The following is a 57,671-nucleotide window of genomic DNA, read 5'->3' on the forward strand; positions in this document are numbered from 1 at the left end:
CTGCCTCAAACGCTACATAGCCAACGAAATCCACCGCATCCTCACCCACCAAAACACCACACAACCAACCCCCACACCTTGACATAGGAGCATCGGAAAGACCGGAACCGAAAACCTAACTTTGGCAAAAAGCGAGGCAGCCGGTCGCGATGACCAGCGGTCCTGCTGGCCGCTGCCGGTTGTGATTGTGGCAGGAAGCCGTTCCACACGCGGAGGCCGCGCCCCCGGGCTCGGGAGCGCGGCCTCAAATCGTCGCGTTGTGCGTCACTGCCCGCTGGCCGTCAGGCCGTTGGCGTACGTCACCCCGTTGTCGGGGAGGGCAGGGGGCCGGGGCGGCGGATGTCGGGTTCCAGGTAGATCAGGCGGGCTTCTGGTACTGCTTCGCGGATGCGGAGTTCGGCTGCGTCGATTGCTTGGGCGATGTGTTCGGCGGTTTCGTCGTGGTCGACGGCGATCTTCATCGCTACGAGGAGTTCTTCGGGGCCAAGGTACATGGTGCGGAGGTGGATGACGTCGGTCACTGTTTCGCCGTCGACTGCGGCGGTGCGGATTGCTGCTACGTCGTGCTTGCCCGCGCCTTCGCCTACCAGGAGACTCTTCATCTCCACGGCCAGGATTACGGCGATGCAGACCAGGAGGGCGCCGATGCCGAGGGTGCCGATGCCGTCCCAGCGGCCGTTGTCGGTTACTACGGCCATGCCCACGCCGAAGAGGGCGAAGCAGAGGCCGATCAGGGCGCCGAAGTCTTCGAGGAGGACTACGGGGAGTTCGGGGGTGGTGGCGTGGCGGATGAAGCCGGCCCAGGAGCGGCCTTCGCGGAGGTGGTTGGATTCGCGGATGGCGGTGCGGAAGGACATGCCTTCCATCACGACCGCGAACAGGAGGACGCCTACGGCCCAGTACCAGCTCTCGACCTTCTCGGGGTGGGTCACCTTGTGCCAGCCCTCGTAGAGGGCGAACAGGCCGCCTAGGCTGAACAGGACCACGCTGACGATGAAGGCGTAGACGAAGCGTTCGCGGCCGTAGCCGAACGGGTGTTCGTCGTCTGCTTTCTTTCTGGCCTGCTTTCCGCCGATCAGCAGCAGCACCTGGTTGCCGGAGTCGGCGACCGAGTGCACGCCTTCGGCCAGCATCGAGGCCGAGCCGGTGAAGGCGTAGGCCACGAACTTCGACACGGCGATGCCCATGTTGGCGCCCAACGCCGCCACGACCGCCTTCGTACTACCTCCTGCGCTCATGCGCGAGACTCACCTGCTCCTTCACGATTCCCCGGGCCCGAAAGGAAGCAGCGTAACAACGATCTAACGGTGCCCGGGCGGAGTTCGCCCGTGTTCGTCGAACTCGCGTGCCAGTGTCATGCGCTCGACATCGGTGAGCACTCGGAATCGTCTGCCGCGTCCCGATCGCAGGAATACCGGATCGGGGGTGTGCCAGGCTTCGGCGACCAGATCGCGGACGACGATCTTGTTGGTCGCTGTTCGTGGCATCGAGGCGACGATGCGTATGTAGCGGGGCCACCAGAGGTCCGGGATGGCGCGGGACTCCAGGTGGGCGGCGAGGGCGTCCGGGTCGAAGGGGCGGCTCGGCTCCAGGGCCACCATCACCTGGTCGCCGGAGGCCGCGTCGGGGACGCCGTAGGCGGCGGCGGACACGGCGCCTTCCCACTCCTCGACCGTGCGGGTGATCGGGCCGCTGGCGAAGTTCTCGCCGCCGACGCGGATCCAGTCGCCGGAGCGGCCGGCGAAGTGGAAGTTGCCCTGGTCGTCCCGGTAGGCCAGGTCGCCGGACCAGAAGCGGCCGTCGCGGAGCCTGGCGGCGTCGGCCTCCTGGTGGCGGTAGTAGCCCTCGAAGGCGCCGGCGCCGGCGAAGTTGACCATCTCGCCGACCTCGCCGACGGCGCATTCGGCGCCGGTCTCGGTGTTGACGATCCGCACGTCGCCGACCGGGACCCCGAGCGCCCCCGGCGGCGTCGACGGCAGCCGGTAGAAGGAGATCCCGCCCTCGGTGGAGCCGAAGCCGTCGGTCACCGCGCAGTCGAACCGCTTCGCGAAGCGCTCCACGTCGGCCGGCGCCGCCTCGTTGCCGAAGACCTGCCGCAGGGTGTTGTCGGAGTCGTCGGGCTGCTCGGGGGTGGCGAGGATGTAGGCCAGGGGCTTGCCGACGTAGTTCGCGTAGGTGGCCTGGAAGCGCCGCACGTCGGCCAGGAAGCCCGACGCGGAGAAGCGGCGGCGTAACGCGAGCGTGGCGCCGCTGGCCAGCGCCGGGATCCAGGCGGCGATCACGGCGTTGCTGTGGAACAGCGGCATCGCGCAGTACAGGACGTCGTCGGCGGTGAGGCCGCGGTGCTGCGCCACGGTCGATCCTTGCGACGCCACCTTGCCCTGGGAGCAGATGACGGCCTTGGGCGCGGACGTGGTGCCGGACGTCAGGATGAGCATGAACGGCAACTCGGCGGGGTTCTGGGCGACGGGCCGCCGCGCTCCGGGCTCGGGCCGGGGCAGCCATCGATCGGGCAGGTCGACGTTCACCACCGGGATCCCGCTGTCGCGCACCATCGCCAGGAACGGCGTCTCGGTGACGATCAGTGCGCAGTCGGTGTGGCGGGCGTCGCGCGCGACTTCCACGGCGCCGCGCGTCGGGTTCAGCCCGACCAGGGTGAAGCCGCCGAGGCCGGCCGCGCCGAGGAGGAATGAGAACTCGGCCACGTTCTCCATCAGCACCCCGACGTGTCGCGGCCCCTCCCCCGCCGCCGGCAGGCGCTCGGTCAGCCAGGCGGCGCGCGCGGCGCTGCGCCGCAGGTGTTCGTCCCAGGACACGCGCCGTACGACGCCGTCCTGCCCGGCCCAGGTCAACGCGGTGCGGTGGTCGCCGACGCGGGCGGTGAGGAGCTCGGCCACGGAGGTGTTCCAGCGTCCGGTCATGCCGCGCAGGGTAGGGATTGTCGCTCAAGACGTGAAGGGCCATCCGCCGACCGCCATGCACGATGTGACCAGCTAGCGGTAGTGCTTCCGGTGGGACCGACCCTCTAGTGTCACCACTGTGAAGGACTTGATCGGCACGGCAGTGGTGAAGTGCACGCTCGCGGACGGCACCGACATCTCGGTGGTGCCGGTCGAGCCGGGCACCGCGCCGGAGGTGTGGCGGACGTTGCGTGATCAGCATGCGACGACCGGTCTGTGGCCGTTCCTGGTCGACTCCGGGGACCCGGGGTTCCTGGACCGGCTGCCGCTGTCGGGCGGGGAGCGGGAGTACAGGGAGTACCACCGGGGCGCCGCTGAGATCTTTGCTGAGTTCTTCGGGCGGGCGGGGACGGGCCGGGAGGAGCCAGTGGCCGAGGAGCCGGCGGTCGACCGGGCGTCGGCGGTGGCCGGGACGACGGCCATCGCCCTGGTCGCGGCGGAGTGGGGCGGCGTCGAGATCCCCGGGTTGCTGGACTGGGACGGTGCGCCGTCGTTGTCGGGACTGGAGCACACGGCGGTGCTGGCCGACTGGCATCGGCGGTTTGGGGCGGAGCTGATGACGCTGACCGGGGACCGGATCGAGCTGTCCGTGCCGCGACCGCCGGTGGAGGTCAAGGAGGTCGCGGCGGTGGGGATGGAGCAGGCGGGCTATTGCCCGGGTGTCGAGCAGGGGCAGGCGAGCGGTTGGCTGTGGTGTTTCGGGTGGGGCGGGGGAACGGTCGGATCCGGCTACGGGTCCGGGTGAGAGAGGCACGGAAGCCGTGGCCGGAACACACTCCGGCCACGGCTTCCGAGTCCTCGGTCGGCCGGCGGCTGCGTCGCCGCCTGCTGTGAGGCGTCAGGCGTCGGATATCACGCGTTGGCGCCGGCCAGTTCGGCCCGCGTCGGCTCGCCGTCCTGCGTGACGATCGGGGTCGTCATCATCGACATCTTCGGTGGCTTCACCAGGAACGGCACGCCGGCGGCGACCACGGCCAGGGCCGCGGCGACCACGAAGCTGTGGCTGTAGGCGTCGATGGTCGGCAGGGCCACGCCGGGCGCGACCTGCTTGACGTTCGCCGCGAGGATGGCGCCCGTCACGGCGGTGCCGATCGCGCCGCCGACCGTGCGCAGCACCGCGTTCATGCCGTTGGCGATGCCGGACTGCTGCACCGGGACGGAGGCGTTGATGTAGGCGGGCATCGCGGCGTAGGCCATGCCGACGCCGACGCCCAGCAAGCCGGAGGCGATGACGACGTCGACCGGCGAACCGTGGACGAACACCAGCACGCCCAGGGCGACCGCGGTGGCCGCGCCGCCGAGGACCAGCGGGACGCGCGGGCCGCGGCGCTTGATGAGCGCGGCGCCGCCCAGGCCGGCGGCGAAGGAGCCGACCGCGGAGGGGAACAGCATCCAGCCGGAGGCCAGGACCGAGGCGCCGAAGCCGTAGCCGACGGCCTTCGGGGTCTGGGTGAAGTTCGACATCAGCAGGAAGGCCCCGTACATCGCGAAGCCGACCAGGACCGCGGCGGTGTTGGTGACCGCGATGGTGGGCTTGGCCAGCATCGCGATGTCGACCAGCGGGGAGGCGACGCGGCGCTCGACCACGACCCAGAGCGCCAGCGTCAGCGCGGCGGCGGCGAACAGGCCCAGGGTGCGGGCCGAGGCCCAGCCCCAGTCGTTGCCCTGGCTGACCGCGATCAGGAACGCCGACAGCCAGCCGGCCAGCAGCAGCGCGCCGAGCGGGTCGGCCTTGCCCTCGGCCGTCACCGGGTCGTGCGGCACCAGCAGCAGGACCAGCGCGAAGGCCACGGCGGCCAGGATCGCGCCCATCCAGAACACGGCCTCGTAGTCGAAGTGCTGGACCACGGCGCCGGTGGCGACCAGGCCCAGGCCCGAGCCGATGCCGAGGGAGGCGGAGATGAGGGCGACGCCGCCGGTGACCTTCTCCCGCGGCAGCTCGTCGCGGACCACGGCCACGGCCAGCGGCAGGATCGCGCCGCCGGTACCGGCCAGGACGCGGGCTATCAGCAGCAGCTGGAACGAGCCGCCGATGCCGCCGAGGACGCCGCCGGCCAGCACGCCGGCGATGGCGACGACCAGCACCGGCTTGCGGCCGCGCAGGTCGCCGACCCGGGCCAGCAGCGGGGTGAGGACGGCGGCGGAGAGCAGGTTGGCGGTCATCAGCCAGGTGATGCCGCTGCCGGCGACGTCCAGATCCTTCTGCAGCGTGGGCAGGATCGGGACGACGGAGGTCTGGACGAGGGAGAACGCCAGAACGGACAACACGAGCGCGGGCAGTACGCCCTTGCCTCGCCGCGCCTGGTCGGACATGCGGTGCTCCATTACGTGCATTACTTTCACTGGTCTACAGTTAATCTCATGAAGTATTTAACCACGACCGGCGGCCGGGGTGTTGAGCCCCTCCCCCCGCCGCGCATACGGTGACTGACGTGAACCCCGCTGAACGCCCCGCCGGCCTGGACCGCCGCGACCCGCTCACGGCCCAGGTGCTCGAGCTGTTCTGGATGGTGTCGCAGGCCTTCTTCGACAACTACGACCAGGCCGCGGCCCGCCACGACCTGACCCGCATGCAGGCGTTCATGCTGGCCCACCTGCTGTCCGGACCCAAGCCGATGCGCAGCCTGGCGGGACACCTGAAGTGCGAGCCGTCGAACATCACCGGCCTGGTCGACCGCATGGAGGCCCGCGGCCTGGTGACCCGGGAACCGGACCCGGAGGACCGCCGGGTGAAGAACATCACAGCCACGGAACTCGGCCGCGCCTCGTTCGAGGCGGTGTGGTCCGAGCTGACATTCGCCGCCGAGCCGCTGGGCGCACTGAGCGGGCAGGAGCGGGAGACGCTGCGGGATCTGCTGCTGCGGGTGGTGCCGACGGGAGTGGAAGGCGCGACGCCGAAGGGCTAGGCGGCCCTGTCGGCCCTGGCTACTGGTCCTGCTCGACGGTGACGGGCTTCGGGTAGCCGGTAGCGGCCGAGGTGATGGCGACGCCGAGAACCAGCGCGGTGACGAGTCCTTGAACGATCGCGACCTTGGCGTGCCCGAGGCGGGTCAGAACGAACGTGATGAAGCCGAACACGACCGCGACGACGAACAACACCGCGAGGTCCTCGACGTAGGCCTGGCGACGCAGGCTCATGCCCGCCTCACCCATGCGCTGGACCTCGATGACGACGAGGGCGATCAGCGCGAAGAAGGCGATGCCGACGTCGGCGAGGAAGACGCGGCCGAGGACGGAGAGGCTGCCGGATTCGGGGACGGCGGGGGCGGTGGGCGCCGGGCGGCGGGGAGGCTGGGGTGCGGCGACGGTGCGCTGCGGGGTGGTTTGCGGGGTAACCTGCGGCGGCTGCTGGGACTCGGGGGCGCGGAAGAATTCGGACCAGTCGGAGGGCTCGGCTTCGGAGGTATCCGAGTCGGACAGCTCAAGAGACTCAGATAGACCGAGAACGGCAGTCGCCGCAGATACGTCGGCCGGATTGGTGGCGGGAGCCGAATCGCCAGCCTCAACCGAATCGGCTGCCAAGGCAGGAGCCGAATCGGTCGAGTCGAGTGCCAGGTCGCTGGCTACAGAAGCCTCGCTCGCAGAAGCAGAATCGCTCGCCTCGACCGAATCGGCTGCCGAATCGCTGTCAGCAACCGAATCGCTGGTGGCGGAAGAGTCGCCCGCAGCAGTCGAATCGCCGGCGGTAGGCGAATCAGGCTCCGCGTCAGCTGAAATCGCCGAGTCGACAACCGAATCGCTGGCAGCTGCCGAGTCTGCGGCGACCGTCGAGTCGAGTGCCAGGTCGCTCGCGGCAGAATCCTCGCTCTCAGAAACAGAATCGCTCGCCGCATCCGAATCGATCACCGAATCGCTGACATCGGACTCATCAGCGGCCAAATCACCATCAATCACATCGTCTGCCGCCTCGGGCGTTCCCGAGTCGCCGGCCTCCGGCTCACCATCAGCCGAGTCCCGCGCCTCCAGCGCCGCCAGCACCGCGCCTTGAATCTCCGCCGTTTCGGCAGCGACCGCGGTCGAGGCGGACTCCGCCTCCTCAGCCACAGCGGCGGTGACCTGCGCCTCCACCTCGACCTCGACCTCGACCTCCACCCCGACCTCCGCCGCCGGCTCCGTCCGAGCCCCTTGCGGTGGCACCGCCCCGAGTGTTGTCTCCTGCGCGCCGGCCATCTCAGGGTTCGCCATTAGTCGCTGTTCCTTGCAGTCGCCGCGATCGGGTGTCCGCTTATGCTGGCGCAGGGGACCCCTGGTGCGCCACCCGTACTGGTCGTTCGGTGGGTGGGGGGTATTGGAAAGTCCTGATTCACAGGGCCAGGGCCGGGGCGGTGAGGGGTTCGGCGGCGGCGCGCAGGCTGCGGACGGCTGGGACTGCCAGGAGGACTGCGCAGCCCAGGACGGTCGCGCCGGCGGACAGGAGCAGGGCGCCGCGTTCGCCGATCAGGGTCGCCTCCGGGCCGGACAGGGCTTGGCCGACTGCCAGGAGCGAGGTGCAGCCCGCCACGTCGTAGGCGTAGAGGCGGTTCAGGACCGGGGGCGGGATCTGGGTCTGGCCGGTGGTGGTCCACAGCACCAGTTCCATCGAGCGGGTCCAGCCGCTGACGAACATCGCCGCGCCGGTGAGCAGGAGCGGGGCGTCGACGCCGATCGTCACCATCGGCAGCGCCATCGGGAACGTCAGCAGGAAGGCGGTGCGCAGCGGGAAGCGGGGGCGCAGGCGGGCGACGCTGAGGCCGCCGAGGACGCCGCCGGCCATCTCCAGCGCCAGCATCAGGCCGAAGGCGGTGGAGCCGTGGCGGGTGGTGAGGACGCTGATCGACAGCACGAAGAACGGCCCGAAGGCCACCAGGCTCATCACCGCGAACACCACGATGACCGTCCAGAACCAGGTCCGGCTGCGGAATTCGCGCCAGCCCTCGACGATGTCCTGCTTCCAGTGCTGCGCCGCCTCGGGCTGGGCCGGCGAGGTCCCGCGCAGCCGCAGCAGGCAGACGGCGCTGACGGCGTAGGCGCAGGTGTCGACGGCGAACACGGCCTGCGGACCGGCCACCGCGACCAGGCCGCCGCCGGCCGCCGCGCCGATGACCGCCATCAGCGCGGTCGCGGAGGACAGCAGTCCGGAACCCTCCTGGACCCGGCCCGGCGCGATCGTCGGCATCATGCTGCCCAGCCCCGGCTGGAACAGGCCGGTGGCGGTGCCGTGGATCAGCGAACCCAGCAGGAAGAACCAGAACGGCGGATGGCCGACCAGGATCAGGTACCCGGCCAACGTCCCCTGGAGCACGAAGCGGGTGACGTCGGCGCCGATCATCTGCCGCAGCGGTCCGAAGCGGTCGGCGAAAACGCCGCCCACCATGACGAAGACCACGAACATCCCGACCTGACCGGCCAGCACCAGCCCCAGGCCCCCGGCCCCGAAGCCGGCCGACAGCGCGGCCACCGCCAGTCCCACCGGGATCATCGCGTCGCTCAGAGCGGACGTGACACGCGCCGTGAAGAACAGCCGGTAGGGCCGGACATGGAACAACTCGAACTCGGCGCGCCGAAACATCGAACCCCTAAGCAGATCCCGACCCGTTCAGCGAACGATCAACCGAGAACGTTAATGAAATGCGCCGCGGTTTTCACCATGTTTTCGCGCGCCGAGACGAGGTATTTGCGCGGATCGACAGCGTCGGCGGGCGCCTGGTCGAGGTAGGCGCGCACGGCGCCGGTGAAGGCGATGTTCAGCGCGGTGCCGATGTTGACCTTCACCAGGCCCCCGGCCACGGCGCGCGCCAGTTCCGCGTCCGGCACACCGGAGGAGCCGTGCAGCACCAGCGGGACGCCGACCGACTCGCGCAGCCGGGCGATCAGCTCGTGGTCGAGCACGGCGCTGCGCTCGGTCATGGCGTGCGAGCTGCCGACGGCCACGGCCAGCGCGTCGACGCCGGTGGCGGTGACGAACTCGTGCGCCTCCGCCGGGTCGGTGCGGGCGCCGGGCGCGTGCGCGGACAGCGGCGGCTCGCCGTCCTTGCCCCCCACCTTCCCGAGTTCGGCCTCGATCCACAGGCCGTGCGCGTGGGCCCATTCGGCGGCCTCGCGGGTGGCGCGGACGTTGGCCGCGTAGTCCAGGTGCGAGCCGTCGAACATGACGGAGCCGAAACCGTGGTCGGCGGCCTGCCGCAGCAGGTCGGGGTCCTCGACGTGGTCCAGGTGCAGAGCGACGTCGACGGCGGCGGCCTCGGCGACGGCCGCGGCGGCGCGGGCGATCGGGGCGAGGCGGCCGTGATGGAACTTCACGGCGTTCTCGGAGATCTGGAGGATGACCGGCGCCTGGGCGGCCTCGGCGGCGCCGGCGATGGCCTCGGCGTGTTCGAGGGTGATGACGTTGAAGGCGGCCAGGGCCCGACGGTCGGCGCGGGCGGCGGATATGAGGTCTGCGGTGGGCTGGAGCGGCATGGGGGTCCTTAGGAAGCGGCTTCGATGTCGCGCTGGAATTCGGGCTCGCGCTGGATTTCGATGTCGCGCTGGAATCTGCGGTAGGCCTCGGCGTCGAACACCCCGGCGCGGTCGGTGCGGACGGTCGCGGCGGACAGGGCGGCGGCGTCGGCGAGGGTCTGGGGCCAGGGAGTGCCGTCGACGAGGCCGATGGCGAGGGCGGCGACCGCGGCGTCGCCGGCGCCGGTCGGGTTGCCGCCGTCCACGCGCGGCGGGCGGGCGGTCCAGGTGCCGTCGGGGGTCCGGACCGTGAGGCCATCGGGGCCGTGGGAGGACACCACAGCGCGGGCGCCGCGCCGGAGCAGTTCGGCGGCGGCGCGGGCCGGGTCGGCCAGGCCGGTGGCGTCGCGCAGTTCGTGGGCGTTGGGCTTCACGACCGCCGGATGTGCCGGGAGCGCGGCGAGCAGGGCCGGGCCCTCGGTGTCCAGGATGGTCGGGACGCCGAGGGCGGCGGCCAGGTTGATGAGCTCGGCGTAGGCGTCGTCGGGCAGGCCGCGCGGCAGTTTGCCGGACAGCACCAGGACGGTGGCCATGTCCAGCGACGCCGTTTCCAGAACGGAGCCGACGGCGGCGCAGATCTCGGCCCATTCCTCGGCGTCGAGTTCGGGCCCGGCTTCGTTGAAGCCGGTCGCCAGGCCCTCCGGGGACCCGGTCTCGACCACCGTGACGGTGCGGCGGGTCGCGCCGCGGATCGGTATCACGTGGTGCGGGACGTGAGAGGCGTCCAGCTCCGCGCGCACCGCTTCGCCGTCGAAGCCGCCGAGCGGCAGCACCGCGAGGGTTTCGCGGCCGAGGGCGTGCAGGGTGCGCGCGACGTTCACGCCCTTGCCGCCGGCCTGGGCGGCGGTTCGCGGGCGGTGCGTGGTGCCGGGCTTCAGCTCCGGGACGCTGTAGGTGATGTCCAGGGCGGGGTTGAGGGTGACCGTGACTATCACGGCACCAGGTCCCAGGCGAGCAGTCCGGCGCCGAGACAGCCGGCGAGGTCGCCGAGTTCGGCGGTGACCAGGTCGGGCAGCGCGTGATAGGTCGCCTTGGCCGCGAGCGCCGCCGCGAGCGGCACCATCAGGGCGTCGCCGGCCTCGGCAAGCCCGCCGCCGATGACGACGCGGCCCGGGTCGAGGATCGCGGAGAGGGTGAGCAGGGCGTCGGCAAGGGCGTCGACGGCCTCGTCCCAGACGCGGACGGCGATCGGGTCGCCGGTGGCGAGCCGGGCGACGACGTCCAGGGCGCCGGTGTTCTCGGTGCCGGCGGCCTCGGCGTAGCGGGCGGCCACGGCGCCGGCGGCGGAGTACTGCGCCAGGCAGCCGGCCAGGCCGCAGCCGCAGGGGAGGCCGCCGGGCCGGACGACGAAGTGGCCGAGTTCGCCGCCCATGCCGTGGGCGCCGAGGTTCGCCTTGCCGTCGACCATGATGGCGCCGCCGACGCTGGTGCCCAGCGGCAGGAAGACGAAGCGGGAGGCGCCGCGGCCGGCGCCGATGCGGGCCTCGGCCACTCCCCCGGCGCGGACGTCGTGGCCGATGGCGACGGGCACGGCGAGGCATTCGGCGAGCAGCGCGCGGAACGGGACGTCGCGCCAGCCGATGGTGGCGGAGAAGACGCCGACGCCGGTCTGCTCGTCGATGATCCCGGGCAGCGCGACCCCGGCCGCGGCGACCGGGGTGCCGTCGGCGGCGGCCTGCGCGACGAGCTCGGCGGCGAAGCCGACGATGGTGTCGATGACCGCTTCTGGACCGCGCTCGATCCGGGTCGCGCGGCGCCAGGTGCGGGTCGGCTCGCCGGCGCGGGTGACCAGGCCGGCTTTGATGCCGGTGCCGCCGACGTCCAGGGCCAGGGTGTGGGCGGGCTCGGGGGCGGCGGGCTCGGGGGCGGCGGGCTGCTCGGAATCGGGCATATCAGACCTCGGACAGGATGATCGAGCGGGTCAGGTTGCGGGGGTTGTCGACCTCCAGGCCCTTGGCGGCGCCGAGGGCCACCGCGAGGCGCTGCACGCGGATCAGCTCGGCGAGCGGGTCGCGGCCGTCGGCGCAGGCGTCCAGCCAGGCGCCGCCGGTGGCCCGGACCTGCTCGGCCAGGCCGCGCGGGGCGTCGCCGAGCATCCAGGTGAGGGTGCCCGGGGAGGCGATGCTGATCGGGCCGTGGCGGTACTCCATCGCCGGGTAGGACTGGGTCCAGGTCAGCGAGGCCTCGGTCATCTTCAGGCCGGCCTCGTTGGCCAGGCCGACGGTCCAGCCGCGGCCGAGGAAGGCGAACTGGGTCTTGTCCAGCAGGTCGGCCGGCAGCGGCTCGGTGGCGCAGGCGTGGGCGTCGGCGGCGGCCTTCTCGACGTCGAAGACGGTGCCGGACTGCGCGGCGACGTGGGCGCGGAACAGCGTCAGGGCGGTGGTGGCGAAGCGGGTCTGGACGACCGACTTCTCGTCGGCGAAGTCCAGGACGATGGTGGCGTCGGCCAGGGCCGGGGCCGGGGTGGCGGGGTCGGCGATGACGGCGACGGTCGGCAGGACGCCCTTGAGGCGCTCCAGGAGTTCCAGGACCTCGGTGGTGGTGCCGGAGCGGGTCAGCGCGACGACCCGGTCGTAGCGGCGGCCGAAGGGGAACTCGGAGGCGGCGAAGGCGTCGGTCTCGCCGAGTCCGGCCTGCTCGCGCAGGGCGGCGTAGGCCTGGGCCATGTAGAGCGAGGTGCCGCAGCCGACGACGGCGACGCGCTCGCCGCGGGCCGGCAGGGCGTCGGCCGTCGGGCTCACCGCGATCGCGGCGGCGCGCCGCCAGGTGTCCGGCTGGCTGGCTATCTCGGCTTCGACGTGCGCGGATCCGGACATGGTCACTCCCCAGGCTGGCGGCGATCGTGCTTGTATCTGAACGATAGCCAGAGGAAGCGAGCAGAATCAAGCAGATGGGGGTGGTGTCGCGGGATTTCGCCCCGGGATTCGCGGCCTCACTCCGCGATGTGGATCCGCACGCCGAGCTCGGCCAGCGCCTCCAGCTCGGCCGGGTCGGCGCTGGGGTCGGTGACCAGGTCCGAGACCAGCGCGGCCTCGGCGATGCGGGCGAAGGCGCGGCGGCCGACCTTCGTGCCGTCGGCGACCACGATCACGCGCGCCGACTGCAGGATCATCGCGCGGTTGGTCTGGGCCTCGACCTCGTGATGCGTGGTGACGCCGGCCGTCGCGCTGACGCCGCCGACGCCGAGGAAGGAGGCGTCGAGGTTGAAGCCTTCGAGCGCCCGCTCGGCGACCGGGCCGATCAGCTCGTACGACTCGGTCCGCACGGTGCCGCCGGTGACGACCAGGTCGATCGCCGGGCGCAGGGCCAGCTCGGCGGCGATGTTCAAAGCATTGGTGACGATCTTCAGCCCGCCGCGCATGCCCAGGTAGCGGGCCACTTCGCTGGTGGTCGTGCCCCCGCACAGGCCGACGGTCGCCGCACTCTCATCGATCAGACCCGCCGCCAGCTCCGCGATCCGCCCCTTCTCCTCCTGCTGCCGAGCGCCGCGATACCGCATGGGCAGCTCATAGAGGACGCCGGCCGGAACCGCGCCACCGTGCGTGCGCTTGACCAGCCCCTGCTCCTCCAGGGCTTGCAGGTCACGACGGATGGTGGCCTGCGAGGTACCCAGGCGGTCGGCGGTCTCCACCACACCGACCGAACCATGGTCGGCCAGCAGGGCGAGGATGGCTCCGAGGCGGTCTTCTTGACGCATGGGGACACAGTAGCGCTCGATCGCGCACAACGATGCTCGATCGCGCAAAATCCGAGCACCAATGATCATCGACGCCAGCGACGGCCCGGCCCGCCGCCGGGGCTTGCCAGAACGCTCCGGAGCCCCTACTTTGAACGTTCAAATCCCAAGAGTCACACCAGCGAGGGGCGGCGATCGGCGATATGAACGTTCAAAAAACGGGACCGGACCCGGTTTCCAGCCCCCTCCCGGCCGGCGGAGGACGCGACCGGGCCACTGCGACGACGCTCGGATCAGCATCCGGAACGACATCCGGGGAGATGCCCTCCAACGGGCTTGGAGCAGCGACGACCCCGGCCGGCCGTGCCAAGACCGATGGCACGGCTGCCGCCACCGCTGGGGACGGGCCGATCGGCTCGGCCTTGGCGGGGCGGACGGGTGGGGGCGCGGATGCGGGCTGCTCGGTGGCGAGCGCCGGGGGGTTGGGGACAGGCGCGGCAGCGACTCCAGTCGCAGAGAGCGAAGGCCGGGAGGCTGGGGTGTCAGGGGTGAGCAACTTGATGGAGAGCACGGTCGCAAATGGCGCTGCGGTTCGGGAAGTAAAGATGAACAGTTCGGCGGCTCGCGTGCCGGAGTCGAAAGCGTCGCTGAGCGATTCGGTGGCGCTGGGGCGAAGCGGGGTTCAGGCGTACCTCGCGCGGTTCGCGGAGCCGGACGGGTATCTCGATTTTGCTCGGTTCGGGCCGGTGTCGTCGGATGTGGCTTTGGTTTTGGAGCGGGCTGCCACCACGGTGCGGGTCCGGGGGTGGGATGCGTTGGAGGAGTACGACGCGGCTTTGGTGCGGGCGAAGGCGGTCGCGGGTGAGTTGTTGGGGTGCGGGGAGGGGGAGGTGGGGTTGGTCAGTTCCACGTCGCACGGGTTGGCGGCGGCGGCTTTCGGGGTGCGGGGGCCGGGGACGGTGGTGGTGGCGCGGACTGATTTTCCGGCGGCGGTGTATCCGTGGTTGCGGGCCGCGGAGCGGGGTGGGTTGGCGGTGCGGTTCGCCGAGGGGCCGTTGACGGCTGATCGGTTGCGGCCCTTGCTGGACGAGTCGGTGCGGGCGGTCGCGGTGTGCGCGGTGGATGCCGGGAGCGGGTTCGTGGCGCCGGTCGGGGAGTTGAAGGAGTTGATGGGGGCGCGGCGGGTTCTGGTGGTCGACGCCGTGCAGGCTTTGGGGGCCACGCCTTTTGACGTGGAGGCCGCGGACGTGGTGGCGGCCGGGGGACAGAAGTTCTTGCGGGCCGGGTGGGGGGCCGCGGTGTTGGCGGTGCGGGAGCGGGTCGCCGAGTTCGTGGGGCCGGGGATCGGGGGGTGGGCCGGGGTGGACGATCCGATCGGCGACGCGCCGCATCCGCATCCGCCTCGACCCGGGGGCACGGCTCACATGTTCACGAACCCGGACGGGCCGGCCGTGGCCGCCCTCGGCGCCGGGCTTCGGCTCGCGCTCGACACCGGCGTGGCCCGGATCCACGCCCTGATCTGCGAAGTCGTCGACGCGATCGCCGACGCGGCAAGGGCCGCCGGGGCCGAGGTCGAGACGCACGGCAGCGGCATCATGCGGCTGCGGATGCCCGGCATCGATCCGACGCGCGTGCACACCGCGCTCGCCGATGCCGGCCTGACCACCACCCTGCGCGGCACGTGGATCCGCATCTCACCGCACGCCAGCAGCCGCCTCGAACTCGCCGACCGGATCGGCGACGCCCTCCGCGGCGTCAGCGCCGGGGCTGATATCAAAACCCGCTGAGACTTTCACCGACGCACCACCCGCGGCGTCCATCTCACGCCGCGGCCGTAGGACCAGAACAACCACAGCAAGGCAGCATCACGATCACCAGTGCAACATCACACGTCACACACTCAGAACCCCTTCCTTCGAGAGGACCTCCCATGCCCGACATCTCCCGCCGCGGCCTGCTCCGCGCCTCCGGCCTCGGCCTCGCCGCCCTCGCCGCCGCCCCGGCCCTCGCCGCCTGCTCCGGCGACGGCGGTGGCAGCGACAGCACCGGCGGAACCGGCGGCGGCACCGGCGGAAACAACGGCCCCGGCTCGGCCACCGGCAAGATCACCGTCTGGTCCTGGACCACCGCGGCCGCCGCGCTCAAGGGCGTCGTCCCGGCCTTCCAGAAGGACAACCCCGGCATCACCGTCGACGTCCAGGACGTCGGCAACCCCGCGATCTGGGACAAGATCACCGTGGGGCTGGCGGCCGGCGGGCAGGGCCTGGCCGACGTGCTGCACATCGGCTGCGACTACCTGCCCGGCTACCTGGAGAAGTTCCCCGGTGGCCTGGCCGACCTGTCCGCGCTGGGCGCCGACGCGCACAAGGACGAGTTCGCCAAGGGCCTGTGGCCCGCCATCACCGGCAAGGACGGCCACGCCTACGCCCTCCCCTGGGAGGTGAACCCGCTGGGCTTCTTCTATCGCAAGGACCTGTTCGACAAGGCGGGCATCGACCCCGCCGCCCTGGAGACCTGGGACGACCTGATCGCCGCCGGCCCCGCCTTCCAGGCCGCCAACGCCGGCGCCGCGTTCCTCGGCATCGACAAGCCCGCCGCCTCCTCCCCCGACTGCGACTTCCTCCAGTCCCTGATGCAGTTGCAGGGCGCCTTCTACTTCGACCTGCAGGGCAACATCACCATCTCCTCCCCCGCCTGCGTCAATGCCCTGAGCACCCTCAAGCGACTGAACGACGCCGGCCTCGTCGCCGACGCCGCCGGCGACCACGGCTGGAGCAAGCTGGTGCAGTCCGGCAAGGCGGCGGTGGCGCCCTACCCGGCGTGGGCCGCGCACTACCTGTCCACCAAGTTCCCGGACCAGGCCGGCAAGTGGCGGCTGGCCAGGCCGATGGCCGTCACCAAGGGCGGCAAGCGCTCGGCGATCGTGAACTCCACGCACCTGGCCGTCGCCAACTCCAGCTCGCACAAGCAGGCCGCGTGGAAGTTCATCGAGTACGCGCTGACCAAGCCGGCGTCGGTGAACGCGATGTTCGACGCCGGCGGCGTGTTCCCGGCGCTCGCCACCGCCTACACCGACCCGCTCTACGACGCCCAGGACCCCTTCTACGGCGGCCAGGCTCCGCTGAAGACCTTCACCGGCCTGCTCACCGACGGCGCCGACGCCACCAACTACTCCGGCGACTACGCCCGCGCGCTCAAGCTGGCCTCCGACGCGCAGGTCAAGGTGCTGCTCAAGGGCGCCGACCCGGCCACCGAGCTGAAGAAGGCCGCCGACCAGCTGGCCTCGCAGACCGGACGGAAGATCGCCGCGTGAGCCTCGCCGTGACCGGTCGGCGGCGTGCCAGGCGCGCCTCCGCCCGGCGCAAGGCGGTGCCGTACCTGCTGCTGGCCCCGGCGCTACTGACGTTCGCCGTCTTCAAGGCCTACCCGATCCTGGACTCGCTGCGGATCTCCACCACCACCGGCGCCGGCGCCGCGACCCGGAGCGCCGGGACGAGCAACTACCGGCGGCTGATCCACGACCCCCTGTTCTGGCAGGCGCTGCGCAACACCGCCGAGATCCTCGTGGTCCAGGTCCCGCTGATGCTGGCCCTGGCGCTGCTCCTGGCCCTGGGCATCAACTCCGCGTTCGTGAAGTGGCGCACGGCCTGGCGGCTCGGCGTGTTCATGCCGGCCGTCACCGGCCTGGTCGCCACCGGTGTGATGTTCGGGTTCCTGCTGGACAAGAACTCCGGCGCGCTGAACTGGCTGCTCGACGGCGTCGGCCTGGGCAAGGTCGACTGGCTGGGCACCGGCAGCGGCGCGCGGATGGCCGTGGTGCTGGTCCTGACCTGGCACTACACCGGCTACAACGCGGTGATCTACCTGGCCGGGCTGCAAGGCGTGCCCAAGGACCTCTACGAGGCGGCCATGGTCGACGGCGCCGGCCCGGTCCGGCGGTTCCGGTCGATCACCGTGCCGGCGCTGCGGCCGATCATCCTGTTCACCGTCGTGCTGTCCAGCATCGGCACGCTCCAGCTGTTCGACGAGCCCTACATCCTCACTCGCGGCGGGCCCGACAACGCCACCCTGACCGTGTCGATGTACCTGTACGAGAACGGCTTCCACTACTTCGACTTCGGCTACGCCTCCGCCATCGCCTACGCGCTCACACTGCTCGTGGTGATCCTCGGCGTGGTCCAAATGCGGCTGATGGGAGACCGCGACAAATGAGCACCGCCGACAGCATCCCGGGCCGATCCGGAACGCGCCGCACCGCGAATCCCCCCGCCGCCAAGCGCCTGCGCGGCTGGCCCCTCACGCTCGTCCTGGCCACCGTCACCGGCCTGTCGGTGGCGCCCTTCTACTGGCTGGTGGTCAGCGCCACGCAGAAGGATTCCGATATCTTCGCGTGGCCGCCGAAGCTGGCGCCGTCCACGCACTTCCTGGCGAACCTCCGCGACCTGGACGCGAAGATCGGGCTGTGGCGGGTCCTCGGCAATTCGCTCGCCGTGGCCTGCCTCCAGACCCTCGGCGGCCTGTTCGTGGCGCTGCTGGCCGGCTACGCCTTCGCGAAGTTCCGCTTCCGCGGCCGCACCGTCCTGTTCGGGCTGCTGCTGTCCACGCTCGTGGTCCCGGACCAGGTGATGCTGGTCCCGCTGTTCCAGATGATGCGCTCGTTCCACCTGCTCGACAGCTACCAGGCGCTGGTGCTGCCGGGGCTGTGCGTGCCGTTCGCGATCTTCATGATGCGGCAGGCGCTGTCCGGGCTCCCCGACGAGCTGCTCGACGCGGCCCGCGTGGACGGCGCCGGGGAGCTCAGGGTGCTGCTCAGCGTGGTGGTCCCGGTCATGCGGCCGTTCTTGGCGGCGATGTCGGTGTTCCTGTTCCTGGGCTCGTGGAACTCGTTCGTGTGGCCGCTGATCGCCATGCGCAGCCCTGAGATGCACACCCTGCCGGTCGCGCTGGCCACCTTGCACGGCCAGGAGAGCAACACTGACTATGGGGCGATCTTGTCCGGGACGGCGCTTTCCACGGTGCCCATCATGATCCTGTTCCTCGTCCTCCAGAAGCAGTTCATCTCCGGCCTGCTGGCCGGAGCCACGAAGGGATGACCGCGGCCATGACCGATATCTGGGAGCCCTACGCCGCCAAGGCCGTAGGGGCGGAGCGCACCGTCGTCGTGGGTGCGTACGAGTTCATCGTCACCGGCGCCGAAGGCGGCCCCGAAGACCTCGGGACGGCCGTTCCGGACCAGGACGGAATCGTGGAGCTCGCGTTCGCCGCCGCCGGCGACGGCCCGATCCGCGTCGCCTGGCAGTTCCCCTGCACCGACGTCACCGCGCTGTGGACGCCCGAGGCCACCGGCCGGGGCTGGATACCGGCGGCGTGGACCGCGCCGAAGCGGGTGTCGCTGACGCGGGGCGCGCCGGTCGCGTCGCTGGTCGGCGTCGGCGACGTCAGCCGCTGCACGTTCGCGGTCCGGGAGGCCGAGGTCCTGGCGGCGGCCGGGGTGCACGAGGAGACCGGCGAGTTCCGGTTCTGGGTGCAGGCCGAGGGGCGGCTGACGCTGCGGGTCGACTTCTCGGCGCGGCACTTCGCGCACTGTCTGGCGGACGTCGGCCGGTGGTGGCAGGACGGCCGGGAGGCGGACTATCCGGACAGCGCGCGGCTGCCCGCGTACTCGACCTGGTACTCGATGCACCAGGACGTCACGCCGGAGAAGGTCGAGCGGCAGGCCGCGCTCGGGAAGCCGCTCGGGCTGGAGGTGATCATCGTCGACGACGGCTGGATGACGGCCGACCGGCGGCGCGGGTACGGGCACTGCGGCGACTGGGACCCGGTCTCGCTGCCGGACACCGCGGCGCATGTGGCGCGAGTCCACGAGCTGGGTGTCGAGTACATGCTCTGGTACGCGATCCCGTTCGTCGGGCGCGAGAGCTCGATGTGGGAGGCGTTCCAGCCGTACGCGCTGCGGGTCGCCGAGGACCTGGACACGATGGTGGTCGACCCGCGCTATCCGATCGTGCGGGCGCACCTGGTCGAGCGGCACGCGCGGGCCGTCGAGGCCTGGGGCATGGACGGACTCAAGATCGACTTCGTGGACTGGTTCGGGGCGTCGGCCGACGCGCCGCAGGCCAGGCCCGGGGCCGACTGCGCGACGGTCTCCGAGGGGGTGGAGCGGCTGCTCGCGGAGGTGTTCCAGCGGATCCGGGCGGCGAAGCCGACGGCGCTGGTGGAGTTCCGGCAGCCGTATGTGAACCCGGCGCTGTGGCCGTACGCGACGATGATCCGGGCCGTGGACTGTCCGCTGAGCCCGGCGGAGAACCGGCAGCGGACGGTGGACGTGCGGCTGGCGGCCGGGACGATGCCGGTGCACAGCGACATGCTGCTGTGGCACGCGGCGGAGCCGGCCGAGCAGGTGGCGTCGCATCTGATCAACGTGCTGTTCTCGGTGCCGCAGGTGTCGGTCGACCTGGCGGGGCTGGGGGTCGGGCAGCGGGAGGCGTTGGCGTTCTGGCTGGGGGTGTTCCGGCGGTATCGGGACGTGTTGCAGCTCGGCACGCTGGAGCCGTCGCGGCCGGACCTCGGGTATCCGGTGGTGCGCGCCTACGATGGGACGACTGAAATCGTCGCGCGGTATGCCGCGCTGCCGGTCGACGGCGCCGGGACCTGGGAGGAGCTGCTTGTGGCGAACGCCGATGCCGATCCGTATGTGCGGGTGGTCGGTGGGAGCGGGGCGGTTCGGGCTGTGGTGCGGGACTGCCGGGGGGCCGAGGTGTGGGAGGGGATGGTGGAGTTGGGGGATGTGGTGCCTTATGTGCCGCGTGGGGGGCTGTTGACGGTGAGTCGGGGTGGGCTGACCGCATGATTCGGGATCCGGAACCCGGGCCGCGTCGTGGGAAGGCGACGATCGAGGAGGTGGCGCGCGCCGCGGGCGTGTCGCGCCAGACGGTGTCGAACGCGCTGAACGCCCCGCAGCGGGTGCGCGACGCGACGCTGGCCCGGGTGATGGACGCGATCGAGGAACTCGGGTATCGGCCGGACTCGTCGGCGCGGTCGCTGCGTACCGGCGAGCGCCGGGTGATCGGGTATCTGACGCCGGCGGACGACCCGTTCGATCCGAATCCGCTGATGGGCGGTTTCCTGGAGGCGCTGGTCGACGCGGCGGGTGCGGAGGGGTTCCGGGTGCTGCTGTTCCGGCCGGCGCCGGGGGCTCGGGACGCGCGGGCGGTGCTGGACGAGGTGATCGCGGCGCGGCAGGTGGACGGGTTCGTGTTGTCGGACGTGTTGGAGGGGGATGCGCGGGTCGCGCATGTGGCACGGGCGGGGGTGCCGTTGGTGACGTTCGGGCGGGTGGGGGGTCAGGGCGAGGCTGGGGTCGGGGATTCCGGCGATGCCTGGGTCGACGTCGACAACGCGGCGGCGGTGACGGGGATCGTCGAGCATCTGGCCGGGGTGGGGCATCGGCGGATGGTGTATCTGGGTTCGGAGACGGGGTTGCCGTGGATGCGGGAGCGTCGGGAGGGGTTCCGGCGCGCGGTGGCGGCGCTCGGGGTGGAGGCGCGGGAGGCGGTTGCTCCGCTGGATGATCCGGGGGCGGTGGTGGGCGTGGTGCGGGGCGTGTTGGCCGCCACCGCGCGGCCGACCGCGATTGTGGCCGAGAGCGACAGTTTGGCGGTGGCGGCGTACGAGGCTGTGCGGTCGTCGGGGCTGACGGTCGGGGTGCACGTGGCGGTGACCGGGTTCGGCGACGCGCCGGTGGCCCGGGTGCTGCATCCGGGGCTGACGTCGGTGCGGCTGCCGCTGCGGGCGATCGGCGGGGAGATCGTGCGGCGGCTGGTCGCGCAGGTGCGCGGGGGGCTGGGGGCGGCGCAGGGGTTGTCGTTGGAGGCCGAGGTGGTGGTCCGGGAGAGCTCCGGGCCGCCCCGATAGTTCCATTATCTGCGACTCGTCCCGGTTTCGTAACGCGTGGCGACTCGCGGTGACCCGCGATCATCTCCGTCGTTGCACCGGGCATGGCGTGGATTACTCGACGGTCGTCGGACCGGGTCGCGGTCGCCGGGCTCACGGTCCTGGCGGCGGTGGTGTTCGGGTGGGGCTTCCAGCGCGGGCGGACGCATCCGTACTACACAGCCGCGGTGCGGTCGATGGGCGCCAACTGGCACGACTTCGTGTACGGGGCCTTCGATCCGTCGGGGTTCATCACCACTGACAAGCTCCCCGGCGCGTTCTGGGTGCAGGCGCTGTCGGTGCGGATGTTCGGGTTCCACGCGTGGGCGGTGCTGCTGCCGCAGGTGCTGGCCGCGACGGCGTGCGTGCCGCTGCTGTTCGTGACGGTGCGGCGGTGGGCGGGCCGCGCGGCTGCGTATGGCGCAGCGCTCTGCTACCTGCTGACGCCGGTGACGGTGGCCCTCTCGCGGAGCAACATTCCCGACGCGCTGATGGTGTTCTTCCTGGTCGTGGCCGCGCACGCGCTGTGGCGGTGGGCCGACGGCGGACGGCGCGCGGCGTGGTGGCTGGCCGGGTCGGCGGCCTGGTTGGGGGTCGCGTTCAACGTGAAGATGGGGCAGGCGCTGCTGGTGGTCCCGGTGTTCGTATGGGCTTGTTATCTGATGGGAGCCGGCGGCCGGGGACGGCGCCTGGGCCGCGCGGCGGCGTACGGCGCGGTGGTGACGGCGGTATCGCTGGCGTGGATGGTCTTCGTGACACTGACCCCGGCCGCCGGGCGGCCTTACATCGACGGCTCGACGCACAACTCGGTGTGGGAGATGGTCTTCCAGTACAACGGCTTCGGCCGGATCGGCGGCCAGGACGCGGGCGCCGATCCGCTGGCGGGCGGCGCGGTGCTGGCGGGCGCGGGCGGACCGGCGGGACCGGGCCGGATCTTCGGCGCGCAGTCGGCGGGGCAGATCAGCTGGCTGATTCCGGTCGCGGTGGTGGGGGCGGGGGCTGGGTTGTGGGCGGCGTGGCGGGGACGGCGGAGCAGCGAGAACAGTCAAAGCAACCTGATCAACCAAAGCAGTCACGCCAACCAAAGCAGTCAGACCAGCCAGAGCAACCTGACCAGCCGGAGCAACCTGACCAGCCAGACCAGCCCGACCAGCCAGACCAGCCAGACCAGCCAGACCAGCCAGACCAGCTCGACCAGCCCGACCAGCCCGACCAGCCAGGCCAACCAGGCGAGCCCAAGCAGCCAGGCTGACCAGAGCGCCTTGGGCAGCCACCGTGATCAGAGCGGTCCGGGTAGTCAGCGCGCCAAGCTGGCCGGCTACGTGTTCTGGGGCGGCTGGCTGGCCATCTACGCTCTCGCCTTCTGCACCGCGACCGGCATCCACTCCTACTACACCTCCACCCTCGCCCCACCGATCGCCGCCCTCGCCGGAGCCGCGTTCGCCGCCGCCGCGCGGGGCCGTGCCTGGCAGCTGCCGTCGCTGATCGCCCTCACCGCCGGCTGGGCGTTCCTAGCGAGTCGTGAGACTCCGCACTATCAGCCGTGGCTGCGCTGGTTCGTGGTGGTCGCCGCCGCGATCGCGATCGCGCTTCTCCCCTGGGCGCGGTTGGCTCGCAGTCGGGTGCTCAGCCTCACCGCGGCCGGGGCGGTCGCGACTGCCGTGTTCGCGGCGCCCGCGGTGTGGGCGTCGTCGGTGTTGACGCGTCATGGTGCGAGCATGGGCAGTGTCATGGCCTCGGCTGGGCCGCCGCAGGCGATGTTCGCCGGGCGGCACACCGCTCGGGGGCTGGCCGGCGAGCTCAAGGAGGGGATGCGGGCGTTCGAGCGCGGTCCCGACTCCCGTCTCGTCGGCTTCCTGCGTCGCCATCGGGACGCGCGGCCCTACGCCGCCGCCATCGACGGTTCCATGGCCGCTGCCGGGTATCTCGCCAAGGGGCTGCCGGTGCTGCCGATGGGCGGCTTCACCAGTGACGCCCCCGCGCCGACGGTCGGTGGTCTGGCGGGGATGGTGCGCAGCGGGGAGCTCCGTTACGTCATCGTCGCCGGGCAGCTGATGGGCAAGAGCGGGCCGCAGGCGGTCGCGCGGGACAAGTGGGTCTCGGACAACTGTCACCTGGTGCCGGGATTCGTCGGTGGGTCGAAATTGTTCGACTGTGTGTGAGGGTGGCCGGTAGAATCGCGGGCAACACGTTGACGGAGACGAGTAGTCTCGGGTCCGCGCGGGTGGAGAGAGTCGTCGGCAGCTGAGAAGACGGCCCCGTGTGCCGAGGTGAAGACACTCCCGAGTGCGGGGAGGCAATGCCCTGCCGGCTGGCCCTCGTCACGGGCCGCAACGAGGTCGTGGTGGACGTCGGTGCGCGAGCGCCGGCCAGGCCGCGGCGAAGGTGCGGTGGTACCGCGATTCCCTTATCGCCCGCACCCCCAAGGGATCACTTCGAGACCCCTTGGAGGGCTCAAATGATCCACCGCGTATTGGCGTCCGAGTTGGCGGCGCACGTGGGTGAAACCGTGCAGGTCTCGGGGTGGCTGCATCGCCGCCGGGAGTTGAAGCACGTCACGTTTCTGATTCTGCGGGACCGTAGTGGGCTGACGCAGGCTGTTGTGCCGGGCACTACGGGCACTACGGGTGGGCCGGGTGGTCCGGGTGGGCCGACGCAGGACATCCCCGAGGAGACAGTGCTCAGCTTCACCGGTGTCGTGACCGCGAACCCGCAGGCACCGGGCGGAGTCGAGCTGGTCGCGCCGTCGTCCGGTCCGGAGATCGAGGTGCTGTCCAGCCTGGCCGCGACGCCGCCGTTGGACGTCTACCGCCCGACGGTCACCGCCTCGCTGCCCACGATCCTGGACCACGCCCCGGTGGCGCTGCGGCATCCGCAGCTCAACGCGCCGTTCCAGATCACGGCGGCGTCGGTCGCCGGGTTCCGCGGTGCGCTGGACGCGCTGGGCTTCACCGAGATCCACACGCCGAAGATCGTCGGCTCGGCCACCGAGTCCGGGGCGAACGTGTTCACGTTGGACTGGTTCGGGAGGCCGGCGTACCTGGCGCAGTCGCCGCAGTTCTTCAAGCAGATGATGGTCGGCGTGTTCGAGCGCGTCTACGAGACCGGTCCGGTGTTCCGGGCCGAGCCGTCGGACACGGCGCGGCACCTCGCGCAGTACACCAGCCTGGACGCGGAGCTCGGGTTCATCACCGACCACCGGGACGTGATGGCGGTGGTGCGGGAGGCGCTGGCGCGGATGGTCGAGGCGGTCGGCGAGCGGGCCGCGGCGGCGGTGGAGGTGTTGGGGGTGCGCCTGCCGAAGGTGCCGGAGAAGATCCCGGAGATTCATTTCTCGGAGGCGATGGCGATGCTCGGGCTCGACGAGCCGGACTTGTCGCCTGCTGACGAGCGGACGCTGAGTGAGTGGGCGCTGCGGGAGTACCACAGCGAGTTTCTGTTCGTTACTGGCTATCCGATGGTGAAGCGGCCGTTCTACACGCATGGCGAGCCGGGGCGACCGCGGTACTCGAACAGCTTTGACCTGCTTTTTCGGGGGTTGGAGCTGATTACTGGTGGTCAGCGGCTGCATCGGTATGAGGACTATGTTGCGGCGCTGGCTGCGCGTGGGGAGTCGACGGAGGCGTATGAGGGCTACCTCAGCGCTTTCCAGCACGGGATGCCGCCGCATGGTGGGTTCGCGCTGGGGCTGGAGCGGTGGACGATGCGCCTCACCGAGGCGGACAACGTGCGGCGGTCCGCGCTGTTCCCGCGGGACCTGCACCGGCTGGCGCCGTAGGCACGATGCCATTTCGGACATCGGGTTCCGATCGCGCTGATGACGTGATGGCGTGATGGCGTTGATGACGATGGCGATGGCGATGATGTGCGGAAAAGCGGTGGGAAACGCGCGGGGAGGCCGGGTGGGAGCAGTGGGAGGCGGCAAGCGGTAGCGTTCCTCGCACCGGTTCGGGGGTTACCGTGACGCTCCATGGAATGTAACATTGCACAGCGGTAACCCTCCTTCTCTTCTGTTTCCGCCCGCCCTCCCTCCACACCCTCAGGAGCCGCAGTGTCCAGCGACCCGCACCTGTCGAAGTTCGCCACCGGCAGCCACGACCTCCCGGTCACCGACGCCCTGGCCGCCTTCATGGCGACGCAGTGGGCGCCCACGCCGCTGGCGGGGCTGGGCCCGGTGCCCGCCGCCGCCTGGACGCCGCGTCGGCGGGCCGCCGTCTCCGAGCGGTTCCCCGGGGAGCGGTTGATCGTGCCGGCTGGTGTTGAGCGGCTGCGTAGCAATGACACGTTCTATCCGTACCGCGTGCACAGCGCGTTCGCGCACCTGACCGGTGGGCAGTCGCTGGAGGGCGTGCTGGTCTTCGAGCCCAACGGTTCGGGTCACGACGCGATTCTGTTCGCGCACGACCGTTCGTCGCGGGAGAACGGCGAGGCGTTCCGCGACCGGCGGCTCGGTGAGATGTGGGAGGGGCGGCGGCCGTCGCTGAGCGAGAGCTCGGAGCTCTACGGGATGGCGACCGAGAACCTGAATCGGCTGGGCGACAAGCTGTCCGGTGCGGCGGTGCCGACGCGGGTGCTGCGTGGGGTCGATCCGCGCGTGGACGACTTGGTGGCCGGACGGCCGGAGGCGGATGCGGATGCGGATGCGGATGCGGATGCGGAGTTCAGCGCGTTTTTGGCGGAGCTGCGGCTGGTGAAGGATGCGTGGGAGATCGAGCAGTTGCAGGCGGCTGTTGATGCGACGACGCTTGGGTTCCAGGATGTGGCGCGCACCATTCCCGGGGTGATTGGTAAGCCTCGTGCGGAGCGTTGGGTGGAGGGTGCGTTCAACAACCGGGCTCGGGTTGAGGGCAATGCTGTCGGTTACAACACCATTGTTGGTGGTGGTGCGCATGCGTGTGTGCTGCATTGGACTGCGAATGATGGGACGCTCAACGCTGGGGAGCTGCTTCTGCTCGACGCTGGTGTGGAAGTGGATTCGCTCTACACTGCCGACATCACGCGGACGCTGCCGATCTCCGGGACTTTCAGTCCGGTGCAGCGGGATCTCTACAACTTGGTCTTGGCGGCGCAGAACGCGGGTATCGCGACGCTGCGTGCTGGGGCCAAGTTCCGCGACTTCCACTGGGCCGCGATGCGCACTATCGCTTCGGGGCTGATCGACCTGGGGATTCTGAAGGTCTCGCTGGAGGAGGCGATGGACCCCGAGGTCGGTGTCTACAGGCGCTACACGCTGTGCGGTAGCGGCCACATGCTCGGCCTCGATGTTCACGACTGCGCCAAGGCCCGCGCCGAGGAGTACGTGGACGGGACGCTGGCTGCTGGGAACGTGCTGACTGTGGAGCCGGGTTTGTACCTTCAGCCGGATGATCTGACGCTGCCGGAGGAGCTGCGTGGGATCGGGATTCGGATTGAGGACGACTTGGTGGTTACTGAGGAGGGGTCGGTTTTGATGTCGGGGGCGTTGCCGCGTGAGGTTGATGAGGTTGAGGCTTGGATGGGGGAGTTTGGGGGGTGAGGGTCAACGATTTGGTGCGTAGCGCCGCCTAGCGCGCTGGTCATAGCAACGCCGCCTCAGCGATTTGAATCGCTGAGGCGGCGTTGTTGTTGCTGCTGTAGTTGTAGTGGGCAAAGTCAAAAGCTGGGTAAAGCAGGCGCCTCCGGCGAGGACCTCTGATCCCTCGGAGAACTGGCGCTAGTCCATAGGGTGGTCTGGTCAGTCCCTGCGCTGGCGGTTTGTGGGGTGGGGGTTTGTTCCCCTCGCTCACGTCGGCAGCCCTACGGGTACAGCACCGCCGCCCAGGTATCAAGTCCATGCCGCTGCGGTGAGAGTCCTAGTGCTGCGGTTGGGGATGCATGAACTTGATACCTGGTCGGCGGTGCTGTAGGCAAAGCCCTGCCGACGTGACCGAGGAGAACAAACCAAAACCCCAAGGAGAGGACTGAAGGATCCGGGGGCAGAGGGCGGCCACTTCAGCCATCCGGCCGCCGGTGAGGCAAACCTTCGGCCACCCGATGAGGTACGCCTTCGGCCACTCGGCGAGGCAGTTCTTGGGGCGCCGGTGCTGGCGGTCTTCGGCCCCTGCTTTGCTTTGAACCTTCCCGGCGGCCGTAGTCAGCGAGGCGCCCAGCCCCCAACCCCGTGATTGTCAGCTCTCTGCCTGGGTTGTTGGTTTGTTCTCCTCGGTCACGTCGGCAGGGCTCTGCCTACAGTACCGCCGACCAGGTGTCAAGTTCATGCAAGCGCAACCGCAGCCCAATAAGCATCACCGCAGCGGCATGGACTTGATACCTGGGCGGCGGTGCTGTACCCGTAGGGCTGCCGACGTGAGCGAGGGGAACAAACCCCCACCCCACAAACCGCCAGCGCAGGGACTAGCCGGGCCCACCTGTGGAGCTGGCGCCAGTTCTCCGAGGGATCCGAGGCCCTCGCCGGAGGCGCCTGCCTTTCGCTTTTCACAGCTCTTGACTTTGACCTTGACCTTCAGCTCAGCGGGCTTCAGCCCCGCCTCCCCCGCCTCCCCCGCTTCTCCCACACCTCACACCCACACCTCACACCCAAACGCCATCCCCAAACCCCATCCCCACACCCCATCCCACTAATCCCGCCCCGCCCACAGCGACCGCACATGCGTCAAATGCGTCCGCATCAGCCCCTCCACCGCCGCCGCGTCCCGCGACACCAGCGCATCGACAAGTTGCACATGCTCCTCCGCCGACGCGGCGAGTGCGCCGGCGTCGGCGAGCGAGGGCAGGCCGTAGAGGCGGGATCGGTTGCGGAGGTCGCTGACCACTGCTACCAGGTGGGGGTTGCCCGACAGTCCTAGCAGGGTGAGGTGGAAAGCCTGGTCGGCTTCGACGTAGGCGATCAGGTCGCGTGCGCGGGCGGCGGCGACGATGGCGGCGGCGGCCGGGCGTAGGGCCTCCAGGTCGGGGGTGGAGGCGGTGCGGGCCAGGCCGGTTACTACCGGGATTTCGATCAGGGCTCTGATCTCGGTGAAGTGGTCCAGGTCTGCTTCGGAGAGCTCGGTGACGCGGAAGCCCTTGTTGCGGACCACCTCGACCAGGCCCTCTTTGGCGAGGTCGAGCATCGCTTCGCGGACCGGGGTGGCTGATACGCCGAAGCCGGCGGCCAGGACCGGGGCGGAGTACACCACGCCGGGGCGGAGTTCGCCGGCGATGAGGGCGGCGCGCAGTGCGTGGGAGACCTGCTCGCGGAGCGAGTGGTGGCCCAGTACGCGGGGCAGGTTCAGGGACGGGCTCTGCTCACCGACGGGCCCGGTCGGGGCTCCCATGAGGCCGGCGCCGCCGGTACTCCTGTCTGGCATGCCCGCACCCTACCGTGATCAGAGCGAGAACCCGGCAGGGAACGGATCAGTCGGGTCCAGGAAATACTGGGCGGTTCCGGTGATCCAGGCCCGGCCGGTGACGGTGGGGACCACTGCGGGGCGGCCGGCGACCTCGGTCTGCTCGACCAGGCGGCCGATGAAGCGGGTGCCGATGAAGGACTCGTTGGTGAAGTCGGTGTCCAGGGCCAGCTCGCCCCGGGCGTGGAGCTGCGCCATCCGGGCCGAGGTGCCGGTGCCGCAGGGTGAGCGGTCGAACCAGCCGGGGTGGATGGCCATGGCGTGCCGGGAGTGCGCGGCGGTGGAGCCGGGGGCGCGGAAGTAGACGTGGTGGACGGCGCGGATGCTGTCGTCGAGCGGGTGCACGGGCTCGTCGGCGGCGTTGATGGCGTCCATGGTGGCCAGCCCGGCGGCGATGATCTCGTTCTTGGCCGCGCGGTCGAAGGGCAGCTGGTAGTCGTCCAGGTCGACGATGGCGTAGAAGTTGCCGCCGTAGGCGAGGTCGTAGCCGATCCGGCCGAAGCCGGGCACCTCGACCTCGGCGTCGAGCCGCTCGGCGAAGCTGGGGACGTTGCGGATGGTCACCGAGCGCGCCGCGCCGTCCTCGACGTGCACATCGGCCAGCACCAGCCCGGCCGGGGTGTCCAGGCGGACGGTGGTGACCGGCTCCACGACCGGGACCATGCCGGTCTCGACCAGGACGGTGGCCACGCCGATGGTGCCGTGGCCGCACATCGGCAGCAGCCCGGAGACCTCGATGAACAGCACCCCGTAGTCGGCGTCGGGGCGGGTCGGCGGCTGCAGGATCGCGCCGGACATGGCCGCGTGCCCGCGCGGTTCGCACATCAGCAGCGTCCGCAGGTCGTCCAGGTGCTCCATGAAGTACAGCCGCCTGGCCATCATGGTCGCGCCGGGGATGACGCCGACGCCCCCGGTGACGACCCGGGTCGGCATCCCCTCGGTGTGGGAGTCGACGGCGTGGTAGACGTTCCGAGTACGCATCAGGCGGCCCTCCGCTCCCGCGCCTTGTCCTCCAGCGGCAGCACGCGGAGGGTGTCGGCCTTGACGGTCTCGTACTGGTCCGCCAGCAGCGGCACACGCGGCGGACGGCAGCCGCCGCCGGTCCGGCCGGCCAGGTCCATGGAGAGCTTGATGGCCTGGACGAACTCGGTGCGGGAGTCCCAGCGCAGCAGCGGGTGCAGCTCGCGGTAGAGAGGCACCGCGGTGTCGAGATCGCCGGAGACAGCGGCGTGATAGAGCTCGTTGCAGACGTACGGGATGGCGTTGGGGTAGCCGGAGACCCAGCCCACGGCACCGGCCAGGGCCAGCTCCAGCAGCACGTCGTCGGCGCCGATGAGCAGGTCGAGCTCGGGCGCCAGCTCCTTGATCCGATACGCGCGGCGCGTGTCGCCGGAGAACTCCTTGACCGCGTGGATGTAGCCGGCGGCGTGGATCTCGGCGAGCAGCTCCGGCACCAGGTCGACTTTGGTGTCGATCGGGTTGTTGTACGCCACCACCGGGATCCCGGTCCCGGCGACCGCCTTGTAGTGCGCGAGCACCGAGCGCTCGTCGGCACGGTAGGCGTTGGGCGGCAGCAGCATGACGGCGCCGGCCCCGGCCTCGGCGGCCTGCTCCGCCCAGCGGCACGACTCCAGCGAACCGTAAGCCGCGACACCGACCAGCACCCGGTCCCCGCCGACGGCCTCGACCGCGGTGCGCACCACGGCGGCCCGCTCCTCGGCGGTGAGCGTCTGGTACTCGCCGAGCGAGCCGTTGGGGCACACGCCGTCGCAACCGGCCTCGATCAGACCGCGGAGGTTCTCCGCGTAGGCGTCGAGATCGACAGACAGGTCGTCACGGAAGGGGAGAGCGGTGGCGACGACTACGCCGTGCCAAGGCTTGCGGGACATCGGCTATTACTTCCTTCGGTCTTGCTCGGCCAAAACACCGAGCGGGACGGGGCGCGCCAAAGGGCGCTTGGCAGCGGCAAGGAGATCGGCGGCAGAAGGCGGTACGTCGGGGTCCCGCTGCGCCAGGCAGGCGACGGCGTAGCCGCAGACGCGTCCCTGACACCACCCCATACCCGCACGCGTCAGAAGCTTGACGGTCCGGGCATCAGCAGCGCCGAGCTCGGCGACGGCTTCGGTAACGGCGTGCGCCGACACCTCCTCGCAGCGACACACGACAGTGTCGCCGGTGAGGTGCGCACGCCAGGCCGGAGGGACAGGATGCTGGAGGCGGATGACATCGGCGAAGGCACGCTGACGGTCGCGACGACGCCGAAGGGCAACCGCGTCCGCCGGCCGAGAACCGCCTCCCGCCTGTGCCGCGATGGCCAGACCAGCGATCTCGCCCTCGGCGAGCGAGGTCTGGACTCCGGCGACACCCGCGGTCTCGCCGACGGCGTAGAAGCCCGGCACAGTCGTGCGCTGGTCGGTATCGACACGCAACGCGACGGTCCCGTCGGCGAGATAGCGAGGCTCGCAGCCGAGCGTGAGGCCGAGGTCGATCTGCGGCGCGAGGCCGTAGCCGATGGCGAGGGCGTCGCACTCGACGCGGCGGCGACCGGTGCCGTCCGGGCGAGCGAGCACGACTGCTTCGAGCAAGTCCGTACCCTGCGCCTCGACAACCAGGTAGCCGCTGCGCAGCGGCACGCGGTGGCGGAGGAACCGCCGGGCGAAATCGAGGCCCTCGGCCAGCTTCGCGGGGTTGGTCAGCAGCGGGATGGGGTGCTTCGCGTAGCCGCGGACGCGGTTGGCGTCGTAGAGCCCGAGGACGTTCGCACCGGCCGCCGCGAGCCCGGCGGCGACCGGAAGCAGCAGCGGTCCGGTCCCGGCGACGACGACGCGGCGGCCGGGCAGCACCAGGTTGCCCTTCAGCAGGGCCTGCGCGCCGCCGGCGGTGAAGACGCCCGGCAGGTCCCAGCCGGGGAACGGGACCACGCGTTCGTAGGCGCCGGTGGCCAGGACCACGGAGGTGGCGGCGATCGGACCGCGGTCGGTCAGGACCTTGAACGCGGTGCCGACCGCGACGGAGACCGGCTCGGCCACACCGACCGAAGCAACCGCCCCGGCCAGCTCGGCCGACCCGACCGCCGCGCCAGCCGGGACCGACTCGACCGACCCAACCGCCGCGCCAGCCGGGACCGGCTCGACCGACCCGACCGCTGCGACCGCCGGGACCGACCCAACCGCCTCAACCGCCTCAACCGCCCACACCTGATGCTCGAACAACACCTCGACCCGCGGCGAGGTCTCGACCCGCGCCGCCAGCCGCTCGAACTCCGCCCAACCGTGGTGCAGCTCGGCCGACCACGGGGCGGTCAGGCCCGGCGCCGGGTGGCGGAAGTACTGGCCGCCGAGCTGGCGCCCGGCGTCGATCAGGGCGACCCGCAGGCCGTGGTCGGCGGCGGTCGTGGCAGCGGCCATACCGGCCGGGCCGGCGCCGATCACCGCGACGTCGAAGGCGACGTCGAAGGCGGCGTCGGAAGCGTTCTCAGCCACGTCCGTCTCCCTCCTGCGTCACCACGACATCGCCATGGGAGACCGGAACCAGGCAGGCCCGCACGTTCGGCTCGCCGTTCACCGTCACCAGGCAGTCGAAGCACACCCCGATCCCGCAGAACAGCCCGCGCGGCCGGCCGTTGACCCGCGTCGTGCGCCACGACAGCACACCGGCCGCGAGCAGCGCGCCGCCGACGGTCTGGCCGGACTCGGCAGTCATCGGCCGGCCGTCGAAGGTGAAGTCCACAGTCATCGCGCCGCCTCCTCGGAACAGCCGCAGCCATCGGCGAACCGCCCAGGCCGGAACGGCTCCGGATCGACCATCGGCTTCGTCCCCGTCACCAGCGCGGCGATCAGCTCACCGGTCGCCGGCGCCAGCCCGATCCCGGCGCCCTCGTGCCCGGCGGCGTGGTAGAGCCCTGCGACGTGCGCGTCCGGCCCGATCGCCGAGAGATGATCAGGCAGGTAGGGCCGGAACCCGCAGTAGTACCGTTGGACAGCGACCCGCTCAAGGAACGGGAACAACTCGGCCGCCTGGCCCGCCAGCCGCCCCAAGGCGTCGTAGGACGGCGTCCGGTCCAGTCCCACCCGCTCCCGGCTGGCCCCGATCAGCACCGGCCCGGACGGCGTCCCCTCGACCACGCCGGACGACTGCAAAGCCGCGTCGGAGCTGGAGACGTCCGATACATAAGCGGCCGAGTAGACCTTGTGCCGGATCAACGGCGGCAACGGCTCGGTGACGAGCACGAACCCGCGCCGGGGCTGCACCGGCAGAGCCGACCCGGCCAGCTCCGCGATCGCGCCCGACCACAGCCCGGCGGCGTTGACCACGATCCGCGCCGGGATCTCGCCCGACGTCGTCCGCACTCCCCGCACCGCACCGTCGGACATCAGCAGCCCGGTCACCGCACTGCCGAGGCGCAGAGCGGCGCCGGAGGCTTTCAGCAGCCGCGCCGCCGCGAGCGCGGGCATCACCTGCGCGTCCTGCGGATACCAGAAGCCGCCGGCCACATCCGGTGCGAGGTGGGGCTCGAACTCTGACAGCTGTTCGGCGGGCACCTCCTCGGCGCGGACTCCCGCCTCGTTCTGGGTGGCGGCGAAGACCTGGAGCGCCGCGAAGTCCGCCGGGGTGAAAGCGACCACCAGGCCGCCCTTGGCCTCGTATTCGAAGCTCTCGCCGCGCGCGCCGAGCTCCTCCTCCGCCAGCGACCGCCACAGCTCCTGCGACCGCAGCGCGAGGTCGAGCTCCGGCCCCGGCCCCTTGTCCGACACCAGAAGGTTCCCCTCCCCCGCCCCGGACGTCCCGCCGGCGACCGGCCCCCGGTCGACGACCGTCACCGCGAGTCCGGCGCGGGCCAAATACAAAGCGCAGGCCGCGCCGACCATGCCGGCGCCGACCACCACCACGTCGGGAGGCCCGGCCGGGTACGGCGGGCGGGGGGCTGCGCTCACGCCAGTACTATGTCACATGTCCTAGCCACTCGCCAGCGGGACTTGTTCGATTTATGTCACCCTTTGCGGTAATAGACCCGATCACCGAGTCGCCCCACGATGGAAGCCATACAACGGCTTTTCGCCCGGAGGGGGAACGATGACGGTCGAGCAGAGCGCGGCGGCGCCGGAAGGCACCGCGGCCGAGGGCAATCAGCTCAGCCTGGACACCGCGGCGGCGCGGAACCTGGCCACCACGACCAAGACACCGCCGCAGATGCAGGGCATCACGTCACGCTGGCTGCTGCGGATTTTGCCGTGGGTGCAGGCCGACGGCGGCACTTTCCGAGTGAACCGGCGGCTGAGCCACGCCGTCGGGCGGGGCCGCGTCGCCTTCGGCCACGCCGGGGACGACAACGTCACCGTCGTCGCACCGACCCTGGTCGAGCTGCCGCCGCTGCGCGACTACGACGACGAGCCGCTGCTCGCCGAACTGGCGTCACGGTTCACGGTGCGCGAGTTCCGGGCCGGGGACACGATCGCCGAGGCGGGCACACCGGTCGACGCGCTCTGGCTGATCGCCCACGGAAAAGTGGACCTGTCCGGGCACGGGAAGTACGGCGACCACGCGGTGACCGGACACCTGGCCGACGGGGACCACTTCGGCGCCGAGGTCTTCCACACCGGGGGCACGGTCGGGGGCCGGGGCGCGGGCGGCAGCGGGGCCAGCAATGGCCAGGTGCCCTTATGGAAGTCGACCGCACGGGCTGCGACACCCGTGATCGCGCTATCGGTCCCGGCCGGGGAAATCCGGGCACTGATCGACCGGTCGGAGACCCTGCGCGACCATCTGGCCGCGCAGCGGCGCGCCCGGTCCAAAGCGCAGAACCAGCACGGTGAGGCCGAGATCGCGCTGGCCGCCGGGTACGAGGGCGAGGCGGAGCTCCCGGGGACGTTCGCCGACTACGAGCTGAAGCCGCGGGAGTACGAGCTCTCGGTCGCGCAGACGGTGCTGCGGGTCCACACCCGCGTCGCGGATCTCTACAACAAGCCGATGAGCCAGATGGAGGAGCAGCTGCGGCTGACCATCGAGGCGTTGCGGGAGCGGCAGGAGGACGAGCTGGTCAACAACCGCGGCTTCGGCTTGCTGCACAACGCGGACTTCGAGCAGCGGGTCCACACGCACTCGGGGCCGCCGACACCGGACGACCTCGACGAGTTGCTGTCGCGGCGGCGGGACACGCACTTCCTGCTGGCGCATCCGAAGGCGATCGCCGCGTTCGGGCGGGAGTGCACGAAGCGCGGGGTGTATCCGCCGACGGTGGAGTTGCTGGGGAGCCACGTGCCGTCGTGGCGAGGCGTACCGCTGCTGCCGTGCCCGAAGATCCCGGTCACGGACGGGCACACGACGTCGATCCTGGCGATGCGGGTCGGCGCGGAGGAGCAGGGGGTGGTGGGCCTGCATCAGACGGGGATCCCGGACGAGTACCAGCCGGGGTTGTCGGTGCGGCTGATGGGAGTGGACGCGAAAGCCATCACGAACTACCTGGTCAGCGCCTACTACTCGGCGGCGGTGCTGGTGCCGGACGCGCTGGGCGTCCTGGAGAACGTCGAGATTGCGCGGCCCCGTGGCTGAGGCGCTGGGAACCGAAGTCGACGCGGTGGCGTTGGAGGCGCTGCGCCAGGCGCGGGGGGTGGTGGATCCGGTGATGCGCGGCGCGGTGGATTCGCTGCCGGGCAGGATGCGGTTGATCTCGGCCTACCACCTGGGATGGGTGGAGGCCGACGGGAAGCCCCGGGAGGCGGGTGGGAACGGGGCCGGCGGGAAGTTGTTGCGGCCGGGGCTGGTGTTCGCCGCGGCCACGGCGGTCGCGGGGGCGGAATTCGAGCCGGAATTCGGGCCGGAACTGGGGCCGGAACTGGGGCCGGAATTCGAGCCGGAACCAGGAACCGGGCTCGTCCAGGACCGGACAACAGCCGGCTTCGGCCGCGCGGTCCTCGCCGCGGCCGCCGCCGTGGAGCTGGCGCACAACTTCACGCTGCTGCACGACGACGTCATCGACCGGGACCGGACCCGGCGGCACCGCCCCACGGCGTGGACCGTGTTCGGCACCGAGAACGCGATCCTGGCCGGGGACGCGATGCTGGCCCTGGCCTTGCGGCTGGTCGGCGGCGAGGCGGCGAACCGGCTGGCGGACTGCGTCATGGAGATCTGCGAGGGCCAGTACGAGGACTGCGCGTTCGAGCAGCGCGACGACGTCACCCTCGACGAGTGCCTGGCGATGGCCGCCAAGAAGACCGGAGCTCTGCTGGGATGCGCGTGCGCGCTCGGCGGCCTGGCGGCCGGGGCGGAGCCGGGGGCGGTGGCGGCGCTGGACCGGTTCGGGCGCGAGATCGGCATGGCCTTCCAACTCACCGACGACCTGCTGGGTATCTGGGGCGATCCGGCCACCACCGGCAAACCGGTCGGGTCGGATCTGGCGGCCCGCAAGAAGTCGCTGCCGGTGGTCTCGGCGCTGTCGACGACGTCGGGAGCGGCGCGGGAACTGGCCGGGCTCTACGCCTTGAGCCGGGACTTCACAGAACAGGAACTCCAGCGGGCCGCCCAGGCCGTCGAGCGGGCCGGCGGGCGGGCCTGGGCCGGGGACGAGGCCTCGGCCCGGGTGGCCAAGGCGCACGCCTGCCTGGGCGAGGCACCCGGGATCAACCAGGCGGCGGTACGCGACCTGCACGCGATTGCCGATCTCATTACCAGACGGACTTTCTAGGACCCTTTAGGATCTTCTACACCTGAGATGCCTTGGGGAACTTTGAGCGCTCCCGAGGGAACTCCGAGCCCTCCGGGGCTCGCGCCACTGTTCGTCCGGCCCACCGGCAACCCGCCCGGGCCCCTGGCACTGTGAACTTTCTGGAGTCGTCCGCATGACCGCCAAGGACTACGGCATCATCGTCGCCGTCCTCATCCTCACCTTCATCGCCCTGCGTCTGACGCAGCGCTTCATCCCGCACCACCGGCGCGAGCCCCACAACGACGTGGCCGGCTTCATCTTCGCGACCGTCTCGGTGGTCTTCGCGGTGCCGCTCGCGTTCGTCGTCGTCGCGCTGTGGACGAACAACGACAACGCGCACCAGACGACGTTCCGGGAAGCGAACGAGCTGGCGGGGATCTACTGGATCGCACGGCAGGTACCGCTGCCGCTGGGGGCGCAGCTGGAGCATCAGACCCTGGAGTACGCGAACACGGTCGTCGACCAGGAATGGCCGCTGCTGGCGAAGCACCAGACCAGTCCGAAGGCCACGGAGCTGGTGTACGAGATGCGGGACAGCGTGTTCGCGCTCAAGCCGACCTCGGTGGCCGACCAGGTGGAGTACGACCACGCGATGACGCACGTGGAGGCGCTGGCCGGGGAGCGGCGGCAGAGATTGAATCAGGCCGATGAATCGCTCCCGCCGCTGTTGTGGGCGATCCTGATCGGGAGCGCGCTGGTGACGGTCGCCTTCACGTTCCTGTTCGGCCTGTCCAGCTCGTTCGCTCATACGGTGATGGTGATGACGCTGGCCGGGCTGGTGGTCGTGTCGCTGGTGGTGGTGCGCGAGATGAGCTACCCGTACGCGGGGACGATGAAGGTGAGTCCGACGGCGTTCGAGGTGTTCCTGGCCCGGCTGCCCACGCCGAGATGAACGGGGCGGCAGGGCGGCCGTACCAAGAACACGAAGAAGCGGCGCGCCTCGGGTTTCCCGAGGCGCGCCGCCGCGTCAGACCAGCACGTGCCCTATTGCTAGATCACGTCCAGGTCGGCGAACTGCTCGGCCTCGACCGCGCCGGCCGGCGGCGCGTACGCGGTGCGGCCGCGAGCGAGCCACCAGATTCCGGACAGCAGCAGGGCCGCGACGAGGGCGATCGGGGCGTAGTTGAAGGTCAGCTTGGTCACCGGCGAGGCCTGGGGCAGGCAGAACAGGATGACCTCGATCACGACCCAGACGGAGGCCGTGTAGCCGACCAGCGGCCCCCACTTGCCCAGGTTCCAGGCGCCCTTCTTGAAGTTCTTGCCCTGACGGGCGCGCAGGAAGCCGGGGATCACGTACGCCGGGGCCAGACCGATGGAGGCGATGGCGGTCACGGCGCCGTAGGCCTGGATCGTCCACAGGGACGGCAGGGCCAGGATGAAGGCCACGACGACCACCAGCCACATGGCGTTGGTCGGGACGGCCGAGCGGTTGACCTTGCGCCAGGTCGCCGAGCCCGGGAGGGCGCCGTCGCGGGAGAACGCGAAGACCATGCGGGCGGCCGAGCCGATGGCGGCCAGGCCGCAGCACAGCTGGGCGACGATGATCACCAGGGTCAGGACCTCGGCCCAGTGCTGGCCGAGGGCGTCGATCATGATGATCGACGGGGCCGTCACCGCGCCGCCGTAGCCGGAGCCGGCGGACTCGGTGGCGTACTGGTCCGAACCGCCCTGGATGGCGAACAGGAAGGCGACGATCAGCACCAGGCCGGCGATGCCGGAGACCCAGATGGACCGGACGATGCCCTTGGGCGCCAGGGTGGAGGCCTGGGACGTCTCCTCCGACATGTGCGCCGAGGCGTCGTAGCCGGTCAGGGTGTAGCCGGTGAGCAGCAGGCCGATGGCGCTGACGTAGATCGCGCTCTTGAACCCGGTGGCGTTCGCGTAGTGGGTGAACACGAAGCTGGCGCTCTGGTGGTGGGTCGGGATCACGAACAGCACCACGACGATGAAGGCCACGCCGATCAGGTGCCACCAGACGCTGACCCGGTTGAGCAGGTCCAGCACCCGCACGCCGAAGGAGTTCAGGATGCCGTGCAGGAGCAGCACGCCGGCGAAGACGGCTATCAGCCCGTACTTGTCCGGGGTCCAGCCGAAGGCCATACCGGTGAAGGCGCCGATGAACTCGGCGGCGCCGTAGTCGATGCCGGCGATGACGCCGAACAGGCCCAGCATGTTGAGCCAGCCGGTGATCCAGCCCCAGCCCTTGCCGCCGAGGCGGTGGGCCATGAAGAACAGCGCGCCCGAGGTCGGGTAGACGCTGGTGACCTCGGCCAGGCTCAGGCCGATCAGCAGCACGGCGACCGTGACGCCGATCCAGCCCCAGACCATCACCGCGGGCCCGCCGGTGGCCATGCCGAACCCGAACAGGGTCATGCAGCCGGACAGGATGGAGATGATCGAGAAGCTGATGGCGAAGTTGCCGAAGCCGGACATCCGGCGGGAGAGCACCGGTTCGTAGCCGATCGCACGCAGCTGTTCGGCGTCGGCGTGGTCGGCATCGCTCCAGGCCGGATTGGTAGAGCTTTGAGTCGTCGACATGGCGTCGTTCGTTTTCCCTTCAAGGCCCGGGGGGTGGGCCGCCTGTTGTGTGGGACGAGATGTGGTGCGGAACAACTCACTGCGGGTGGGGACAAGCGGGGGCAAAGTCATCAGCACGGTGATACAGGTGGTACACGTCTTACAGGTGTTACCGGCGGTACCGCTAGGGGCCGGAACGTGAACGGCCCGGTTCGCGACGTCGGCCGCCGGCCGACAGCGCCGTCGTGCGGGCCCTGACGAACTCCTCGGCGGCGTCGCCGGTGGCGGACACCGAGCCCCACGGTTTGGTGGCGCCGTAGGGGCCCAGGGCCTGGAAGACGTCCGCCGCCAGGTCCGAGCGGCCGCCGGCGACCAGCGCGTGCGCGAGGTGGGAGAGGTCGACCACCAGCCAGTCGTCCTTGCTGGTGCTGGTGAACCAGTTCCAGCCCCGGGCCATCTCGGTCCGGGCGGCCTCGGTGCTCCACATCAGGTGCGCCAGGGCGTCCCGCTGGGCCTTGCGGAACTCGTACGCGACCACGAGCGCGTACAGGGGCAGCAGCTGCAAGGGCGACAGGCCGCTGAGCCCGACGCTGCCGACGATGCTGGCGGCGAACAGCTGGGTGTCGGCCGGGCTGGGGCCCGAGCCGTTGCCGACCGCGGACAGCATCCGGTGGCAGCCCTCGCGGTTGGCGGGATCGACGCGCCACAGATCGCGGAAGGCGTGCCAGGGCCCTGGTACCGGGCAGGAGTCGGGGCCGTCTATGCGTTCGTCGAAGCCGGCCGCCAAAGCCAGGCGACCCAGGTAGGGCACTGGGTCGCCGGGACTGATGGCCGCGGCATCGGCGCACAGCTCCGCCGCGCGGCGGCCCAGGACATGGGCCTGGGGCACGTCATTGGCCGCGGCCCGGCAGGCGCGTTCGACGGCCACCCGGGCCGCCATGATGATCGCGTTCGGATCCCGGGGGCGTTCGGCGACCCACTGGTCGACAGCGTTGGAACCGGCCGCCACCTGGGCCAGCAGCGCGGTGCGCGAACACCGCAGCTGCCGATCCTGCCCAGGGGCGGCCAGCAGTTCCGCCATCGAGAAGTAATGGCCGGTCCGGACCTCGCCCAGGATTCGGGCGAGGGCCTCGTCGAAGCCCGCCGGGTGCATGACGGGTCGGAAGTCGGCGCTCATGGCGTCGGCGTGGTGAGAGGCGGGGGGTGGGTAAGCGAAGGTGAGGCGACACAGCGCTTATCCCCTGACCACGCAATGGCATCGGGCACCGCGCAATGATGCCCGACATCACAGGGATCGAACAACCCCCTGTGTGACTTCATGATCGCTAAGCCAGGATCATGACATCCACGTGCCGAAATCCCGCTCCGCCAGCTGTTCGACCTGTAGTCGGCACCACGGGGACACGTCGAAGCGCCCGGAAAGGACGTCCGCGCAGAAGTCCGCCCAAGGCGTCCACCGGTACTCCGCGACCTCCTCGGCCGCCGGGGCCGGGACGGTGCCGACCGGGACACTCGCCCGAAACACCGGGCACACCTCGTTCTCGACGATGCCGTTCGGCATGACCGCGCGGTAGCGGAAATCCGGCAGGATCGGCCAGACCCGGTCCACGTCCAGTCCGAGCTCGGTGGACAGCCGGCGCCGGACCGCGTCCTGGATCTGCTCCCCGGGCGCCGGATGGCCGCACGCGGAATTGGTCCAGACCCCGGGCCAGGTGCGTTTGTCCTCGGCCCGGCGGGTCACCAGCAGCCGATGCTCGTCGTCGAAGACGTAGCAGGAGAAAGCCAGGTGCAGCGGTGTGTCCGCGGTGTGCACCTCGGCCTTCGGAGCAGTACCGATCGGGGTGCCGTCCGGGGCGAGCAGGACGACCTCTTCGACTTCCACGATGTCGCGCATGCCCAGCCCGATACCCACTGCCGCCTCCGGTCCGTTACTTGGCGTCGCCATAGCACTCGACAGAGTGAACGCTCATCGGGAAGCGCACCGGCCCCGGCCCGAAGACCAGGCGTCCGGCGAGCGCGGCGCACTCCCCGATCATCCCAGCCGCGGCGGCCGCGTGTTCCTTGGGGACGTGCACCAACACCTCGTCGTGCTGGAAGAACACCAACTGCGCGCCGTCCAACCGCCGCAACCGCTGACGCAGCAAGGCCAACAGCACCTCGGCCCACTCCGCGGCGGTGGCCTGGATCACGAAGTTGCGGGTGAAGCGGCCGCGGGCCCGGGCCACCTGGCCGGAGCGGCGGTTGCTGTCGTCGGCGGCGTCGGCCTCGGCGTCGCCGGCGATCGCGCTCTGCCACCGCTCCGACGGCGGCGGGCAGGTGCGGCCCAGGTGAGAGCGGACCAGGCGGCCGCGCTCCCCTTCGCGAGCGGCCTCGTCCAGCAGCGCGGTGGCCTTCGGGAAGCGGCGGCGCATCAGGGCCAGCGGCGCGGCGGCACCCCCGCCGGTCTGCCCGTACATGGCGCCGAGCAGCCCGAGCTTGGCCTGGTCGCGGGAGCCCTCGAAGACGCCGGCGAGCGCGGCGTACATGTCATCGCTCTGCGTCGCCTCGGCCATGCCGGGATCCTGCGCCATCGCCGCCAAGATCCGCGGCTCCAGTTGGGCGGCGTCGGCGGCGACGAAGACCCAGCCCGGGTCGGCGATCACAGCTTTGCGCAACCTGCGCGCAATCTGGAGCGCGCCGCCGCCCCGGGCCGCCCAGCGTCCGGTGACCACACCGCCGACGGTGTACTCGGGCCGGAAACGGCCGGCCACGACCCAGGTATCGCGCCACACCCAGCCGTTGAACGAGTAAAGACGCGATAACTCTTTGTATTTGAGCAACAGCGGGATCGCCGGATGGTCGATCTTCTCCAGGTCCCAGCGGCGCAGCGAGGGCAGCTTCACGCCGACGTCGGCGAAGGCCTTGGTGACCTGCGGGGCCGAGTCGGGGTTGAGGGCCCGGACACCCAGCGCCGCAGCGAGTTCGGCCGTGGCGGCGGCCATCGCGCGCGGCGGCGAGCCGTCGACCGGCCGCGGGCCGAGGATCTCGGCCAGGATCTCGCCGTGCACGTCGGCCCGCCACGGCAGGCCGTGGTGCGCCATCTCGGCGGCGGCCAGCGCGGCCGCGGACTCGGCGGCGACCAGCAGCCGGAACCGGCCGGGATGCTCGGTGGCGGCGATCCGGCGCAGCTGCTCGGCGTGCACCTCCCGGACCGCGCGCAGCGGGTCGGCGTCCGGCGGCAGCCCCGAGCGGTCCGGCTCGAACAGCGCGGGCTGGGTGGTCGGATTGTCGGCCGGCGCCTCCAGCGTGCCCTCGGCCCGGTCCGGCGGCACCGGCAGGCCGTGCAGCCGGGCCCAGGCCGCGCCGAGCGAGCGGGGCGCGCCGCACCGGCCCTCGTAGGCGACCAGGAGCGCCTCGGTGAGCGCGAGGTCGTGGCAGCGGTCGACGCGGACGCCGCGGCGCAGCAGGGCCGGGGCGAGGTCGGCGGTGGCGGGCCAGATCCAGCGCGGGTGGTCCGGGGCGTCCGGGGCCGAGGCCGCCTCCAGCGTCCCGATCTCGGCTTCGAGGTCGGCGACGGCGCGCGGCTGACCGGCGGCGTCTCCCTCCTCGGAGATCGCTTGAACGAAACCGCGATCCTTGAAACCCTCTGGGTCGTAGGTCGCGGCGATCTGCACGCCATGATTGTCCGTGACAGCACCGACAAAGTCGGCACCGAGCAGCCCTTTCGGGGTGCGCGGTGCCGATGCGCGAGGGACCGAGGAACCGCCCATGACCACCAAGACCGCCGTCGTCACCGGAGCGAGCAGCGGCATCGGCGCCGCCACCGCCCGCCGTCTGGCCGCCGAGGGCTACCGGGTGGTGCTCGTCGCGCGCCGCCGGGACCGGCTGGAGGCGCTGGCCGCGGAGCTGGGCGGCGCGGGCGAAGCGGTGGAGCTGGACGTGACCGACGCCGCGGCGGTGTCGGCGTTCGCCGCCGGGCTGGACGCGTGCGACGTGCTGGTGAACAACGCCGGCGGGGCGATCGGCGCGGACTTCGTCGCGACGGCCGATCCGGCGGACTGGCGGGCGATGTACGAGGTCAACGTCCTGGGCTCGCTGCATCTGACGCAGGCGCTGCTGCCGAAGCTGGTGGCCTCCGGCGCGGGCACGGTCGTGATGATGTCCTCGACCGCGGGCCACATCGTCTACGAGGGCGGCGCCGGGTACGCGGCGGCCAAGCACGGCACCCATGTGCTGGCCGAGACGCTGCGGCTGGAGCTGTTCGACCAGCCGGTCCGGGTGATCGAGATCGCTCCGGGCATGGTCCGGACCGACGAGTTCGCGCTGAACCGGTTCGGCGGCGACGCGGCGAGGGCCGCGGCGGTCTACGCCGGGGTCGCCGAGCCGCTGCTGGCCGAGGACATCGCCGACTGTGTGGCGTGGACCGTGACCCGGCCGTCGCACGTCAACGTGGACCTGCTGGTGGTGCGGCCGCGCGCGCAGGCGGCGCAGCACAAGGTGCACCGGGTCACGGAGTAACCGTGGTCACGGAGTAACAACCCGGGTCACGGAGTGACGGGGGCGGCCTCCACCACCACGACGGCCTCGTCGAGGGCGGGGGCCGCCTCGACCGCGGGCCCGGCCTCGGCGGCCCCGGCCTCGGGCGTGCGCAGCGTCGAGAGCACCAGGCCGATCATCACCAGCGGGAAGCCGACGATGACCCCGGCCTTGATGGTCTCGCCGAGGAAGACCACGCCGCCGGCGACGGCCACGGCCGGGTTGACGAAGGTGATCATCGAGGCGCGTGCCGGGCCGGCTTCGGCGATCAGCGCGAAGAACAACAGGAACGCGGCGGCGGTGCAGACCAGGCCGAGGGCGACGGCGGCGGCGATCGCGTTGGCCTTGGGCAGGTGCGCCGGCAGGGTGAAGGCGGCGACCGGGGTGTACAGGAGCGCGACGCCGGTGAGCGAGAGGGTGATCACCCCGAGGGTCGGGACGTCGCTCAGGCGGCGGTTGGCGATGATCGGGGCGATGGCGTAGCCGATGGCGACCGCGATCACCTCCAGCATGTGCCAGACGTTCACCTCGCCGATGTTGAGGCCGACGATCGCGATGACGCCGGCCAGGCCGATGAACAGGCCCGCCAGCCGGGTGCCGGACACCGCTTCCTTCTCGCCGAGGCGCCACATGATGAGCGCGACGAAGAACGGCACGGCGGCGATCAGCAGGCCGGCCAGCGAGGACGTCATGTGCTGCTCGGCGTCGCCCAGCAGCAGCCAGGGGCCGGCGATCTCCAGGGCGGCGAACACCGCGATGTAGCGCCAGTGCTTCAGCGCCGGGCGTATCAGGTCCCGCTTCATCGCCACCGGCAGCAGCACCGCGGCGCCGACCGCGGTCCGGGCGAAGACGATGAACGGCGCGGGCATGCCTTCCAGCGCGATCTTGATCAGCAGGTAGGGGATGCCCCAGATCACTGCCATCGCGGCGAAAAGCAACCAACCGCGCTTGGACACGGCTCCCCCCTATGGGACGAAAAACGGACGAGCGGCGGGACCCGGGTATCGGCACTTCGAGAGCCCCTGGTAACAGCCCAGAGCGGCCTGAGCATATTCCACCCGCGCTTCCCAGAAAATAAGCCCTCTGCCACAGTGGACCCTCGACGGGGAGCAACGGGACCATCACGCGGAGGTAGGAGATGCACACGCCGACCCGGAGACCTTTCCGAACGGGCGCAGCCCTGGTCGCGACGGCCGCGCTGACCGTGAGCCTGACGGCGGCCCGGGCCGCCCCGGACGGCCGCCACCACCCCGGCGAGCCGCCGCGCTCGCCGGTGGCGACCGGCTTCGGAGGCGCGGTGGCCAGCGTCAGCCCGTACGCCACGCAGGCCGGCCTGGACGTGCTCGAGCACGGCGGCAACGCCGTGGACGCGGCGGTGGCCACGGCCGCCGCGCTGGGCGTCGTCGAGCCGTACTCGGCGGGCATCGGCGGCGGCGGCTTCTTCGTGTACTACGACGCCCGCACGCACAAGGTCTCCACCATCGACGGCCGCGAGACCGGCCCGGCGGCGATGACCACGAACTTCTTCATCGATCCGGCCACCGGCCAGCCGCTGGCGTTCGCCGACGCGGTCAACTCCGGGCTGTCGGTCGGCGTGCCGGGCACGCTGATGACCTGGGCCACGGCGCTGGACAAGTGGGGCACGATCCCGCTGCGGAAGGCGTTGCAGGGCGGCACCGACATCGCCGAGAACGGCTTCGTCGTCGACCCGACGTTCAACTCCTTCACCGCGATGAACCAGGCGCGGTTCTCGCAGATCGCCCCGACCGCGAAGCTGTTCCTGCCGAACGGCGCGCCGCCGGCGGTCGGCTCGGTGTTCCGGAACCCGGACCTGGCGGACACCTACAAGCTGATCGCCAAGGACGGCCCCGGCGTCTTCTACCACGGGGTTCTGGGCCAGGAGGTGGCGAACACCGCGCAGCACCCGCCGACGGTGGCGAACCCGACGATGTACTTCCGCCCCGGGGTGCTGACCGCCTCCGACATCGCGCACTACACCGCGCCGGTGCAGGCGCCGACGCACGTGAACTACCAGGGCCTGGACGTCTACTCGATCGCGCCGCCGTCCTCCGGCGGCACCACGGTCGGCGAGGCGCTCAACATCCTGTCGAACTTCGACGTCTCCCCCAGCGACCAGGTGCAGGCGCTGCACCTGTACGACGAGGCCGCGCGGGTCGCGTTCGCCGACCGCAACCGCTGGGTCGGGGACGCGGCGTTCAACAACGTCCCGGTGCGGGGCCTGACCTCGGCCGCGTACGGCAAGGACCGGTCCTGCCTGATCAGCGCGACCAGCACCCTGACCAGCCCGGTGGCCCCCGGCGACCCGTCGGCCCCGCACGGCGGCACCACCTGCCCGGCCGGCGCGCCGGGCGGCACCGAGGTCGCGGGCACCGAGGGCTTGTCGACGACGCACCTGGTGACCGCGGACAAGTGGGGCGACGTCGTCTCCTACACCCTCACCATCGAGCAGACCGGCGGTTCGGCGATCACCGTCCCGGGCCGCGGCTTCCTGCTGAACAACGAGATGACGGACTTCGACTTCACGCCGGTGCACCCGGGCGCCCCGGACCCGAACCTGCCGGACTCCGGCAAGCGGCCGCGCTCGTCGATGTCGCCGACGATCGTGCTGAAGGACGGCCGGCCGTTCCTGGCGGTCGGCTCCCCCGGCGGCGCGAGCATCATCACCACCGTGCTCCAGATCCTGGTCAACCGCGTGGACCTGGGCATGAGCCTGCCGGCGGCGATCGCGGCGCCGCGGGCCTCGCAGCGCGACCGGTCGGTGACGGACGCCGAGCCGGCGTTCCTGAACCTGCCGCAGATCCCGGCGCTGCAAGCGCTGGGTGAGAACTTCGTGCTGGTGGCGCCGTCGGGCACGCCGACGCCGGAGATCGGCGCGGCGACCGGGCTGGAGTTCCTGCCGAACGGCGAGGTCCAGGCCGCGGCCGAGCCGGCGCGGCGCGGCGGCGGATCGGCGATGGTGGTGCATCCGGCGCGGTAGGGCGCATCGCACGTCGCACGTCGCACGTCGCACGTCGCACGTCGCACCTGGCACGTCGCACATCGCACATCGCGTTTCAGCCGGGCCGGCGCGGGCCGAGGACGGCCCGCGTCGGCCCAGGTCAGGCCGAAGACGGACGATCACCGTGAGACGGACCCGTCTCACGGACTGGACCTGGTAATCCCCGCTCCGGTGCTGCGCCTATAGTCATGGACATGATCACGAACGAGAGCCACCGCATGCCCGCCGCCGTCATGGCGCCGCGGATGATGCGCCGCCTGGGTTCGTGTCGAATGCACGGCTGCTGAGTTTCTGAACTCCCACACCTGGTTTTAGCAGCGCGTTCTCCTTTATAAGCCTTCGCGGCCGCGGTCTCGCGCGCCCGCCGCACCCTCGCGTGCGGACCATGCGGAAAGCATCATGATCGAAATCAAGAACCTGTCAAAGGTTTACACCTCACGGGGCCGGTCCGTCACGGCCCTGGACGGTGTCGACCTGAGCGTCGCACCGGGCACCGTGTACGGTGTGGTCGGCCGCTCCGGCGCCGGCAAGAGCACGCTGATCCGTTGCGTGAACCTGCTGGAGCGCCCGACCTCCGGCACCGTCCGGGTGGCCGGCAAGGAGCTCACCGCGCTGTCGTCCAAGGCGCTGCGCGCCGAGCGCCGCCGCATCGGGATGGTCTTCCAGCACTTCAACCTGCTCTCCTCGCGCACCGCACGGGAGAACGTGGAGCTGCCGCTGGAGATCGGTCCGGGCGGCGGCCGCCTGACCCGGCGCGAGCGCCGGGCCCGGGCCCTGGAGCTGCTGGACGTGGTGGGCCTGACCGACCGCGCGGACGCGCATCCGGCGCAGCTGTCCGGCGGGCAGAAGCAGCGGGTCGGCATCGCCCGCGCGCTGGCCGCGGACCCGCACGTGCTGCTGTCCGACGAGGCCACCTCGGCGCTGGACCCGGAGACCACGCGCAGCGTGCTGCGGCTGCTGAAAGAGGTCAACGAGCGGCTCGGGGTCACGGTGCTGCTGATCACGCACGAGATGGAGGTCGTCAAGGCGGTGTGCGACAGCGCGGCGCTGATGGCCGACGGGCGGATCGCCGAGTCCGGGACCATCGCCGACCTGCTCACGCGGGAGCACTCGGAGCTGGCGCGGGAGCTGTTCCAGCTCGGGGACGCGCCGACGCGCACGACGCTGCCGGACACCACGGTGCTCGACGTCACCTTCCACGGCGACGACACGGCGCAGCCGCTGATCTCGCAGCTGTCGCGGACCTACGCGATCGACGTCACGATCCTGGGCGCCGCGATCGAGACCGTGAACGGGCAGACCGTCGGGCGGATGCGGATCGGGCTGCCGGGGCGGTTCGACGACAACGTCGTGCAGATCGGGTTCCTGCGGGAGCGGGGGCTGAACGTGGAGGTCCCGTCGTGAGCTGGTCGGAGATGCAGCCGCTGCTGTGGCAGGCCTCGTTGGAGACGTTCCAGATGGTCGGCTGGTCGGCGCTGTTCACGGTGCTGATAGGCCTGCCGCTGGGGCTGGCGCTGGTGCTGACCGACAAGGGCGGTCTGCTGGCGAACCCGGCGGCGAACAAGGTGCTCGGCACGGTGGTGAACGTCGGCCGCTCGCTGCCGTTCATCATCCTGCTGATCGCGATCACGCCGTTCACCCGCGGGCTGGTCGGCACCACCATCGGCGTGGACGCGGCGATCGTGCCGCTGGCCGTCGGCGCCATCCCGTTCTTCGCGCGGCTCGTCGAGACCGCGGTGCGCGAGGTCGACAAGGGCCTGATCGAGGCCTCCCAGGCGATGGGCGCCGCGCATCTGGCGACGGTTCGCAAAGTCCTGCTCCCGGAGTCGCTGCCCGCGCTGGTCAGCGGACTCACCACGACCGTGATCGCGCTGGTCGGCTATTCGGCGATGGCCGGCGCGATCGGCGGTGGAGGCCTGGGGGACCTGGCCATCCGCTACGGCTACCAGCGCTTCGAGAACGGCCTCATGATCGCCACGGTCGTGCTGCTCGTCGTGCTCGTCCAGATCGTCCAGTGGCTCGGCGACTTCGCCGCCAAGCGGCTGGCTCACCGGTAATCACCCCGGCCGAGCAACACCACACACCCATCAATCAGTACACGGAAGAAAGAAGAACTTGTTCATGCGTAACAAGAAGCTCGCCGCGTCCCTGACCGCCGTCGCCGGCGTCCTGGCCGTGGGTCTGACCGCCTGCTCCTCCTCGAAGTCCTCGGGCTCGGCCGCCGCCGGCGCCGCCCCGGCCGCGGCCGCGTCCTCCGGGGCCGCCGGCGCCGTCGACTCGATCACCGTCGCGGCCTCCCCGGTGCCGCACGCGCAGATCCTGGACTACGTCCGCGACAACCTGGCCGCCAAGGCCGGGCTGAAGCTGACGGTCAAGGAGTTCACCGACTACGTGCAGCCGAACCTGGCCACCCAGGACGGCCAGGTCGGCGCCAACTTCTTCCAGCACCAGCCCTACCTGGACGACTTCAACAAGTCCAAGGGGACCGACCTGGTGCCGGTGGTCGGCGTGCACCTGGAGCCGCTGGGCCTGTACTCGAACAAGGCCAAGTCGGTGGACCAGCTCAAGGACGGCGCCACCGTCGCGGTGCCGAACGACGCCACCAACGAGGGCCGGGCGCTGAAGCTGCTGGCCGACAACCACCTGATCACCCTGAAGGACGGGGTCGGCGCCAAGGCCACCGAGAAGGACGTGGCCTCGAACCCGAAGAACCTGAAGTTCCAGCCGCTGGAGGCCGCGCAGCTGCCGCGGGCCCTGTCAGACGTGGACGCCGCGGTCATCAACGGCAACTACGCGCTGGAGGCCAAGCTCACGCCGAGCAAGGACGCGCTGGTGCTGGAGAAGACGCAGGACAACCCCTACGTCAACATCCTGGTGGTGAAGAAGGGCCACGAGAACGACCCGGCGGTGAAGAAGCTGGCGGCGCTGCTGACCTCCGAGGACGTCAAGAAGTACATCGAGACGACGTTCAACGGATCGGTGATCCCGGCCGCCGCCGGCTGACCGGGCGGTCGGCGGCCGGTTTCCGGCCCGGGTCGGACGTCTCGTCCCCCGGGCCGGAGCTGCGCAGCCAGGCCTGCATGATGGCGGCGTACTTGTCGTCGAAGGCGACGTCGCGGGAGCGCCGGTGGCGCTCGACCGGCGCCGGGAGCCGGCGGCGCGAGCCGTCGGCCAGGCGCAGGTCTATGGCGCGCTCGCCGGCCAGGTCGCCGACGCTGATCGCGTCGACCTGGTCCCATGGGATGAAGCGGCCGCGCAGCACGCGGATGGTGATGCCCTTGGCGGTGACGACGGTCGACCGGGCCCGGGCGGCCAGCACGCAGCAGGGCACCGTGACCGCGACGATCGCGGCCTGGGCGGCGGCGCTGGGCACCTGCATCACCAACGCGCCGCCGAAGGCCAGGGGGAAGGTGCCGAACTGGTTGACCTTGCGCGGACGTTTGAAGACCAAGTCCTCCACGCGGTGATCGTACCCAGGGTCAGGCCCGCGCGGCCATGGTGACGCCGATGGTGATCATCGTCACCGCGATGACGGCGTCCAGCACCCGCCACGCCCGGGGTCGGGCCAGCACCCGCCCCAGCCGGCCGGCGCCGAATCCGAGCCCCGAGAACCACAGCACGCTCGCGGTCACCGCCCCGGCGGCGAAGGCCCAGTGCGCGGAGCCGTAGCTGTTGCCGACGGTGCCGAGCAGCAGCACGGTGTCGAGGTACACGTGCGGGTTCAGCCAGGTCAGGGCCAGACAGGTGAGGACGGCGGTGCGCCGCGAGTGCTCGGCGGCGCCGTCGGATTCCAGGTGCTCGCCCTGTTTCCAGGCCCGCCGCGCCGCGAGGACGCCGTAGCCGACGAGGAAGACCGCGCCGATCCAGGCGATGACCGTCACCGCCGTCGGCACCGACCGCACCACCGCGCCCAGGCCGCCGATGCCCGCCGCGATCAGCACCGCGTCCGAGGCCGCGCAGATCGTGACGATGACGCCGACGTGCTCGCGCCGGACACCCTGGCGCAGGACGTAGGCATTCTGCGCGCCGATGGCGATGATCAGCGACAGGCCGGTGCCGAGTCCGGCCGCGGCGGCGGCGAGGGGGGTGCTCATGAGCATGATGCTAGGAACTCGAGTGATCCCCAGGCCAGCTCATCTTTCTTGGCTATCATTAGAGATCATGATGACGGATGGAGCCGGGGCCGGATCATGCTGACCGACCTGCCGCTGGACCACGTCCGCACGCTGCTGGTCGCGGTGGACGCCGGGACCTTCGAGGCGGCGGCCCGGATCCTGCACGTGACGCCGTCGGCGGTGAGCCAGCGGATCAAGGCGCTGGAGCAACGCACGGGGCGGGTGTTGCTGGTGCGCTCCAAGCCCCTGCGCCCGACCGACTCCGGCGTCGCGGTGGTGCGCTTCGCGCGCCAGCTGGCGTGGCTGGAGGACAACGCGCGGGCGGAGCTGGGCTTGAGCGGGCCGGGAGCACAGGCCGGGGGCGACGGGGCCGGGGCTCCGGTCCGGACCACGCTGTCCATCGCGGTCAACTCCGACTCGCTGAGCACCTGGTTCCCCGAGGTGGCGGCCCGGTTCGGGCCGGAGTCGGGGGCCTGTTTCGACCTGCACCGCGAGGACCAGGACTACACCGACGAGCTGCTGCGGGCCGGACTGGTGATGGCGGCGGTGTCGTCGTCGCCGAAGCCGGTGCAGGGCTGCGTGGTGCGTCCGCTGGGTCGGATGCGCTACCGCGCGGTGGCGACGCCGGAGTTCGTGCGGCGGTGGCTGCCGGACGGCGCGACGGCGGCGGCGCTGAGCGCGGCGCCGGTGGTGGTGTTCAACCACAAGGACGACTTGCAGGACGGTTTCCTGCGGCGGCTGGGCCGCCCCGGCACGGGAGCGCGGCATTATGTGCCGGCGACGGACGCCTTCTTGTACGCGGTCGAGATCGGGCTCGGGTGGGGGCTGATCCCCGATGTCCAGGCGGCGCAGTACGGGCAGGTGGAGTTGGTGGAGCTGACGCCGGAGCAGCCGGTGGACGTGCCGTTGTACTGGCAGCAGTGGAAGCTGGCGCCGCCGTTGTTGACGGAGGTCGGGGAGGCGGCGGCGGAGGTGGCGGCGCGGCGGTTGCGGTGAGGCGGGTGAGGCAGGTGGCGCGGGTGAGGCGGCGGTTGCAGTGAGCCGGGTGAGGCGGGTGAGCCGGGTGGTGCGGCGGACGCGGTACATCAGGTGGTGGGTGAGTCGGTCGGGGAGTCCGTCGGGGAGTCGGTAGGCGTGTCGGTCGGGGTATCTGTCGGGGAATTGGTCGGGGTATCGGTCGGAGACGGGGACCCGGTGCGTGGCCTCCCCGTCGGCGTCGGCTTGCCGATCAGCTCGACCACGGCGTTGTCCAGCATCGTGTTCGCCAGACGCGGATGCGCCGGATCGACGTCGGTGACCGTCAGCCGCATGACGTGCGCCTTCCCGCCGAGCGACTCCACCTTCGGGGTGCTGAACAGCTTGCTCCACGGTTCCAGCGTCACCTGCGACGTGCCGGTCGTGATGGCCTTGGTGAAGGCCGCGCCGTACTGCTTGGCCGTGGCGTCGTCGGGGGCGGCGACGCAGATCGATTCGGTCCCGTTCGCCCCGGTGCCCACCGCCAGTTGGTACGTCGCGGCGTCGTAGAGCCCCGAGGTGTCCTTGTCGAGGCACTTGGCGATCGCGCCGACCACCGGATCGTCCGCCAACGACGGCGACTTCCCAGCCAGCGCGGCGTCCAGATCGGCCGTCGCCCCGCCGAACTCGATCCGGGTCCTGGACACCCGGATCACGTTGAAGGTGTCGACGGTCGCGGCCAGTTCTTCAGGCTGCTGATTCACGTCGATTTGGTGGTCGTCCCGGATCAGCCACTGGGTGACGCCGCCTCCCCGGTCCGTCGACTTGTACCCCAGCGCCTGGAGCTTGGCCCCGATCGCCGCCGGATCGAAGGTCCCGGACAGGACGCTGACCCAGTTCGGCGCCCGGCCCACGGTCAGGACGAACGGCTGCTGCGTCACGCTGAAGCCGAGGATCGGCGTGAGGATCTGGCCCAGGGCGTTGGCGTTGGCCCCGCCGTACTGCCCCCAGGCCAGCGCGTCGGTGGTGGCCGCGCCCGCATGGACCTCCCGCAACGCCTCCGCCAGCGTCTTCGGAACCCCGCCGGAGCCCGACGTCGATCCGCTGCTGGAACAGCCGGCCAGCAGCAGCGCGGCCGCGGCGGTCAGCCCCACGGCGCCGCGCGTGGCATGGAAATCAGGCCTCGACATCCCGAACTCCTCCCCCAGGACTTGCGGTCGTCGGGGACATTACTCTCTCGGCTCCGGGATGGCTCCCCCGCAGCTCGGAGACGACTCGCTGCGTGTCCCGCAAATTTGCGCGGCGCGAAACCTTGCGCGCGGCGCAACTTTCCAGCGACACTACTTCCATGCCCGCCCACGAATCGCCCGAGCACGCCGAGGCTCGGGGAAGCCTCGAACGTGTGAGCCTCGAACAGGTGGAGCGCCTGCGCGGTCTCGTGCCGAAGCTCGCCGACACGCCGGAGCTCACCGAGAGCCTGCGGGAGCGCAAGAAGCTCGAAACCCGGAAGAACCTGAGTTGGGCCGCCATCGGGTTGGCGCTCCAGCGCGGGGGGTTGGAACACGTGCGGACGGAGGAGATCGCGGAGGCCGCCGGGGTGTCGCCGCGAACCTTCAACAACTACTTCCGGAGCCGCGAGGAGGCCATCGGGGCGGTGGCCGGCGACCGCGCGCGACGGGTGGCGCTGGCCTTCGCCGATCGGCCGGCGGAGGAGCCCTTCGGGGAGGCGCTGGCCGACGTCGTGGTCGCCGAGTACACGGCGGGGCACGAGCCCTTGAAGGCCGCCGTGTTCCAGCTGCGCGCGCTGATGACCACCGACTGCGGGGTGCGGCCGTTCATGTTGAACGCCATGACCAAGCTGGAGGACGAGTTGGCGCCGGTGATCGCCGAGCGGCTGGGGCTGCCGGGGGACGATCTGTTCCCGCGGGTGGTGGCCGCGGCCGTCAACGGGGCGATCCGGGTGGCGACCGAATATTGGCTGCGCGAGGACGTCGACGCCCCTTACACTGCGCTGCTGCGCGAGGCGGTGCTCACCGCGGCCGGCCTGGCCGAGCAGCCGCCGCCTTTGTCCCCGCCTGGGGCCAGTCTACCGGAAAACACAAACCTCTGATTTCGCCTATTGTGCTCGCCCGGCCACGCCGTTCGGACCAGCGTCCGGCATGCCGAGAGAGATGGGATCGACACCGCAATGCTCATCAAATTGCTCAAACAATATCTACGGCCGTACCGGAAGCCGATCGCTCTGGTCCTGGTCCTGCAGTTCGTGCAGACGCTGGCCGCGCTGTACCTGCCCACGCTCAACGCCGACATCATCGACGGCGGCGTGGTCAAGGGGGACGCCGGTTATGTGGTGAAGACCGGGGCCGTGATGCTGGCCTTCTCGCTGTTGCAGGTCGCGTGCTCGATCGGGGCGGTGTACTTCGGGGCCCGGACGGCGACCGCGCTGGGGCGGGACCTGCGGGCCGGGATCTTCGACCGGGTGCAGGCGTTCTCCACGCGGGAGGTGGGCCGGTTCGGCGCGCCCTCGCTGCTCACCCGCACCACCAACGATGTGCAGCAGGTGCAGATGGTGGTGCTGATGACCTTCACCATGGCGGCCGCGGCGCCGGTGATGATGGTCGGCGGCGTGATCCTCGCGCTGCGGCAGGACGTGCCGCTGTCGGGCCTGCTGGTGGCGATCATCCCCGCGCTGGGGATCGCGATCGGGACCATCATCCGGCGCATGGGGCCGCTGTTCCGGATCGTGCAGGTCCGGATCGACAAGATCAACGGGGTCATGCGCGAGCAGATCACCGGGATCCGGGTGATCCGCGCCTTCGTCAAGGACGGGCACGAGGCCCGGCGCTTCGGCGTGGCCAACGACGAGCTGTTCGACGTCTCGCTGCGGGTCGGCAAGCTGATGGCGCTGATGTTCCCGACCGTGATGGCGATCGTGAACTTCGCCGGCGTCGGCGTGCTGTGGTTCGGCGGGCACCGCATCGACTCCGGAGGCATGCAGGTCGGGTCGCTGACCGCGTTCCTGTCGTACCTGATGCAGATCCTGATGTCGGTGATGATGACCACCTTCATGTTCATGATGGTGCCGCGCGCGGCGGTCTGCGCCGACCGGATCGGCGAGGTGCTGGAGACCGAGTCCAGCGTCGTGCCGCCTTCCGCGCCGCGGCAGCTGGCCGGGAACGGCACGCTGGAGCTGCGCACCGCGAGCTTCAAGTACCCGGGGGCCGAGGACTGCGTCCTGGACGGGGTGTCGCTGATCGCGCGGCCCGGGGAGACCACGGCGATCATCGGGTCCACCGGGGCGGGCAAGACCACGCTGCTGAACCTGGTGCCGCGGCTGGCCGACGTCACCGACGGGCAGGTCCTGGTCGACGGCGTCGACGTCCGCGAGCTGGACCCGGAGGTGCTGACCCAGGCGGTCGCGATCGTGCCGCAGAAGCCCTACCTGTTCACCGGCACCGTCGCCTCGAACCTGCGCTACGGCCGCCCGGACGCCTCCGACGAGGAGCTGTGGCAGGCCCTGGACATCGCGCAGGCCCGGGACTTCGTCGAGCGGATGCCCGAGGGGCTGGACGCGCCGATCGCGCAGGGCGGGACCAACGTCTCCGGCGGGCAGCGGCAGCGGCTGGCGATCGCCCGCGCGCTGGTGCACAAGCCGGAGATCTTCCTGTTCGACGACTCGTTCTCGGCCCTGGACTACAGCACGGACGCTCGCCTGCGCGCGGCCCTGGTGGACCAGACGCGGGAGTCGACGGTGGTGATCGTGGCGCAGCGGGTCTCCACGATCCGCAACGCGGACCGGATCATCGTCCTGGACCGGGGCGTGGTGGTCGGGTCCGGGACGCACAGCGAGCTGATGGACACGAACGAGACGTACCGGGAGATCGTGCTCTCGCAGCTGACGGAAGAGGAGGCGGCGGCGTGAGCGGGGACGACGGCAACGGCGCGGACAGTGGCAGGCCCGGAAACGTGAACGGCAGTGGGGGCGGGAGCGCGAATGGGACTACGAACGGGAGCGTAAACGGCGGGGTGAATGGGAGCCCGAGCGGGAGCGCGAACGGCGGGTTGAATGGGAGCGCGAATGGGAGCGTGAACGGTGGTGCCGGCGCTCCTCACCGGCCCGAGACCGACCGCCTCGAAACCGAGAAGGAAGGCGACGCGCCCCGGCCGCAGCAGGGTGGCGCCCTGCGCGGCCCCGCGGCGTTCATGTCCGGGCCGGCGGCCAAGTCCAAGGACTTCAAGGGATCGTCCCGGCGGCTGCTCGGTTACCTCGGTCCCGAGCGTCCGGTCCTCTATGTCTCGATGTTGCTGGCCGCGCTCGGCGTCGCCATGACTGTGTGGGGCCCGAAGCTGCTCGGCAAGGCCACCGACCTGATCTTCGCCGGGGTGATCGGCCGTCAGGCGAAGGCCAGGCCGGACGGCACGTATCCGACCAAGCAGGAGCTGATCGACCACCTCCAGGCCAGTGGTCAGGGGCGGATGGCCGACCTGCTGAAGTCGGTCGACTTCACGCCGGGTGTGGGCGTGGACTTCACGGCGGTCGGGCACGTCCTGCTGCTGCTGACCGGCATCTACATCCTGGTGTTCCTGTGCATGATGGGCCAGTCCCGGCTGGTCATCGTGGTGGTGAACCGCTCGATGGCGCGGCTGCGCACCGACATCGAGGCGAAGCTGGCGCGGCTGCCGCTGTCCTACTTCGACAAGCAGCCGCGCGGCGAGGTGCTGTCCCGGGCCACGAACGACGTGGACAACCTGGCGCAGTCGCTCCAGCAGTCGCTGGCGCAGGTGGTGATGCAGGTCTTCACGCTGATCGGCGTGACCGCCTTCATGTTCTGGACCTCCTGGCTGCTGGGGCTGATCGCGGTCGCCACGGTGCCGCTGTCGGTGGTGGTGGCCGGGCGGATCGGCAAGAAGTCCAAGCCGCAGTTCGTCAAGCAGTGGGCGGCCACCGGCCGGCTGAACGCGCACATCGAGGAGATGTACACCGGGCACCAGCTGGTGAAGGCGTTCGGGCGGCAGAAGGAGGCGGCGGCGGAGTTCAAGACCCAGAACGACCAGCTGAACGACGCCAGCTTCAAGGCCCAGTTCATCAGTGGCCTGATCCAGCCGGCGATGATGTTCCTGGGCAACGTCACCTACGTGCTGGTGGCCGTGGTCGGCGGCCTGCGGGTCTCGGCCGGGGCGCTGTCGCTGGGCAGCGTGCAGGCCTCGATCCAGTACACCCGGCAGTTCACCATGCCGCTGTCCCAGGTGGCCGCGATGGCCAACCTGATGCAGTCCGGCGTGGCCTCGGCCGAGCGGATCTTCCAGATCCTGGACGCCGAGGAGATGTCGGCCGAGCCGGCCGAGCCGGTGGAGCTGGCGCGGGTGCGCGGCCAGGTGGAGTTCCGCGACGTCGACTTCAGCTACGCCAAGGACCAGCCGCTGATCGAGGACCTGTCGCTGACCGTGCAGCCCGGGCAGACGGTGGCCATCGTCGGCCCGACCGGGGCCGGCAAGACCACGCTGGTGAACCTGCTGATGCGGTTCTACGAGGTGGACTCCGGCGCCATCCTGCTCGACGGGGTCGACACCGGCCGCATGTCGCGGGAGTACCTGCGCTCGCAGACCGGCATGGTGCTCCAGGACGCGTGGCTGTTCGGCGGCACCATCGCCGAGAACATCGCGTACGGCACCGACGGCGCCACCGAGGAGCAGATCCACGCGGCGGCCGCCGCCACCCACGTCGACCACTTCGTCCGCACCCTGCCCGACGGCTACGACACCGTGATCGACGAGGAGGGCTCCAACCTCTCGGCCGGCGAGAAGCAGCTGATCACCATCGCCCGGGCCTTCCTGGCCGAACCGGCGATCCTGATCCTGGACGAGGCCACCTCCTCAGTCGACACCCGCACCGAGGTCCTCATCCAACGCGCGATGAACAAGTTGCGCGAGGGACGGACGTCGTTCGTCATCGCCCACCGCTTGTCCACCATCCGAGATGCCGACATGATCCTTGTCATGGAGCACGGACAGATCGTGGAGCAGGGCAACCACACCGAACTCCTGTCCGCCGACGGCGCGTATTCAAGGCTTTATGCCGCCCAGTTCGCGCAGGCGCTGGCTGAGGTGGACTAACGCTCAAGGTGATGACAGCCTGCTGACAGCCACCTGATACAGCCAGAGCGGCGATCCCGACACCGGGCCGGCCCGACTCCCCACCAAGGGGGTCGACCGGCCCGGTTTTCGCTCAGGACAGGTCTAGTCCTTTTGGTTAAGCTTTAGCGAATGGCGTACGAACTAGCAGCAAATCGTTTCCTCAAGGCACTGGACGAGACCCTGACCCCCGATCTGCTGCGTGGCTTCTACGTCGTGGGCTCGGCCGCACTGGGAAGCTGGCGCCCCAAACGCAGCGACCTCGACGTCGTGGTACTCCTCGACCGCACCCTGAACGACTCCGAACT

The 57,671-nt window shown here is 70.8% G+C and carries 47 protein-coding genes and 1 pseudogene (1 of these 48 running past the window's edge); 24 read left to right on the forward strand and 24 right to left on the reverse strand.

All coding sequences use genetic code 11. The features are described from left to right. Positions 1 to 299 precede the first annotated feature (299 nt). On the reverse strand, positions 300 to 1,238 hold the full coding sequence (locus tag ABD481_RS39245; RefSeq protein WP_344670962.1) for a cation diffusion facilitator family transporter: 939 nt from the start codon (positions 1,236 to 1,238) through the stop codon (positions 300 to 302). 63 nt (positions 1,239 to 1,301) lie between these two features. Next, on the reverse strand, positions 1,302 to 2,921 hold the full coding sequence (locus ABD481_RS39250) for an AMP-binding protein (protein WP_344670963.1): 1,620 nt from the start codon (positions 2,919 to 2,921) through the stop codon (positions 1,302 to 1,304). 118 nt (positions 2,922 to 3,039) lie between these two features. Between ABD481_RS39250 and ABD481_RS39255 the strand changes: the two genes are divergently transcribed. After that, a complete protein-coding gene (locus tag ABD481_RS39255) occupies positions 3,040 to 3,705 on the forward strand; it encodes a DUF4253 domain-containing protein (RefSeq protein WP_344670964.1) in 666 nt (221 codons plus the stop codon). 107 nt (positions 3,706 to 3,812) lie between these two features. Here ABD481_RS39255 and ABD481_RS39260 read toward each other — a convergent pair whose 3' ends face one another. Next, positions 3,813 to 5,273, reverse strand: coding sequence for an MFS transporter (locus tag ABD481_RS39260; RefSeq protein WP_344670965.1), 1,461 nt, complete (start codon positions 5,271 to 5,273; stop codon positions 3,813 to 3,815). Positions 5,274 to 5,392: 119 nt separating this feature from the next. Here ABD481_RS39260 and ABD481_RS39265 point away from each other — a divergent pair, with 119 nt between their 5' ends. Further along, positions 5,393 to 5,866: a MarR family winged helix-turn-helix transcriptional regulator gene (locus ABD481_RS39265; RefSeq protein ID WP_344670966.1), complete on the forward strand. Its 474-nt coding sequence runs from the start codon at positions 5,393 to 5,395 to the stop codon at positions 5,864 to 5,866. A gap of 19 nt (positions 5,867 to 5,885) precedes the next feature. Here ABD481_RS39265 and ABD481_RS39270 read toward each other — a convergent pair whose 3' ends face one another. From ABD481_RS39270 to ABD481_RS39300, 7 genes are all read right to left on the reverse strand, one after another. Further along, positions 5,886 to 7,052: a hypothetical protein gene (locus ABD481_RS39270; RefSeq protein ID WP_344670967.1), complete on the reverse strand. Its 1,167-nt coding sequence runs from the start codon at positions 7,050 to 7,052 to the stop codon at positions 5,886 to 5,888. A gap of 211 nt (positions 7,053 to 7,263) precedes the next feature. Then, the gene (locus ABD481_RS39275; protein WP_344670968.1) at positions 7,264 to 8,508 is read right to left on the reverse strand and encodes an MFS transporter; all 1,245 of its coding nucleotides are present in this window, start codon (positions 8,506 to 8,508) and stop codon (positions 7,264 to 7,266) included. Between the two features lie 38 nt (positions 8,509 to 8,546). Then, positions 8,547 to 9,398, reverse strand: coding sequence for a class II fructose-bisphosphate aldolase (locus ABD481_RS39280; RefSeq protein WP_344670969.1), 852 nt, complete (start codon positions 9,396 to 9,398; stop codon positions 8,547 to 8,549). Positions 9,399 to 9,406: 8 nt separating this feature from the next. Further along, positions 9,407 to 10,372, reverse strand: coding sequence for a 1-phosphofructokinase family hexose kinase (locus tag ABD481_RS39285; RefSeq protein ID WP_344670970.1), 966 nt, complete (start codon positions 10,370 to 10,372; stop codon positions 9,407 to 9,409). After that, a complete protein-coding gene (locus ABD481_RS39290) occupies positions 10,369 to 11,328 on the reverse strand; it encodes an ROK family protein (protein ID WP_344670971.1) in 960 nt (319 codons plus the stop codon). The genes ABD481_RS39285 and ABD481_RS39290 overlap by 4 nt, the downstream gene beginning before the upstream one ends. A gap of 1 nt (position 11,329) precedes the next feature. Beyond that, positions 11,330 to 12,253 (reverse strand): SIS domain-containing protein, encoded by a 924-nt coding sequence (locus tag ABD481_RS39295; RefSeq protein WP_344670972.1) that lies wholly within the window; start codon positions 12,251 to 12,253, stop codon positions 11,330 to 11,332. A 116-nt stretch (positions 12,254 to 12,369) separates the two neighbouring features. Then, entirely contained in the window at positions 12,370 to 13,134 is a 765-nt protein-coding gene (locus ABD481_RS39300; protein ID WP_344670973.1) for a DeoR/GlpR family DNA-binding transcription regulator, read from the reverse strand. Between the two features lie 584 nt (positions 13,135 to 13,718). Between ABD481_RS39300 and ABD481_RS39305 the strand changes: the two genes are divergently transcribed. The 9 genes from ABD481_RS39305 to ABD481_RS39345 all read left to right on the forward strand — a co-directional run bounded on the left by ABD481_RS39305 (position 13,719) and on the right by ABD481_RS39345 (position 26,560). After that, positions 13,719 to 14,900 carry an aminotransferase class V-fold PLP-dependent enzyme gene (locus ABD481_RS39305; RefSeq protein WP_344670974.1) on the forward strand — a complete coding sequence of 394 codons (1,182 nt, stop codon included), beginning with the start codon at positions 13,719 to 13,721 and terminating at the stop codon, positions 14,898 to 14,900. 143 nt (positions 14,901 to 15,043) lie between these two features. Beyond that, positions 15,044 to 16,426 (forward strand): ABC transporter substrate-binding protein, encoded by a 1,383-nt coding sequence (locus ABD481_RS39310; protein WP_344670975.1) that lies wholly within the window; start codon positions 15,044 to 15,046, stop codon positions 16,424 to 16,426. Continuing rightward, positions 16,423 to 17,325 carry a carbohydrate ABC transporter permease gene (locus ABD481_RS39315; protein ID WP_344670976.1) on the forward strand — a complete coding sequence of 301 codons (903 nt, stop codon included), beginning with the start codon at positions 16,423 to 16,425 and terminating at the stop codon, positions 17,323 to 17,325. The genes ABD481_RS39310 and ABD481_RS39315 overlap by 4 nt, the downstream gene beginning before the upstream one ends. Beyond that, positions 17,322 to 18,206: a carbohydrate ABC transporter permease gene (locus ABD481_RS39320; protein ID WP_344670977.1), complete on the forward strand. Its 885-nt coding sequence runs from the start codon at positions 17,322 to 17,324 to the stop codon at positions 18,204 to 18,206. Before ABD481_RS39315 ends, ABD481_RS39320 begins: the two co-directional genes overlap by 4 nt. 8 nt (positions 18,207 to 18,214) lie before the next feature. Further along, positions 18,215 to 19,963, forward strand: coding sequence for a glycoside hydrolase family 36 protein (locus ABD481_RS39325; RefSeq protein ID WP_344670978.1), 1,749 nt, complete (start codon positions 18,215 to 18,217; stop codon positions 19,961 to 19,963). Further along, positions 19,960 to 21,027 (forward strand): LacI family DNA-binding transcriptional regulator, encoded by a 1,068-nt coding sequence (locus tag ABD481_RS39330; RefSeq protein ID WP_344670979.1) that lies wholly within the window; start codon positions 19,960 to 19,962, stop codon positions 21,025 to 21,027. Before ABD481_RS39325 ends, ABD481_RS39330 begins: the two co-directional genes overlap by 4 nt. A gap of 83 nt (positions 21,028 to 21,110) precedes the next feature. Beyond that, on the forward strand, positions 21,111 to 23,207 hold the full coding sequence (locus ABD481_RS39335; RefSeq protein ID WP_344670980.1) for an ArnT family glycosyltransferase: 2,097 nt from the start codon (positions 21,111 to 21,113) through the stop codon (positions 23,205 to 23,207). Positions 23,208 to 23,503: 296 nt separating this feature from the next. Continuing rightward, complete coding sequence (gene aspS / locus ABD481_RS39340; RefSeq protein ID WP_344670981.1) at positions 23,504 to 24,823, forward strand: aspartate--tRNA(Asn) ligase; 1,320 nt, start codon at positions 23,504 to 23,506, stop codon at positions 24,821 to 24,823. Between the two features lie 273 nt (positions 24,824 to 25,096). After that, positions 25,097 to 26,560, forward strand: coding sequence for an aminopeptidase P family protein (locus tag ABD481_RS39345; protein WP_344670982.1), 1,464 nt, complete (start codon positions 25,097 to 25,099; stop codon positions 26,558 to 26,560). 1,081 nt (positions 26,561 to 27,641) lie between these two features. Here ABD481_RS39345 and ABD481_RS39350 read toward each other — a convergent pair. From ABD481_RS39350 to ABD481_RS39375, 6 genes are read right to left on the reverse strand one after another with little or no spacing between them, the layout of a single operon-like run. Continuing rightward, the gene (locus ABD481_RS39350; protein ID WP_344670983.1) at positions 27,642 to 28,370 is read right to left on the reverse strand and encodes a GntR family transcriptional regulator; all 729 of its coding nucleotides are present in this window, start codon (positions 28,368 to 28,370) and stop codon (positions 27,642 to 27,644) included. A gap of 18 nt (positions 28,371 to 28,388) precedes the next feature. Further along, positions 28,389 to 29,390 (reverse strand): proline racemase family protein, encoded by a 1,002-nt coding sequence (locus ABD481_RS39355; protein WP_344670984.1) that lies wholly within the window; start codon positions 29,388 to 29,390, stop codon positions 28,389 to 28,391. Then, complete coding sequence (locus tag ABD481_RS39360) at positions 29,390 to 30,298, reverse strand: dihydrodipicolinate synthase family protein (RefSeq protein ID WP_344670985.1); 909 nt, start codon at positions 30,296 to 30,298, stop codon at positions 29,390 to 29,392. The genes ABD481_RS39355 and ABD481_RS39360 overlap by 1 nt, the downstream gene beginning before the upstream one ends. Positions 30,299 to 30,304: 6 nt before the next feature. After that, positions 30,305 to 31,891 carry an FAD-dependent oxidoreductase gene (locus ABD481_RS39365; protein WP_344670986.1) on the reverse strand — a complete coding sequence of 529 codons (1,587 nt, stop codon included), beginning with the start codon at positions 31,889 to 31,891 and terminating at the stop codon, positions 30,305 to 30,307. Further along, entirely contained in the window at positions 31,884 to 32,144 is a 261-nt protein-coding gene (locus ABD481_RS39370) for a (2Fe-2S)-binding protein (RefSeq protein ID WP_344670987.1), read from the reverse strand. The genes ABD481_RS39365 and ABD481_RS39370 overlap by 8 nt, the downstream gene beginning before the upstream one ends. After that, entirely contained in the window at positions 32,141 to 33,343 is a 1,203-nt protein-coding gene (locus ABD481_RS39375; protein ID WP_344670988.1) for an NAD(P)/FAD-dependent oxidoreductase, read from the reverse strand. The genes ABD481_RS39370 and ABD481_RS39375 overlap by 4 nt, the downstream gene beginning before the upstream one ends. 139 nt (positions 33,344 to 33,482) lie before the next feature. On the opposite strand from ABD481_RS39375, the gene ABD481_RS39380 reads away from it, so the two are divergent. The 3 genes from ABD481_RS39380 to ABD481_RS39390 all read left to right on the forward strand — a co-directional run bounded on the left by ABD481_RS39380 (position 33,483) and on the right by ABD481_RS39390 (position 37,003). Further along, entirely contained in the window at positions 33,483 to 34,958 is a 1,476-nt protein-coding gene (locus tag ABD481_RS39380) for a family 2B encapsulin nanocompartment shell protein (protein WP_344670989.1), read from the forward strand. Next, entirely contained in the window at positions 34,951 to 36,090 is a 1,140-nt protein-coding gene (locus ABD481_RS39385) for a polyprenyl synthetase family protein (protein WP_344670990.1), read from the forward strand. The genes ABD481_RS39380 and ABD481_RS39385 overlap by 8 nt, the downstream gene beginning before the upstream one ends. A gap of 154 nt (positions 36,091 to 36,244) precedes the next feature. Further along, positions 36,245 to 37,003: a bestrophin-like domain gene (locus tag ABD481_RS39390; protein ID WP_344670991.1), complete on the forward strand. Its 759-nt coding sequence runs from the start codon at positions 36,245 to 36,247 to the stop codon at positions 37,001 to 37,003. 98 nt (positions 37,004 to 37,101) lie between these two features. Here the strand turns inward: ABD481_RS39390 and ABD481_RS39395 are convergent, their stop codons facing one another. The 4 genes from ABD481_RS39395 to ABD481_RS39410 all read right to left on the reverse strand — a co-directional run bounded on the left by ABD481_RS39395 (position 37,102) and on the right by ABD481_RS39410 (position 42,281). Then, a complete protein-coding gene (locus tag ABD481_RS39395) occupies positions 37,102 to 38,649 on the reverse strand; it encodes an amino acid permease (protein WP_344670992.1) in 1,548 nt (515 codons plus the stop codon). A gap of 163 nt (positions 38,650 to 38,812) precedes the next feature. Next, positions 38,813 to 39,805: a hypothetical protein gene (locus ABD481_RS39400; RefSeq protein ID WP_344670993.1), complete on the reverse strand. Its 993-nt coding sequence runs from the start codon at positions 39,803 to 39,805 to the stop codon at positions 38,813 to 38,815. Between the two features lie 159 nt (positions 39,806 to 39,964). Then, positions 39,965 to 40,522: an isopentenyl-diphosphate Delta-isomerase gene (gene idi, locus ABD481_RS39405; RefSeq protein ID WP_344671007.1), complete on the reverse strand. Its 558-nt coding sequence runs from the start codon at positions 40,520 to 40,522 to the stop codon at positions 39,965 to 39,967. A gap of 34 nt (positions 40,523 to 40,556) precedes the next feature. Continuing rightward, complete coding sequence (locus ABD481_RS39410) at positions 40,557 to 42,281, reverse strand: bifunctional 3'-5' exonuclease/DNA polymerase (protein WP_344670994.1); 1,725 nt, start codon at positions 42,279 to 42,281, stop codon at positions 40,557 to 40,559. 94 nt (positions 42,282 to 42,375) lie between these two features. Between ABD481_RS39410 and ABD481_RS39415 the strand changes: the two genes are divergently transcribed. Next, on the forward strand, positions 42,376 to 43,125 hold the full coding sequence (locus ABD481_RS39415; protein ID WP_344670995.1) for an SDR family oxidoreductase: 750 nt from the start codon (positions 42,376 to 42,378) through the stop codon (positions 43,123 to 43,125). 26 nt (positions 43,126 to 43,151) lie between these two features. On the opposite strand, the gene ABD481_RS39420 is transcribed toward ABD481_RS39415, so the two are convergent. Continuing rightward, positions 43,152 to 44,099, reverse strand: a complete 948-nt coding sequence (locus ABD481_RS39420) for a DMT family transporter (RefSeq protein WP_344670996.1) — start codon at positions 44,097 to 44,099, stop codon at positions 43,152 to 43,154. A 182-nt stretch (positions 44,100 to 44,281) separates the two neighbouring features. Here ABD481_RS39420 and ggt point away from each other — a divergent pair, with 182 nt between their 5' ends. The 4 genes and pseudogenes from ggt (at position 44,282) to ABD481_RS39440 (ending at position 49,165) form a co-directional block, all read left to right on the forward strand. Then, positions 44,282 to 46,141 (forward strand): gamma-glutamyltransferase, encoded by a 1,860-nt coding sequence (ggt, locus tag ABD481_RS39425; RefSeq protein ID WP_344670997.1) that lies wholly within the window; start codon positions 44,282 to 44,284, stop codon positions 46,139 to 46,141. A gap of 420 nt (positions 46,142 to 46,561) precedes the next feature. Then, a complete protein-coding gene (locus tag ABD481_RS39430) occupies positions 46,562 to 47,566 on the forward strand; it encodes a methionine ABC transporter ATP-binding protein (protein ID WP_344670998.1) in 1,005 nt (334 codons plus the stop codon). Further along, positions 47,563 to 48,216: pseudogene (locus ABD481_RS39435) on the forward strand (methionine ABC transporter permease); the annotation flags it as partial. The gene ABD481_RS39430 and the pseudogene ABD481_RS39435, both read left to right, overlap by 4 nt. A 67-nt stretch (positions 48,217 to 48,283) precedes the next feature. Continuing rightward, complete coding sequence (locus ABD481_RS39440) at positions 48,284 to 49,165, forward strand: MetQ/NlpA family ABC transporter substrate-binding protein (protein ID WP_344670999.1); 882 nt, start codon at positions 48,284 to 48,286, stop codon at positions 49,163 to 49,165. On the opposite strand, the gene ABD481_RS39445 is transcribed toward ABD481_RS39440, so the two are convergent. Together ABD481_RS39445 and ABD481_RS39450 are read right to left on the reverse strand one after the other, a co-directional pair. After that, entirely contained in the window at positions 49,131 to 49,622 is a 492-nt protein-coding gene (locus tag ABD481_RS39445; RefSeq protein ID WP_344671000.1) for a hypothetical protein, read from the reverse strand. The two genes, ABD481_RS39440 and ABD481_RS39445, sit on opposite strands and share 35 nt — an antisense overlap. A gap of 19 nt (positions 49,623 to 49,641) precedes the next feature. Continuing rightward, positions 49,642 to 50,256: a LysE/ArgO family amino acid transporter gene (locus ABD481_RS39450; RefSeq protein ID WP_344671001.1), complete on the reverse strand. Its 615-nt coding sequence runs from the start codon at positions 50,254 to 50,256 to the stop codon at positions 49,642 to 49,644. 96 nt (positions 50,257 to 50,352) lie between these two features. On the opposite strand from ABD481_RS39450, the gene ABD481_RS39455 reads away from it, so the two are divergent. Continuing rightward, complete coding sequence (locus ABD481_RS39455; RefSeq protein WP_344671002.1) at positions 50,353 to 51,273, forward strand: LysR family transcriptional regulator ArgP; 921 nt, start codon at positions 50,353 to 50,355, stop codon at positions 51,271 to 51,273. A gap of 89 nt (positions 51,274 to 51,362) precedes the next feature. Here ABD481_RS39455 and ABD481_RS39460 read toward each other — a convergent pair whose 3' ends face one another. Further along, positions 51,363 to 52,421, reverse strand: coding sequence for a hypothetical protein (locus ABD481_RS39460; RefSeq protein ID WP_344671003.1), 1,059 nt, complete (start codon positions 52,419 to 52,421; stop codon positions 51,363 to 51,365). 158 nt (positions 52,422 to 52,579) lie between these two features. Between ABD481_RS39460 and ABD481_RS39465 the strand changes: the two genes are divergently transcribed. From ABD481_RS39465 to ABD481_RS39480, 4 genes are all read left to right on the forward strand, one after another. Further along, a complete protein-coding gene (locus ABD481_RS39465; RefSeq protein WP_344671004.1) occupies positions 52,580 to 53,341 on the forward strand; it encodes a TetR/AcrR family transcriptional regulator in 762 nt (253 codons plus the stop codon). Between the two features lie 78 nt (positions 53,342 to 53,419). Further along, positions 53,420 to 55,153: an ABC transporter ATP-binding protein gene (locus ABD481_RS39470; protein ID WP_344671005.1), complete on the forward strand. Its 1,734-nt coding sequence runs from the start codon at positions 53,420 to 53,422 to the stop codon at positions 55,151 to 55,153. Between the two features lie 164 nt (positions 55,154 to 55,317). Then, positions 55,318 to 57,345, forward strand: coding sequence for an ABC transporter ATP-binding protein (locus ABD481_RS39475; RefSeq protein WP_425559392.1), 2,028 nt, complete (start codon positions 55,318 to 55,320; stop codon positions 57,343 to 57,345). Positions 57,346 to 57,495: 150 nt separating this feature from the next. Next, positions 57,496 to 57,671, forward strand: partial view of a nucleotidyltransferase domain-containing protein gene (locus ABD481_RS39480; RefSeq protein ID WP_344671006.1) — the 5' portion only. It continues 601 nt past the right edge of the window; only the first 176 of its 777 coding nucleotides appear in the window; the start codon lies at positions 57,496 to 57,498; its stop codon lies off the right edge, out of view.

Origin of the sequence: Catenulispora yoronensis (assembly GCF_039531695.1) — a bacterium.
Taxonomy (GTDB): domain Bacteria; phylum Actinomycetota; class Actinomycetes; order Streptomycetales; family Catenulisporaceae; genus Catenulispora; species Catenulispora yoronensis.

Bases quoted from the DNA above. Each gene is read 5' to 3' on its own strand.
- ABD481_RS39245 (WP_344670962.1), bottom strand. From the start codon at position 1,238: ATGAGCGCAGGAGGTAGTACGAAGGCGGTCGTGGCGGCGTTGGGCGCC.
- ABD481_RS39250 (WP_344670963.1), bottom strand. From the start codon at position 2,921: ATGACCGGACGCTGGAACACCTCCGTGGCCGAGCTCCTCACCGCCCGC.
- ABD481_RS39260 (WP_344670965.1), bottom strand. From the start codon at position 5,273: ATGTCCGACCAGGCGCGGCGAGGCAAGGGCGTACTGCCCGCGCTCGTG.
- ABD481_RS39275 (WP_344670968.1), bottom strand. From the start codon at position 8,508: ATGTTTCGGCGCGCCGAGTTCGAGTTGTTCCATGTCCGGCCCTACCGG.
- ABD481_RS39280 (WP_344670969.1), bottom strand. From the start codon at position 9,398: ATGCCGCTCCAGCCCACCGCAGACCTCATATCCGCCGCCCGCGCCGAC.
- ABD481_RS39290 (WP_344670971.1), bottom strand. From the start codon at position 11,328: ATGCCCGATTCCGAGCAGCCCGCCGCCCCCGAGCCCGCCGCCCCCGAG.
- ABD481_RS39295 (WP_344670972.1), bottom strand. From the start codon at position 12,253: ATGTCCGGATCCGCGCACGTCGAAGCCGAGATAGCCAGCCAGCCGGAC.
- ABD481_RS39300 (WP_344670973.1), bottom strand. From the start codon at position 13,134: ATGCGTCAAGAAGACCGCCTCGGAGCCATCCTCGCCCTGCTGGCCGAC.
- ABD481_RS39305 (WP_344670974.1), top strand. From the start codon at position 13,719: ATGAACAGTTCGGCGGCTCGCGTGCCGGAGTCGAAAGCGTCGCTGAGC.
- ABD481_RS39310 (WP_344670975.1), top strand. From the start codon at position 15,044: ATGCCCGACATCTCCCGCCGCGGCCTGCTCCGCGCCTCCGGCCTCGGC.
- ABD481_RS39320 (WP_344670977.1), top strand. From the start codon at position 17,322: ATGAGCACCGCCGACAGCATCCCGGGCCGATCCGGAACGCGCCGCACC.
- ABD481_RS39325 (WP_344670978.1), top strand. From the start codon at position 18,215: ATGACCGATATCTGGGAGCCCTACGCCGCCAAGGCCGTAGGGGCGGAG.
- ABD481_RS39330 (WP_344670979.1), top strand. From the start codon at position 19,960: ATGATTCGGGATCCGGAACCCGGGCCGCGTCGTGGGAAGGCGACGATC.
- ABD481_RS39335 (WP_344670980.1), top strand. From the start codon at position 21,111: ATGGCGTGGATTACTCGACGGTCGTCGGACCGGGTCGCGGTCGCCGGG.
- aspS (WP_344670981.1), top strand. From the start codon at position 23,504: ATGATCCACCGCGTATTGGCGTCCGAGTTGGCGGCGCACGTGGGTGAA.
- ABD481_RS39350 (WP_344670983.1), bottom strand. From the start codon at position 28,370: ATGCCAGACAGGAGTACCGGCGGCGCCGGCCTCATGGGAGCCCCGACC.
- ABD481_RS39355 (WP_344670984.1), bottom strand. From the start codon at position 29,390: ATGCGTACTCGGAACGTCTACCACGCCGTCGACTCCCACACCGAGGGG.
- ABD481_RS39360 (WP_344670985.1), bottom strand. From the start codon at position 30,298: ATGTCCCGCAAGCCTTGGCACGGCGTAGTCGTCGCCACCGCTCTCCCC.
- ABD481_RS39370 (WP_344670987.1), bottom strand. From the start codon at position 32,144: ATGACTGTGGACTTCACCTTCGACGGCCGGCCGATGACTGCCGAGTCC.
- ABD481_RS39380 (WP_344670989.1), top strand. From the start codon at position 33,483: ATGACGGTCGAGCAGAGCGCGGCGGCGCCGGAAGGCACCGCGGCCGAG.
- ABD481_RS39390 (WP_344670991.1), top strand. From the start codon at position 36,245: ATGACCGCCAAGGACTACGGCATCATCGTCGCCGTCCTCATCCTCACC.
- ABD481_RS39395 (WP_344670992.1), bottom strand. From the start codon at position 38,649: ATGTCGACGACTCAAAGCTCTACCAATCCGGCCTGGAGCGATGCCGAC.
- ABD481_RS39400 (WP_344670993.1), bottom strand. From the start codon at position 39,805: ATGAGCGCCGACTTCCGACCCGTCATGCACCCGGCGGGCTTCGACGAG.
- idi (WP_344671007.1), bottom strand. From the start codon at position 40,522: ATGCGCGACATCGTGGAAGTCGAAGAGGTCGTCCTGCTCGCCCCGGAC.
- ABD481_RS39415 (WP_344670995.1), top strand. From the start codon at position 42,376: ATGACCACCAAGACCGCCGTCGTCACCGGAGCGAGCAGCGGCATCGGC.
- ggt (WP_344670997.1), top strand. From the start codon at position 44,282: ATGCACACGCCGACCCGGAGACCTTTCCGAACGGGCGCAGCCCTGGTC.
- ABD481_RS39430 (WP_344670998.1), top strand. From the start codon at position 46,562: ATGATCGAAATCAAGAACCTGTCAAAGGTTTACACCTCACGGGGCCGG.
- ABD481_RS39440 (WP_344670999.1), top strand. From the start codon at position 48,284: ATGCGTAACAAGAAGCTCGCCGCGTCCCTGACCGCCGTCGCCGGCGTC.
- ABD481_RS39450 (WP_344671001.1), bottom strand. From the start codon at position 50,256: ATGAGCACCCCCCTCGCCGCCGCCGCGGCCGGACTCGGCACCGGCCTG.
- ABD481_RS39455 (WP_344671002.1), top strand. From the start codon at position 50,353: ATGCTGACCGACCTGCCGCTGGACCACGTCCGCACGCTGCTGGTCGCG.
- ABD481_RS39460 (WP_344671003.1), bottom strand. From the start codon at position 52,421: ATGTCGAGGCCTGATTTCCATGCCACGCGCGGCGCCGTGGGGCTGACC.
- ABD481_RS39465 (WP_344671004.1), top strand. From the start codon at position 52,580: ATGCCCGCCCACGAATCGCCCGAGCACGCCGAGGCTCGGGGAAGCCTC.
- ABD481_RS39470 (WP_344671005.1), top strand. From the start codon at position 53,420: ATGCTCATCAAATTGCTCAAACAATATCTACGGCCGTACCGGAAGCCG.